The 56,408-nt window shown below is 62.0% G+C and carries 51 protein-coding genes and 1 pseudogene (2 of these 52 only partly in view); 20 read left to right on the top strand and 32 right to left on the bottom strand.

The features are described from left to right. Positions 1–576 carry the 5' portion of a response regulator transcription factor gene (locus AC1ECK_RS06165; RefSeq protein ID WP_480316956.1) on the bottom strand. It extends 420 nt beyond the left edge of the window, so the window shows 576 of its 996 coding nt (coding positions 1–576); the start codon lies at positions 574–576; its stop codon lies beyond the left edge, outside the window. Here AC1ECK_RS06165 and AC1ECK_RS06160 point away from each other — a divergent pair. The 4 genes from AC1ECK_RS06160 (at position 545) to AC1ECK_RS06145 (ending at position 2,759) form a co-directional block, all read left to right on the top strand. Continuing rightward, the gene (locus AC1ECK_RS06160) at positions 545–811 is read left to right on the top strand and encodes a DUF4148 domain-containing protein (protein ID WP_480316954.1); all 267 of its coding nucleotides are present in this window, start codon (positions 545–547) and stop codon (positions 809–811) included. The genes AC1ECK_RS06165 and AC1ECK_RS06160 overlap by 32 nt on opposite strands. Positions 812–930: 119 nt before the next feature. Further along, positions 931–1,290, top strand: coding sequence for a DUF4148 domain-containing protein (locus AC1ECK_RS06155; RefSeq protein WP_480316952.1), 360 nt, complete (start codon positions 931–933; stop codon positions 1,288–1,290). Between the two features lie 297 nt (positions 1,291–1,587). After that, the gene (locus tag AC1ECK_RS06150) at positions 1,588–1,764 is read left to right on the top strand and encodes a hypothetical protein (protein WP_480316950.1); all 177 of its coding nucleotides are present in this window, start codon (positions 1,588–1,590) and stop codon (positions 1,762–1,764) included. 404 nt (positions 1,765–2,168) lie between these two features. Next, positions 2,169–2,759 carry a BPSL1445 family SYLF domain-containing lipoprotein gene (locus tag AC1ECK_RS06145; protein WP_480316948.1) on the top strand — a complete coding sequence of 197 codons (591 nt, stop codon included), beginning with the start codon at positions 2,169–2,171 and terminating at the stop codon, positions 2,757–2,759. Positions 2,760–2,882: 123 nt separating this feature from the next. Here AC1ECK_RS06145 and AC1ECK_RS06140 read toward each other — a convergent pair whose 3' ends face one another. From AC1ECK_RS06140 to ptsP, 4 genes are read right to left on the bottom strand one after another with little or no spacing between them, the layout of a single operon-like run. Continuing rightward, positions 2,883–3,137, bottom strand: a complete 255-nt coding sequence (locus tag AC1ECK_RS06140; RefSeq protein ID WP_480316946.1) for a DNA-binding protein — start codon at positions 3,135–3,137, stop codon at positions 2,883–2,885. 55 nt (positions 3,138–3,192) lie between these two features. Beyond that, entirely contained in the window at positions 3,193–5,019 is a 1,827-nt protein-coding gene (locus AC1ECK_RS06135; protein WP_480316944.1) for a PTS fructose-like transporter subunit IIB, read from the bottom strand. Positions 5,020–5,026: 7 nt separating this feature from the next. Beyond that, complete coding sequence (locus AC1ECK_RS06130; RefSeq protein WP_480316942.1) at positions 5,027–6,094, bottom strand: 1-phosphofructokinase family hexose kinase; 1,068 nt, start codon at positions 6,092–6,094, stop codon at positions 5,027–5,029. Then, complete coding sequence (ptsP, locus tag AC1ECK_RS06125; protein WP_480316940.1) at positions 6,091–8,595, bottom strand: phosphoenolpyruvate--protein phosphotransferase; 2,505 nt, start codon at positions 8,593–8,595, stop codon at positions 6,091–6,093. Before ptsP ends, AC1ECK_RS06130 begins: the two co-directional genes overlap by 4 nt. Positions 8,596–8,819: 224 nt before the next feature. On the opposite strand from ptsP, the gene AC1ECK_RS06120 reads away from it, so the two are divergent. Continuing rightward, the gene (locus AC1ECK_RS06120; protein ID WP_480316938.1) at positions 8,820–9,830 is read left to right on the top strand and encodes a LacI family DNA-binding transcriptional regulator; all 1,011 of its coding nucleotides are present in this window, start codon (positions 8,820–8,822) and stop codon (positions 9,828–9,830) included. A gap of 9 nt (positions 9,831–9,839) precedes the next feature. On the opposite strand, the gene AC1ECK_RS06115 is transcribed toward AC1ECK_RS06120, so the two are convergent. Further along, entirely contained in the window at positions 9,840–10,712 is an 873-nt protein-coding gene (locus AC1ECK_RS06115; RefSeq protein ID WP_480316936.1) for an oxidoreductase, read from the bottom strand. Between the two features lie 628 nt (positions 10,713–11,340). On the opposite strand from AC1ECK_RS06115, the gene AC1ECK_RS06110 reads away from it, so the two are divergent. Then, the gene (locus tag AC1ECK_RS06110) at positions 11,341–12,558 is read left to right on the top strand and encodes an NAD(P)/FAD-dependent oxidoreductase (RefSeq protein WP_480316934.1); all 1,218 of its coding nucleotides are present in this window, start codon (positions 11,341–11,343) and stop codon (positions 12,556–12,558) included. Positions 12,559–12,805: 247 nt separating this feature from the next. On the opposite strand, the gene AC1ECK_RS06105 is transcribed toward AC1ECK_RS06110, so the two are convergent. Beyond that, positions 12,806–13,399, bottom strand: coding sequence for a TetR/AcrR family transcriptional regulator (locus tag AC1ECK_RS06105; RefSeq protein ID WP_480316932.1), 594 nt, complete (start codon positions 13,397–13,399; stop codon positions 12,806–12,808). A gap of 107 nt (positions 13,400–13,506) precedes the next feature. Between AC1ECK_RS06105 and AC1ECK_RS06100 the strand changes: the two genes are divergently transcribed. Together AC1ECK_RS06100 and AC1ECK_RS06095 are read left to right on the top strand one after the other, a co-directional pair. Next, entirely contained in the window at positions 13,507–14,205 is a 699-nt protein-coding gene (locus tag AC1ECK_RS06100) for a glutathione S-transferase (RefSeq protein WP_480316930.1), read from the top strand. 115 nt (positions 14,206–14,320) lie between these two features. Next, positions 14,321–15,784, top strand: a complete 1,464-nt coding sequence (locus AC1ECK_RS06095; RefSeq protein ID WP_480316928.1) for an aldehyde dehydrogenase family protein — start codon at positions 14,321–14,323, stop codon at positions 15,782–15,784. A 150-nt stretch (positions 15,785–15,934) separates the two neighbouring features. Here AC1ECK_RS06095 and AC1ECK_RS06090 read toward each other — a convergent pair whose 3' ends face one another. Both AC1ECK_RS06090 and AC1ECK_RS06085 read right to left on the bottom strand, forming a co-directional pair. Continuing rightward, a complete protein-coding gene (locus tag AC1ECK_RS06090; protein WP_480316926.1) occupies positions 15,935–16,456 on the bottom strand; it encodes a DUF2867 domain-containing protein in 522 nt (173 codons plus the stop codon). A gap of 178 nt (positions 16,457–16,634) precedes the next feature. Further along, positions 16,635–17,330: a TetR/AcrR family transcriptional regulator gene (locus AC1ECK_RS06085; protein ID WP_480316924.1), complete on the bottom strand. Its 696-nt coding sequence runs from the start codon at positions 17,328–17,330 to the stop codon at positions 16,635–16,637. 190 nt (positions 17,331–17,520) lie between these two features. Between AC1ECK_RS06085 and AC1ECK_RS06080 the strand changes: the two genes are divergently transcribed. Then, positions 17,521–18,651, top strand: a complete 1,131-nt coding sequence (locus AC1ECK_RS06080) for an alpha/beta fold hydrolase (RefSeq protein WP_480317343.1) — start codon at positions 17,521–17,523, stop codon at positions 18,649–18,651. Between the two features lie 688 nt (positions 18,652–19,339). On the opposite strand, the gene AC1ECK_RS06075 is transcribed toward AC1ECK_RS06080, so the two are convergent. Then, on the bottom strand, positions 19,340–20,239 hold the full coding sequence (locus AC1ECK_RS06075; RefSeq protein ID WP_480316922.1) for an AraC family transcriptional regulator: 900 nt from the start codon (positions 20,237–20,239) through the stop codon (positions 19,340–19,342). A gap of 173 nt (positions 20,240–20,412) precedes the next feature. Between AC1ECK_RS06075 and AC1ECK_RS06070 the strand changes: the two genes are divergently transcribed. Next, a complete protein-coding gene (locus AC1ECK_RS06070; RefSeq protein ID WP_480316920.1) occupies positions 20,413–21,366 on the top strand; it encodes an aldo/keto reductase in 954 nt (317 codons plus the stop codon). Between the two features lie 265 nt (positions 21,367–21,631). On the opposite strand, the gene AC1ECK_RS06065 is transcribed toward AC1ECK_RS06070, so the two are convergent. Then, positions 21,632–21,814, bottom strand: coding sequence for a hypothetical protein (locus AC1ECK_RS06065; RefSeq protein WP_480316918.1), 183 nt, complete (start codon positions 21,812–21,814; stop codon positions 21,632–21,634). 168 nt (positions 21,815–21,982) lie between these two features. On the opposite strand from AC1ECK_RS06065, the gene AC1ECK_RS06060 reads away from it, so the two are divergent. Both AC1ECK_RS06060 and AC1ECK_RS06055 read left to right on the top strand, forming a co-directional pair. Further along, entirely contained in the window at positions 21,983–22,888 is a 906-nt protein-coding gene (locus AC1ECK_RS06060; protein ID WP_480316916.1) for a CmcJ/NvfI family oxidoreductase, read from the top strand. 13 nt (positions 22,889–22,901) lie between these two features. Continuing rightward, complete coding sequence (locus AC1ECK_RS06055; protein WP_480316914.1) at positions 22,902–23,531, top strand: DsbA family protein; 630 nt, start codon at positions 22,902–22,904, stop codon at positions 23,529–23,531. Positions 23,532–23,549: 18 nt separating this feature from the next. Here AC1ECK_RS06055 and AC1ECK_RS06050 read toward each other — a convergent pair whose 3' ends face one another. Beyond that, positions 23,550–24,461: a LysR substrate-binding domain-containing protein gene (locus AC1ECK_RS06050; RefSeq protein WP_480316912.1), complete on the bottom strand. Its 912-nt coding sequence runs from the start codon at positions 24,459–24,461 to the stop codon at positions 23,550–23,552. 243 nt (positions 24,462–24,704) lie between these two features. Between AC1ECK_RS06050 and AC1ECK_RS06045 the strand changes: the two genes are divergently transcribed. Next, complete coding sequence (locus AC1ECK_RS06045) at positions 24,705–25,073, top strand: GFA family protein (RefSeq protein WP_480316910.1); 369 nt, start codon at positions 24,705–24,707, stop codon at positions 25,071–25,073. Next, positions 25,070–25,708 (top strand): glutathione binding-like protein, encoded by a 639-nt coding sequence (locus tag AC1ECK_RS06040; protein ID WP_480316908.1) that lies wholly within the window; start codon positions 25,070–25,072, stop codon positions 25,706–25,708. Before AC1ECK_RS06045 ends, AC1ECK_RS06040 begins: the two co-directional genes overlap by 4 nt. Here AC1ECK_RS06040 and AC1ECK_RS06035 read toward each other — a convergent pair. From AC1ECK_RS06035 to AC1ECK_RS06020, 4 genes are all read right to left on the bottom strand, one after another. Beyond that, positions 25,705–27,162 (bottom strand): metallophosphoesterase family protein, encoded by a 1,458-nt coding sequence (locus AC1ECK_RS06035; protein ID WP_480316906.1) that lies wholly within the window; start codon positions 27,160–27,162, stop codon positions 25,705–25,707. The two genes, AC1ECK_RS06040 and AC1ECK_RS06035, sit on opposite strands and share 4 nt — an antisense overlap. A 142-nt stretch (positions 27,163–27,304) precedes the next feature. Beyond that, complete coding sequence (locus AC1ECK_RS06030) at positions 27,305–27,562, bottom strand: DUF2866 domain-containing protein (protein ID WP_480316904.1); 258 nt, start codon at positions 27,560–27,562, stop codon at positions 27,305–27,307. A gap of 176 nt (positions 27,563–27,738) precedes the next feature. Beyond that, complete coding sequence (locus AC1ECK_RS06025) at positions 27,739–29,169, bottom strand: cytochrome-c peroxidase (protein ID WP_480316902.1); 1,431 nt, start codon at positions 29,167–29,169, stop codon at positions 27,739–27,741. A gap of 132 nt (positions 29,170–29,301) precedes the next feature. After that, the gene (locus AC1ECK_RS06020; RefSeq protein WP_480316900.1) at positions 29,302–30,969 is read right to left on the bottom strand and encodes a phospholipase C; all 1,668 of its coding nucleotides are present in this window, start codon (positions 30,967–30,969) and stop codon (positions 29,302–29,304) included. A gap of 632 nt (positions 30,970–31,601) precedes the next feature. On the opposite strand from AC1ECK_RS06020, the gene AC1ECK_RS06015 reads away from it, so the two are divergent. The 4 genes and pseudogenes from AC1ECK_RS06015 (at position 31,602) to AC1ECK_RS06000 (ending at position 38,873) form a co-directional block, all read left to right on the top strand. Then, positions 31,602–32,693: a GGDEF domain-containing protein gene (locus tag AC1ECK_RS06015; RefSeq protein WP_480316898.1), complete on the top strand. Its 1,092-nt coding sequence runs from the start codon at positions 31,602–31,604 to the stop codon at positions 32,691–32,693. A 411-nt stretch (positions 32,694–33,104) separates the two neighbouring features. Next, positions 33,105–34,850 carry a methyl-accepting chemotaxis protein gene (locus tag AC1ECK_RS06010; protein WP_480316896.1) on the top strand — a complete coding sequence of 582 codons (1,746 nt, stop codon included), beginning with the start codon at positions 33,105–33,107 and terminating at the stop codon, positions 34,848–34,850. A gap of 318 nt (positions 34,851–35,168) precedes the next feature. Then, a complete protein-coding gene (locus tag AC1ECK_RS06005) occupies positions 35,169–36,962 on the top strand; it encodes a thiamine pyrophosphate-binding protein (RefSeq protein ID WP_480317341.1) in 1,794 nt (597 codons plus the stop codon). Between the two features lie 266 nt (positions 36,963–37,228). Then, a pseudogene (locus tag AC1ECK_RS06000) lies at positions 37,229–38,873 on the top strand (ankyrin repeat domain-containing protein). Here the strand turns inward: AC1ECK_RS06000 and AC1ECK_RS05995 are convergent. The 3 genes from AC1ECK_RS05995 to AC1ECK_RS05985 all read right to left on the bottom strand — a co-directional run bounded on the left by AC1ECK_RS05995 (position 38,870) and on the right by AC1ECK_RS05985 (position 40,879). Next, a complete protein-coding gene (locus AC1ECK_RS05995) occupies positions 38,870–39,187 on the bottom strand; it encodes a hypothetical protein (RefSeq protein WP_480316894.1) in 318 nt (105 codons plus the stop codon). The pseudogene AC1ECK_RS06000 and the gene AC1ECK_RS05995 overlap by 4 nt on opposite strands. Positions 39,188–39,317: 130 nt before the next feature. Continuing rightward, positions 39,318–40,595 (bottom strand): CDF family Co(II)/Ni(II) efflux transporter DmeF, encoded by a 1,278-nt coding sequence (dmeF, locus tag AC1ECK_RS05990; RefSeq protein WP_480316892.1) that lies wholly within the window; start codon positions 40,593–40,595, stop codon positions 39,318–39,320. 8 nt (positions 40,596–40,603) lie between these two features. Then, positions 40,604–40,879, bottom strand: coding sequence for a metal/formaldehyde-sensitive transcriptional repressor (locus AC1ECK_RS05985; RefSeq protein WP_133667831.1), 276 nt, complete (start codon positions 40,877–40,879; stop codon positions 40,604–40,606). Between the two features lie 465 nt (positions 40,880–41,344). Here AC1ECK_RS05985 and AC1ECK_RS05980 point away from each other — a divergent pair, with 465 nt between their 5' ends. After that, a complete protein-coding gene (locus AC1ECK_RS05980) occupies positions 41,345–41,566 on the top strand; it encodes a hypothetical protein (RefSeq protein WP_480316890.1) in 222 nt (73 codons plus the stop codon). Between the two features lie 206 nt (positions 41,567–41,772). On the opposite strand, the gene AC1ECK_RS05975 is transcribed toward AC1ECK_RS05980, so the two are convergent. The 6 genes from AC1ECK_RS05975 to gcvA form a co-directional block, all read right to left on the bottom strand. After that, positions 41,773–42,024, bottom strand: a complete 252-nt coding sequence (locus tag AC1ECK_RS05975) for a DUF1488 family protein (RefSeq protein ID WP_480316888.1) — start codon at positions 42,022–42,024, stop codon at positions 41,773–41,775. A 327-nt stretch (positions 42,025–42,351) separates the two neighbouring features. Then, positions 42,352–43,395: a rod shape-determining protein gene (locus tag AC1ECK_RS05970; RefSeq protein WP_480316885.1), complete on the bottom strand. Its 1,044-nt coding sequence runs from the start codon at positions 43,393–43,395 to the stop codon at positions 42,352–42,354. A gap of 284 nt (positions 43,396–43,679) precedes the next feature. After that, entirely contained in the window at positions 43,680–43,835 is a 156-nt protein-coding gene (locus AC1ECK_RS05965; protein ID WP_480316883.1) for a hypothetical protein, read from the bottom strand. A 414-nt stretch (positions 43,836–44,249) separates the two neighbouring features. After that, positions 44,250–44,543 carry a hypothetical protein gene (locus AC1ECK_RS05960; protein WP_480316881.1) on the bottom strand — a complete coding sequence of 98 codons (294 nt, stop codon included), beginning with the start codon at positions 44,541–44,543 and terminating at the stop codon, positions 44,250–44,252. 125 nt (positions 44,544–44,668) lie between these two features. Then, the gene (locus AC1ECK_RS05955) at positions 44,669–45,862 is read right to left on the bottom strand and encodes a GGDEF domain-containing protein (RefSeq protein ID WP_480316879.1); all 1,194 of its coding nucleotides are present in this window, start codon (positions 45,860–45,862) and stop codon (positions 44,669–44,671) included. A gap of 148 nt (positions 45,863–46,010) precedes the next feature. Next, positions 46,011–46,973: a transcriptional regulator GcvA gene (gcvA, locus tag AC1ECK_RS05950; RefSeq protein WP_480317339.1), complete on the bottom strand. Its 963-nt coding sequence runs from the start codon at positions 46,971–46,973 to the stop codon at positions 46,011–46,013. 149 nt (positions 46,974–47,122) lie between these two features. Between gcvA and AC1ECK_RS05945 the strand changes: the two genes are divergently transcribed. Continuing rightward, on the top strand, positions 47,123–47,899 hold the full coding sequence (locus AC1ECK_RS05945) for a hypothetical protein (RefSeq protein WP_480316877.1): 777 nt from the start codon (positions 47,123–47,125) through the stop codon (positions 47,897–47,899). 35 nt (positions 47,900–47,934) lie between these two features. Here AC1ECK_RS05945 and AC1ECK_RS05940 read toward each other — a convergent pair whose 3' ends face one another. The 7 genes from AC1ECK_RS05940 to AC1ECK_RS05910 form a co-directional block, all read right to left on the bottom strand. After that, positions 47,935–49,701, bottom strand: a complete 1,767-nt coding sequence (locus AC1ECK_RS05940; protein ID WP_480316875.1) for a peptidoglycan D,D-transpeptidase FtsI family protein — start codon at positions 49,699–49,701, stop codon at positions 47,935–47,937. 133 nt (positions 49,702–49,834) lie between these two features. Continuing rightward, complete coding sequence (locus AC1ECK_RS05935; protein WP_480316873.1) at positions 49,835–50,458, bottom strand: trimeric intracellular cation channel family protein; 624 nt, start codon at positions 50,456–50,458, stop codon at positions 49,835–49,837. A gap of 191 nt (positions 50,459–50,649) precedes the next feature. Further along, a complete protein-coding gene (locus AC1ECK_RS05930) occupies positions 50,650–52,191 on the bottom strand; it encodes a methyl-accepting chemotaxis protein (protein ID WP_480316871.1) in 1,542 nt (513 codons plus the stop codon). 702 nt (positions 52,192–52,893) lie between these two features. Continuing rightward, a complete protein-coding gene (locus tag AC1ECK_RS05925) occupies positions 52,894–53,046 on the bottom strand; it encodes a hypothetical protein (protein WP_480316869.1) in 153 nt (50 codons plus the stop codon). Between the two features lie 4 nt (positions 53,047–53,050). Then, positions 53,051–53,773 carry a PIG-L family deacetylase gene (locus AC1ECK_RS05920; protein WP_480316867.1) on the bottom strand — a complete coding sequence of 241 codons (723 nt, stop codon included), beginning with the start codon at positions 53,771–53,773 and terminating at the stop codon, positions 53,051–53,053. A 288-nt stretch (positions 53,774–54,061) separates the two neighbouring features. Next, positions 54,062–54,649 carry a nucleotidyltransferase family protein gene (locus tag AC1ECK_RS05915; RefSeq protein ID WP_480316865.1) on the bottom strand — a complete coding sequence of 196 codons (588 nt, stop codon included), beginning with the start codon at positions 54,647–54,649 and terminating at the stop codon, positions 54,062–54,064. A gap of 260 nt (positions 54,650–54,909) precedes the next feature. Continuing rightward, positions 54,910–56,408, bottom strand: the 3' portion of a protein-coding gene (locus AC1ECK_RS05910; protein ID WP_480316863.1) for a xanthine dehydrogenase family protein molybdopterin-binding subunit. 736 nt of this gene lie beyond the right edge of the window; only the last 1,499 of its 2,235 coding nucleotides appear in the window; the start codon falls outside the window, past its right edge; its stop codon occupies positions 54,910–54,912.

Raw genomic sequence — 56,408 nt, 5'->3', positions numbered from 1 at the left:
GGCGTCGGCGCTTGCACTCATCATCAGCACCGGGATTTCCATGCCGATCCCGCGCAGGGTGGCGACCACCGCCAGGCCGTCCAGATCGGGCAGCCAGCGCTCGAGGACCACGGCGTCGTATTGGTGCGCCATCAAGCGGGTCACACCCGCTCGGCCCGAATCGGTCACCTCGACGCTGAAGCCGCCTTCCGTCAGCGCGCGCACGAAGTGCCTTGCGACCTGTTCGCTGCCCTCGATCGTCAAAACGTTGTGCATTGCCTGCTCGTCTTGAATTGACATACGTGTCTTGCTTCGCTGCGGCCATCCCTTCGCTTGACGCCACGCATCCAACCCGGCTTGTGCGCATGTAAAGATGGCCCTGTTCGAACCAGCTAACACGATGGCAATGCGATTTATTCCCGGAGTCCTTTGGTTTCGCGCCTGAAGGGCACTCCAGGCGCATTGCGGCGCTCCGTTACACGCATTTTTCGCTTTGCCGGGAATAAACCTCGGCCAAGTCGGGTTCTCCATCACGTAGGCCGCCCCAAACTCACTGGAGTTCATCATGAAGAAGATCGCATTTGCCGTGTTGTCCATCGCCGTACTCGCTTCATCGAGCGCTTTCGCCGAAGACAAAACACGGGCTCAGGTATATCAGGAACTGATCGAAGCGCAGCAAAACGGTCTCAACTATGTGACCGACACGTCGTATCCGGACGTCAACCCGATCTTCGCGCAACAGGTGGCGCGTTTGCAGCAACAGGCGCAGGCATCGTCGGCAAACACCGGCAAGATCGCTGGCGTATCTAAATTTAACAGTAGTGCGAATTAGTAAGTGAAGTAGCCTGTATGAACAGCTTTTTGTTTGTAAATTTTTTGGAATACCAGTTGCAGTCGTGATGTTCACCTTGACGAGTACGTCACTCAATCACAATCAGTTAGGAGTTTGAAATGAAAAACTTTGCCAAGATTACCCTGTCGGTTGCCTTCCTTGCTTCGACGAGTGTGTTCTCGAACGCCTTTGCACAGGGTGTGACCCGTGCTGAGGTCTATTCAGACCTCGTTCGGGTCGAGCAGGCCGGCTACAACCCGGCCGCATCGGGCGACGCGACCTATCCCGCCGACGTCCAGGCAGCCGAAGCGAAGATTTCCGCGCAGGACAGCGAGCGCGTAGCGAATAGCGCGGCCGCTGAAGCGACGGGCGTGGGCGCCGGCATGTCGGGTTCCAGCGCTAGTGGCGCCCATGCGCCGCTCAAGGGCGCGGGATGCGTCGGTCCGGTCAGCTTCTGCAATCTGTATTTTGGGAGCTAAGCTGATGGCGGCTGCAGCGAACGGCGCGATCATTGAGTAAGCTATCGCCACGCCGTTCGCTTGCAACCAGCCCGTCGTCACCGCTTGATTGCGGCCCCGTTGCTTTAACTTCGACAGCAGAACGGTTCTTCAACACAACGGATTCAAACGCCTGATGGATGCCACGGACGTCTATCCAGACCTCGGCTCGATTGCGACCGGATTGTCTCGGGTTTGCCGCACTTGCGCGTTTCATCCATTGCGCTTCTTATTTAGATGTGACGCCGGTTTTTTGGCCAACTGCGGAGGCGCTCTTAGATGAAAGCACTGCTCGGATTGCTCGCGGTCTTTGTCGTGGCGCTGCTCGCCGCGGTGTTTGCCGGCCCGTATGGCGAGGGGGTGGTGCGCATGGCCGGTTATGTGGCGACGCTCGCCTTAGGCGGCGTGGTGGCGCTATTGGTGCAAAACCGGAAGAATCGGCGGCCGCGGCGCTAGCGAGACCGCAAATGACGAGCGGCCAGGCGCCGCACGTCATCCGCTTCGCGGTCTTGCTCGGACGTATCCGGGTGCCGGGCCGAGCCGGGCGAATACGCCACGCTGTCATAGCCCACCCCGATGACGATGTCCCGCAAGTCCACAGGTAAGCCGTACCGGGCCGATGTCGTTTTTTCCTCTATTCGTACTTGACGCACGCTTCCCAGCACACCTTCCCCTTCGCCGATCTTCCTGATTTCCGCCTCGCTTTGACCGCCCTGATTGCGTTGCGGCGCCTGCGTGGCAACCTGCGGCGCGACGTGGCCCGCATTTTGCGGCTAGACGTGTAGCCGCGAATGGCGGGCTCATCGTTCTCGACCGAGCGCGGCTCAGCGATCCCATTCACATAAGAGAAGGAGTCAACCATGCGTCGCCGACAATTCATCCTCTCGTCCAGCCTGGCGCTTGCCTCGACAGGCCTCGCTCTCGCTGGCTGTACGACGACTCCGCCGTCATCCGACACCGGATCGTCCGTCGATGCAGGCAAGCGTCAGACCATTAACGCAGGGGTCGACTCGACGCTGTCCCGTCTCTATGACACCGTGCACGGTTCGCGCGAGCTCGTCTCCAAGGCGCAGGGCGTGCTGGTATTCCCTTCGGTTATCGCAGCCGGCTTCTGGGTGGGCGGCCAATATGGCCAAGGCGCGCTGCGCGTGGCGGGACACACCTCCGGTTACTACAGCATTGCAGCGGGATCCTTCGGTCTGCAGATTGGTGCGCAATCCAAGGCGATCGTGATGCTGTTCATGACGCAGGACGCACTCAATAAATTCCGTGAAAGCCAGGGTTGGGCGGCCGGTGCCGATGCGACCGTGGCCGTGCTGAAGGTGGGCGCAAACGGCAATGTCGACACCTCGACCGCGACGAGTCCGGTGCAGGCGTTCGTGCTGACCAACGAAGGTCTGATGGCGGGCGTGTCGCTGGAAGGCTCGAAGATTTCGCGGCTGGTGATCTAAACGGCGCCTTGGGCGGCGCGTCGACGCTAACCGAGGTTCGGCAACCAGGCAGCAAAGAAAGGATCGGCGCGACGCTCAATCTGTGGGTGTCGCGCCGCCTTCGCCTTGTGAGCCGGTCCGTCTCTAAGCGTAAGCCGGATGCCAACCGCCGAGCAAGCGGTCCACCGCTTCCCGTGCGTCACGGATCGCGTCGGCGAAGGCGTCTTCCGCTGCATTGGCGGGGTGCGCGGTTGGCGCTTCGTGCTCGTAACGCGCGGCGTAGCGCTCGCCCAGTTGCCGTGCGAGCGTACGGCGAATCTGCAGGCTGTGAGCATCGTTAGAGACGCCTTCCACCCGGATGCGAAACCCTCTATACGTCTCGCTGTGCTCGTGTGCCATGACAATCCTGTCACTGCGCGTGGTTGAACGCTCGGGTGCCGGAGTCAACTTGGGTTTAGGCTGAAGCCGCAGCGGCGGTTGCGCCGAGCGGGCGCTTCAGCAAGCCGACCGCCACAGCGGTGACGAGCGTGCCGACCGCAATCGCCACCACGTACATGCCCAGATGCGTGACCGCATTCGGAATCGGCAGCACGAAAATGCCACCGTGAGGCACCTTCAGTTCGACGCCTGCAGCCATCGAAATCGCCCCCGTAATCGCGGAGCCCACCACGCATGCTGGAATGATCCGCATCGGGTCGCGCGCTGCAAACGGAATGGCGCCTTCGGTAATGAACGCCATGCCGAGCACCGCTGCCGCATTGCCGGCTTCGCGTTCGTCCAGCACGAAGCGGTTGCGGAAGATCCAGGTGGCCAGCGCGATGCCGAGCGGCGGCGTCATGCCCGCAGCCATCGCGGCGGCCATCGGCGTGTACACCTGGCTTGCGATCAACCCCGTGCTGAACGCGTACGCCGCCTTGTTGACCGGGCCGCCCATGTCGAAGGCCATCATCGCGCCGAGCAGCAGGCCGAGCGTCACGGCGCTGCCGGTCTGCATCGAGCGCAGCCAGTTTTCCAGACCGTGCAGTGCGCTGGCCACCGGCGTGCCGACTACGTAGATCATCAACAGACCGACCACCAGGGTCGACACCAGCGGAATGATCAGGACCGGCTTGAGGCCTTCGAGGTTGCGGTGCAGCTTGAGCTTGCGGCTGATCAGGAGTGCGGTGTAACCGGCAAGGAAGCCGGAGATGATGCCGCCGAGAAAGCCGGCGCCCAGGCTCGCGGCGAGCATGCCGCCCACCATGCCGGGCGTGATGCCGGGCCGGTCGGCGATCGAATACGCGATATACCCCGAGAGCACCGGCACGATCAGTGCAAAGGCGGACTTCGCGCCGATCTGGAACAGCGCCCACGCGAGCGTGTCTTTATGCGCGTCGTCGAAGGCATAGATGCCGCCGAGCGCAAACGAAATGGCGATCAGCAGGCCGCCCGCGACGACGAACGGCAGCATGAACGACACGCCCGTCATCAGATGGCGGTACGGGCCGGACGACTTCGCCGAGCGCTGCTTCTTGGCCGCCGCAACCTGATCGGCCAGCGCCGCGCCTGCCATGCCGGATTGCTGCGATCCGGCCGGCGTGCCGTTGCCGGCGCCGCCTTCGACGACCGCTTCGGCGATGGCCCGTTCGATCAGCGCCGCGCCTTTGCCGATAGCGCCCTTGGTGCCGGTTTCATAGAGACGCTTGCCGCGAAAGCGGCTCTTGTCGACCTGGGTATCGGCGGCGATCACCACGAGATCGGCCGCGGCGATCTGTGCGTCGCTCAAGCGGTTTTGTGCGCCGACCGAGCCTTGGGTTTCCACATGAATCTCATGGCCGAGTGACTTCGCGCCTTGCGCGAGGCCTTCGGCGGCCATGAAGGTGTGCGCGATGCCGGTCGGACACGAGGTGATGGCCACGATCTTCAGCGTACGCGGCGTCGTGTCCGCAAGGGCGGATGCCGCAGCCGACGCCGCTTCCGCCTGCGTGGCCGCGCTGCTTCCTGCCACGCGCGCCAGCACCGCATCGGCTTCGCGGATCGCGTCGTCGAGCGACACGCGATGAATCGTCTTGCCCGCAAACGGCGTTTCGTCGACCTCGGCACCGGCGTCGGCGGCAATCAGCACGCTGTGCGCCGCGGCGATTTGCTCGACGGTGAGCGGATCCTGCACGCCGAGCGCGCTACGCGTTTCGACGGCGAGGGTGGCGCCGCGTTTTTGCGCGGCGCGGCCCAGCGCTTGTGCGGCGACGGCCGGCGTTGCGCTGTGTTGTGGGGACGACACCAGTCCAATCAGCTTGTCCATGACTCTCTCAGGTGGGTACGGCTTGGTGTGGGGTGACGCGCCGCGCATCCGCGGCGACGCTGAAGGTGACCACCTGGACCCGTGCGGCGAGCGCGTCGAGAGTCGGGTGATCCGGCAGATGAGGGCCGACGCGCGCGAGCTTGCCCGCGGCAAAGGCGGTGGCGCGTTGACCGAGTTCCTGCCATGGGCGCGCTTCGACGAGGCTCGCAATCAGTCCGGCTACGAGCGCGTCGCCCGCGCCGACGGTGCTCGCCACCGGCACATGCAGCGGCGCGGCGTGCCAGCCCGCGTATCCGCCCGCGTTGCCGGAAGTGGACGCGGCGTTCAGGGCGTCCGACGCGGGCAATGCGCTTGAGGCGCGCGTGACGCCCAATGCGCCGCGCTCGCCCAGCGACACCACGACGTGCGCAATGCCGCGCTCCACCAGTTCGCAGGCCGCGTGGACCAGCATATCGTCGTCGGCGAAGGTACGGCCAAGTGCCGCTTCCAGTTCGGCCCGGTTCGGTTTGATCAGGTCCGGCAACTCTTCGGCTTCGGCGGCGGCGAGCGCGTCGGCGAGCGGCGCGCCGCTCGTATCGAGCGCAACACTCGCACCGGCCGCATGCAAGGCCCGCGTGACACGACGGTAAAAGGACACCTCGACGCCCGGCGGCAGGCTGCCCGCCAGCACAAACCAGCGGCCCGGCGCGGCTAGCTCGACGATGCGCTGCTGCAGCGCCTCCACATCGGCCGCATTCGGCCGCGAGGTGGCCAGATTGATGTCGGTGGTTTGGTGGCGGGCGGTATCCACCAACTTCACGTTGATGCGCGGACGCCCGGCAATGCGCACGAAGCGGTCCACGATCTTCTTCTCGGCGAACATCGCATCGAATGCAGCGGCATCGTCCGAGCCGAGCAGGCCCGTGGCGATGGTCTCGAAGCCGTAGTCGGCGAGGCAGCCGGCCACGTTGACGCCCTTGCCGCCGGCATTGAATTCGAGCGAGGCGGCGAGGTTCACTTCGCCGAGGGCCAGATTTTCGACGCACACGGTTTGATCGAGCGCCGGATTTGGCGTGACAGTCACAACGGTGTTCATGCGGCGGCCTTGATCTCAGCGTTGTCGAGCGCCCGCACGGCTTCGACGTCTTCGCAATCGAGCGCGCACCGGGCCAGCGCCTGCAAGGCATCGAGGCGCGCGCCGCGCAGCCGCGTCTTCACGGCGGGGATATCGCGCGCGCTCATCGACAGTTCATCGACGCCGAGACCCGCGAGTATCGACGCGCCGAGCGGATCGCCCGCCAGGCCGCCGCACACGCCGACCCACTTGCGATGGCGCCGCGCGCCGTCGACGGTCTGCTTGATCATGCGCAGCACGGCCGGATGCAGGCTCTCGGCCATACGCGCGAGTTCCGGATGCTCGCGGTCCACGGCGAGCACGTATTGCGTCAGGTCGTTGGTGCCGATCGAGAAGAAGTCGACCAGCGCCGCGAAGTGATCCGCGAACGCAGCGGCCGAGGGCGTCTCGACCATGATGCCGAGCGGCACCTTGGGCGCGTCGAGTTCGGCGCGCACGGTTTCCGCGAGAGCGATGGCCTGGCGGGCTTCGTCGAGCGTCGAGACCATCGGGAACATGATCCACAGCGGGCCTTCCTTCGCGGCGCGATACAGGGCGCGCAACTGCGGCACGAACAGGTCGGGGCGGCGCAGGCACAGCCGCACGCCGCGCACGCCGAGAAACGGATTTGATTCGTGCGGCAGGTTCAGATAGGACACCTGCTTGTCGCCGCCAATATCGAGCGTACGAATGATCAATTGACGCCCACCGCTCGCTTCGATCATGCGGCGGTAGGTGTCGTATTGCTCATCCTCGCTCGGCGCGTCGTGGCGTTCGAGGAACAGGAACTCGGTGCGCATCAGGCCGACGCCGTCCGCGCCGTTGGCGATGGCGTCGCGTACCTGCTCCGGACGCGTGATGTTCGCGCCGATCTCGAGCACGTGGCCATCGAGTGTCGCCGCGGGCAGCGCGCGATTGGCCGCGGCGCGCTCGGCCTGCTCGGCAAGTTGCAGTTGCATTTGCCTTGCGCGCTCGCGGTCGTGCGCCGACACGCCGACATACAGGCGCCCCGAGGTGCCGTCGAGCACCGCTTCGCTGCCGTCGGCGATCTGCATCAGCCCCGCGCCGCAGGCGACGGCGGCAGGCACGCCGAGCGTGCGGGCGAGGATCGCGGTATGCGAGGTCGGGCCGCCGGACACCGTGCAAAAGCCCAGCGTCACAGCCGGGTCGAGCATCGCGGTGTCGGACGGCGTGAGGTCTTCGGCAATCAGGATGGCGGGCGCGTCGAGGCGCGTTTCTGCGGCGACGTTTTCGCCGAGATGTTTCAGCACGCGCCGCGCGACGTCGCGCAGGTCGGTGGCGCGCGAAGCGAGCAGCGGATCGGGCAAGGCGGCGAGGCGTGCAGCCTGTTGCTCGGCCGCCTGATGCCACGACCAGGCCACGCCGTGGCCGTCGAGCAGCAGGCGTGCGGCGTGGCCCAGCAATGCGGAATCGTTCAGCAGTTCACGATGCGCGGCGAAGATCTCGCCCTCTGCGGCGCCTAGGTGCGCCGAGGTTTCACGGGTGAGCGTTTCGAGTTCGCTCGCGGTGTTGCGCAGCGCCTCGTCGAGTCGATGGGTGGCCTCGACGGTATCGCCGGGCTGGTCCCGAATCTCCAGTTGCGTGGCCCGCAGCACGCGCACCCGGCCAAGCGAGAAACCCGGCCCCGCGCTGACGCCTTCGAACACGTCGGCCGGATCCTTCGGTGTCCACAGCACCGGCTGTGCCTTCTGACGGCGGGCGCGGGCCGCCGCGGCGCGCTCGTGCTCCTCGGCCGAGAGCGCCTCGATGGTCCGCTTCAGGGCCGCGAGCGCATCGCTCGCGTCGACGCCCTGGGCGGACAGCACGAGCCGCGCATTCGCGGTCGCGCCGAGCTGCAGCAGGCTGACGAGGTTCTTCGGATCGGCGGCGATCTCGCCGTTGCGCACCCGCAAGGCAGCCTGATAGCGCTTCGAGGTGGCCACCCAGGCGCTCGCGGGCCGGGCATGCAATCCGTGCGGGTAGTCGAGCACCAGCTCGACGCGCTGTTCGAAGTCGGCCGGCGTGGTGTTGATTACGCTAACGCGCGGCTCGGCCGAGCCATTCAATGCGTTGACCAGAATTTGCGGCTCGCGTGCTTCGACCAGCAAGCGCAGTTGCTGCGGATCGCCGATCAGACGCGTCAGACGCTGCAGCAGCGCGATGTGCTCGTCGGACTGCGCGGCAATCGCGACCACCAGGTTGGCGCGCTCGCCGTCGTGCCATTCGACGCCTTCGGGCAATTGCAGCACCGCCACACCCGTGCGGCGGATCAGGTGACGGTCCTCCTGCATGCCGTGCGGAATCGCGACGCCGTTGCCGAGATAGGTGTTCGAGACTTTCTCGCGGCCGTGCAGGCTCTCGAGATAGCCGGGCTCGATAAAACCCGCAGCGGCCAGCAACTCGCCGGCCTGGACGATCGCGTCGTGTTTCGAGCTGGCGCGGGCGTTGAGTCGGACCAACTCTGCGGTAAGCAGCGACGGCATTGCGTCTCCTGGATCGAATCGTTAAAGTGATCGTATTGGAATCGATACCACATTGAGAGTCAAGCTTTGGCCGTTCTGGAGAAATTCGCTGAGAACGGCACAAAGCCAGGTAGAATGGTCCGGGAAGGCCGCGCCTCAAGTGTTCGGCGTCGGATGGCCACAGCTCAGGCAAAAGCGGAATCCAGGGAAAATACCGATCGGTTTAAGGAATCGATACCACTTTCATGAATCTACGAATCAAGGATGTTGCCCAGGCGGCAGGGGTGTCGGTCACCACGGTCTCGCGCGTGCTGTCGAATAACGGCCCGGTGCGCGATACGGTCCGCCAGCGCGTACTGGGCGCCATCGAGCAGTTGGGCTACCGGCCCAACGCGGCCGCACGCCGGCTGCGTTCGGGAGACACCGCGACCATCGGCCTGATCGTCTCGGACGTGCGCAACCCCTTCTTTACCGAGGTCAGCCGCGCGGTGGAAGACGCCGCGTATCAGCAAGGCTTGCGCGTGATCCTCTGCAACACCGACGAGAACCCCGAGAAAGAAGCCATGTATCTGCGGCTGATGGAGGAGGAGCGCGTGACCGGTGTGATCTATTCGCCCACGCACGATGCGGCGCAGCGTTTCAAGGCTCAGGCCTACGACTTTCCGGTGGTGATGATCGACCGTGCCGCGCCGGCAGGCAGCGCGGATGCGGTGGTGCTCGACAATCGCGATGCCTCGGCGCGGCTGGTCGAGCATCTGGTCGAGCGCGGCTACCGGCGCATTGCCGGCCTGTTCGGCAATGCCAGTACCACCGGGCGCGAGCGCCATGAAGGCTTTATGGATGCGCTGCGCCGGCATGATCTGCCGGCGCAGGCCGAGTTTGTCGAGCCGAACCCGGAAAGCGCGCTGGTGCATGTCGGCGCTTGGCTCGCAGGCGAGCCCGCCGCGCGGCCCGATGCGATCGTGGCGAGCAACGGCTTGCTGCTGCTCGGCGCCTATCGGGCCATGCGGGTGCGCAGCACCACGCCTTTGGCTGAAGTCGCGCTGGCCGGCTTCGACAACGATGCGTGGACCGAACTCGTGTCGCCGGGCGTCACGGTGATTGCACAGCCCGTCTATGAGATCGGCAAGAACGCGATGCAGTTGCTGACGCAACGACTGGCCGATCCGTCCATGTCGACGCGCACGCTCGTCTTACCGGGCGAACTGGTGATACGCGGCTCGACTGAGCGGCGGGCGGTGCCGGCGGGCGGGTAGCTCGCCGGATCACAGGGGCACGGTTGTGCCCTTCGTGCCTTCCGGGAAGTCCGCTCCTAACGTGGTGGCCTCCCACGTGTCGAAGTCCTTGCGCAACAAGTCGAGCTTCTTGTGCGCCAGTTCGAGCGCGGTTTTGCCGAGTAGCAGACGCAGCGGCGGCGTGTCGGAGAGCGCGGCGTCGATGATGGCCTGCGCGGCGCGCACCGGATCGCCGGCCTGGTTGCCGCTGCGCGCGGCAGTCTGCTTGCGGCGCTCGCCCGCGGTGGCTGCATAGTCCTCGATCTGCGTCGCCGATTGTTTGATAGACGACCCCGCCCAGTTGGTGCGGAACGGGCCGGGCTCGACGATCAGCACGTCGATGCCGAGCGGCTTGACCTCCGTCGCCAGCGATTCGGAAATGCCTTCCACCGCGTATTTGGTGCCGTGGTAATAGCCGGTCGCCGCAAAGCTGGTGAGGCCGCCAATCGACGATACGTTGACAATCAGCCCGCTGCGCTGCTTGCGCATGATGGGCAGCACTGCCTTGGCCATGTCGACGAGGCCGAACACATTGGCCTCGAACATCTCGCGCACGGCCTCGTCTTCGCCTTCCTCGATGGCGGCCAGGTAGCCGTAGCCGGCATTATTGACGAGTACGTCGATGCGGCCGAAGTGCTCCTGAGCCTGCGCTACGGCTGCCTCGACCTGCGCGTGCTTCGTGACGTCGAGCGGCAACACGAGCGCCCGCCCGGCGTGACCTTCGGCGAGGTCCACCACCTTCGACGGGTCGCGCGCGGTGACTACCGCACGCCAGCCGCGTTCCAGCACCAGTTTCGCCAGTTCGCGGCCGAAGCCTGTGGAACAGCCGGTGATCAGCCAAACGGGGTTGTCTCGATTCATCATTTGGGAAACTCCTGTTCGTTTTGCAACGGTAAGGGGAGTCGATGCGCCGGGCAACGCTGCGCGTTGCGGTGGGCGCACGGGTGACGGTTGCTAATAGCACGCCTGGCCGGTCTGGTTCATCTTCGCCGCATGCTGCGGGAGGCCGGACGTTGCCTGATTCCGCAGGGCGCGTCGAGTGGCTGCAAGCGCGAGAAGGGGGCGTGCGCGGCTCGAGAGTTATCTGAACGGCAAGTTAGCTAGTTGATTGTCGCTGATCTGGTGATTTCGTGTGAGGACGGTGCCATGCGGCGGGGATTGCGGTGCGGGGGAGGGCGCGCTAGCGCGGCTAGCCTGCCATGACGAACGCAGCTAGATGCTGCGCGGGAGGAACAAGTGAGTGTCTGGTTCGCGCCCTGCTACAAAAGAGATAGCCCGGTGGCTGACCACAAATCAATGCTTGCAGAAATAGACCGGTTTGAGAAAAGACATCAGCATGATCGGGATATCGCATTCGACCAGATGTATGGGCACGAGTTTTCTCCCGTGCCGTGGGGCTCGCGGCCGCTTTCTTCTTTGTTCCGAGGTATACCATGGGTCAAGCGCCCTTCGCCTGACGGCTCGAGCGGCGTGATAGACAGGAGAAGCAGCGATGGTCGAATTCGCAGATGTGATCGTCATTGGCTCTGGCGGGCTTGGCGCGGCGACAGCCTACTATCTGACAAAGCGGGGCACCCACCGGGTCGCGCTGCTCGAGCGGCTCGAAATCGGCTCACAAACCTCTCCGCGAGCGGCTGGCATGGTCAGTTGCATGCGCAAGAGTGACTTGATGGTCGACCTGATCAAGCTGGCGGCTGCCAAGATCAGGCAATTTTCTGCGGACACCGGTCAGCCTCTGGATTGGGTGCAGTCGGGCAGCCTCAAGGTCGCGCGGCGACCGGTCGACGCCGAGGTCATTCAGGAAGACATCCTGCGTGGCCGGCGCCACGGCCTGGACGTGGAGGAACTCTCCCTCGACGCGGCACACCGGCTCAACCCGTTTCTTCAAACGACGGGGGTCGTTGCGGTAATGCGCGTCGGCGACGACATGTATTTCAATCCCGCCCAACTGGCCGTCGGCTTCGCTCGTGCTGCGCAAGCAAACGGTGCAGTGTTACTGCCGAACACTGCGGTTACGCGCATCCTGATTTCGGACGGCGAGGTGAGCGGGGTCGACACCACATGCGGTCGCATACGGGCTCCTATCGTCGTCGACGCAGCCGGCGCCTGGACGCGACAAATCGCTGAAGCCAGCGGAATTCGAGTACCTCTTGTTACGACAGCGCAGCAATTGTTCGTTACCGAGCCAGTGTCTGATGCCCGAGCCGAATTGCCGATGATCCGAATTATGGATGCCGCGGTGTATATGAGACCTTGCGACGGCGGATTTCTCTGGGGAGTCTACGAGGAAAATCCGAGATTCTTCGACATGAGTGGCTTCGACGCCAACTTTGACATCAAGGATCTGTCGCTCGATGCCAAGGTTCTCTGGCACTACGCTCGGGATGTAGAAGCCCAGCTTCCGGTCCTTCTGAAGGCCGGGGTCCGCGAGCACCGTGGTGGGCTGCCAACGATGACGGCCGATGGCCAGCACATCGTCGGACCCGCGCCCGCAATTCGCGGGTTTTACTTCGCGAGCGGTTGCAATGTCGCGGGACTCTCCATTGCGCCGGCACTGGGGGAAGCGCTTGCCGCGTGGATCGTCGACGGTGCACCCCCTATTGATCTGGGGCCTCTTTCGATAGGCAGATTTGGAAGCGGCCCGTGGCCCGACGACGAGTTGATAAGGCAGGCTGCGTGGCAGTACCGTCATTTCTACGGTGCGAGATGACTTAAACATCGACGTATTCCAGCCAACCAGAAGGATATACGGCACTCCAGCTCATCAGTGGGAATATGATTCACGCCGATAACCGGGAAGGCGCGCAGGCGCTCCTGCAACTTTGGAAGCGGTTCATCTGTTCACCGTCACCACCCCTTGTTCAACCAATGGAAGCAGTTCGCGAATCTTCACGCAAGAGCCGCCCGGCTGCAGCAACAATGCGGAGTGAGGGTGTATCACGCAATTCACAAGCGTGCTAGGCAGGAAGTAGACCGGCAGCACGATAGCCGTCGATCAATGTGTCGTAGATGGAGACGTCCGAACGGCTCCTCGCAATGAGCTGTGCGCCAGCTACGGCGGCGAAGATAGCGCGAGCCCGTTGATCACTTCGTTTTGAATCAACAACCTTCGCCGCTGAGAGAGCGTTGCTCAGCCAGGCAATCTGCACCTCAGCAAAGGTTCGGACTTCTTTCATCACTTCATCAGGAAGGTCATCGCTTTCGGCAGCCATGAAGCTGCACAGGCAGATGCGATTTGCGTTTTCCAGCGCCTTGCGAAAGGTTTCGGGATAGCGGTGCAGGCAGTGCAACGGGTCCGAGGATTCTGCCTGCAGGGCTTCAAGAACCGCTGCCGAGTCCTCCCAATAGCGTCGTGCCACCGCTGCACCGAGGTCAGCCTTGTTCGTGAAGTGGTGATAGATGCTGGCGGGTCTGATACCAACGTCTTCCGCGAGATCCCGAAAATTCAGCCCACTGTAGCCGTGGGCCTGAGCAATCTTCGTGGCCGCCGCAAGGATCCGCTCCCTGGAGCTTGTGTTCGATTCGTTCCTCACTTGTAAGATTCTCCGCATCGACTATTCAGTGTTGACAGCCCGGATTGTAGCGCATATTGTAAACCTAACGAACGTTAGCTAGATAGAGTGCGTTCGTCACAACCCAATTGCAGAAGGAAAGCCAAATGAGTGCTATTGCAACGAGCATCGATGACAATCGGTTGTCGACGACGACGATTTATGACTTCCCGCAAGGGCCGTATCCGACGCGTGTTCGCATTGCGTTGGCGGAAAAGAACCTGGAATCGCGAGTGCAGTTCGTGACGGTCGATCTGTACGCGGGCGAGCACAAAAAGCCCGAGTTCATTGCGAGCAAGAACTACTCGGGAACGCTGCCGGTGCTTGAACTCGATGACGGAACCTGCATTGCCGAGTGCACGGCCATCACGGAGTACCTTGACGGACTTGATGGGACGCCGACCCTGACCGGTAGGGCGCCGCTCGAAAAAGGCTTGATCCACATGATGAGCAAGCGTGCCGAACTGGAACTGCTCGACGCAATAAGCGTGTATTTCCATCACGGGACGCCTGGGCTGGGGCCGCAGGTCGAGCTGTACCAGAACCCCGAATGGGGATTCAGGCAGCGCGACAAGGCCCTGCGCGGGATGCATTACTTCGATACTGTTCTCCGAAACCAGCCGTACGTTGCGGGCAACGAATTTTCGATGGCCGACATCACCGTAATCGGTGGCCTGGTCTTCGCTTCTATCGTCAAGCTAGAAGTACCAGCTGAGTGCACCGCGCTGCTGGCGTGGTACGGAAGAATGCAGGAGCGGCCCAGCGTAAGCGCCCAGCCGGCGTTTTCCGTAGTAGCGGCTGAATGAAAAAATTTCATCTTTCTAAATCTAAGCACTCCTACCAAGCGCCGAAGATTCCGCTTATCCGTTGCGGGCATTCGCGCCAGCGGCATCTCAGCGTCCATACATCGGAGAACAATTCATGTCTGCACTACCTCAAGCAGCTCAGTCCGTTGACATTTTCCACGGCCCGTATTACCTCAGCATCGCTGGTAATCTTGTGCAGTCGCAAGAAAACTTTGACGTAATTAACCCGGCTACTGGTGAAGCATTCGCCGTGGCTCCAGCAGCCTCAGCGGAGCAGCTTGAAGAAGCCGTCACAGCGGCCAGGCATGCGTTCAAAGCCTGGTCAGCGCTTGGCTACGACGGGCGCCAGAAATACCTCGACGCCTACGCCGATGCACTCGAAGTACATCGGGATGAACTGTCACGCCTGCTGACCCTTGAACAGGGGAAGCCGCTGAAGACCATGGCGGAGCCGGAGGTCGATCAGTCCATCGCGTGGATTCGTCAGATTGCCGCCCGTCGAATACCGATCGAGGTCGTCGAGGAGACCGAAGAACACATTGTCGAGCTGCACCATACGCCGCTCGGTGTGATCGGTGCCATCACACCGTGGAATTTCCCGGTGCTGCTTGCACTTTGGAAGGTGGCGCCTGCGCTGATTACTGGCAACACCATGGTGATCAAGCCTTCGCCCTTTACTCCGTTATCCGCACTGCGCTTTGGACAGATTGCGCAATCCGTCCTGCCGCCAGGCGTGCTGTCGGTTGTTTCGGGTGGCAATGAACTTGGCCCGCTGCTGACAAATCATCCCGACATCGCCAAGATCAGTTTCACAGGTTCTACAGAGACGGGAAAGCACGTGTTGCGCGCTGCTGCTGGGACCGTGAAGCGCGTCACGCTCGAGTTGGGCGGTAACGACGCGGCGATTGTGCTCCCCGACGCGGACTACAAATCGATCATCCCCCAACTGTTTTGGGGGGCTATCGGAAACTCAGGCCAGTGGTGTGTCGGCATCAAGCGTCTCTACGTTCATCGATCATTCCATCCCGACTTCGTAAAGACGTTCGTTGACTATGCCCGCCAACAAAAGCTTGGCAACGGGCTCGATCCTGAGGTTACGATCGGACCAGTGCAGAACAGGATGCAGTACGAGAAGGTGAAAGATTTTCTCGAGGACATCAAGGCTAACGGCCAGAAGGTTGTTCTTGGTGGGAACGTCAACGAAAGCCGCCCCGGCTACTTTATTCCAGTTACGGTTGTCGACAACCCACCGGAGAACGCGAAAATCGTACAGGAGGAGCAGTTCGGCCCCATAGTACCCATCATCGCCTACGACGATGTCGACGATGTAATCGATCGCGCCAATAACAGCCCGTTTGGCCTCGGCGGCTCGGTCTGGGGCCGCGATACCCAGGCCGCAGTTGCAGTAGCGAACCGTCTGGAAACGGGAATGGTCTGGGTGAACGAGATCCATACCCAGGGCGTCGACATTCCGTTCGGCGGGCACAAGCAATCGGGCCTCGGTACGGAACATGGTGCTGAAGGTCGTCAACTCTTTACCAACCCGAAGACGGTGTTGATAAGGAAAACCATCAGGTAGCCATGAGTGTCTGCTAATGAAGGGGCGAGCGCGTGACTGATCAGGTGGAAATGGATAGCTACGCCTGGTCCTGGCCGTTCTCAGGAACCCGCGACTTCGAGCGTCTGGCCATCTATGGCCCGCTGGAAGGAGCGTTGATCGGAATCGCTGCTACCGGCCGGGCCATCCGAGCTTCTGTGCCCGGTCGAGCGAGGCTCGCACGACGAGGCGATGGAAAGGAGCGATAAGGCCAAGATAGGCCCGACCCAGCAGACGATTGTAGAAGACAAGCGTAGTGACTATCAGTCGCTGGGGCCGGTCCTCAGATGCAGGCTGCACGAGGACCGACACGCGGAAATCAAGATGTGTGTCGTCCTCGCCCAGAATGATCTCGTCTTCATGCCGTTCGAAAACGCGGAAAATACTTAGCCGGTCGCCCTTCGCGACTTTCAGATTGACCGCTCTTTTAAGGCCGAATGGCCATACGGCAATGTCGCGAACTCCCAGCAGCATCGCGATCCACCGGGGTTGCCCTGCAAAGATGTATCGAGCGAGAGACTCTGCGTCGTTGGAGGCAGTCGCTGGCAGGTCCACCGCGAACGCGTCGATAAAATCAGCCTTGAGGTACGACCGGCTCAGCCGTGAGTTCGCCGGCAGGCCGACCTCTTCGGCGTTTTTCAAGTTAGCCTGCATGCCCATTCTCCATGCGTTCAAGTTGCCCGGCTGCCTCAGCGTGACCCAAGCGAACGCAGTCGAGAGCATTAGCGTGACATCTTCCTGCTTAAGCCGAAGCCAAACTGATTGTGGCGGGCCCGCAATAGACGATGCTAAGACACTCATCCGGCGGTTGGGCGTCTGCGAAAGGAAATTCTTAAAGGCCGACGCTCTTCACAGGATGATCGGTGCCAATTTCATCCGACCGTGAACATCGGACCGGATCGCCCTCGGGGGCAGCGCACCTTTGGACACTAACATCTTCCAGTGCGTTGAACACAGCCGGCGTGCGTTCCAGGCGGGCGATCGTTCGGGCGCCTTCGAGGGCGGCGACCAACGCAGCTGCGGTAGAGGAGGCGCGCGCGGGAGTGAAACCGCACCCCCTGAAATGCTTCGCAACAATCTCGGTCGAATCAGCAAATCCGCGTGCTACCCGCTTGGTCAGCTCAGCGTCGAGCGCAGGCAGTTCATTCGCCAGATTTTGCATCAGACATCCATATTGGAAATCAGAGGCAACCATTTCGGCCGCGAATGTGCCGAAAATCTGTTGAACAAAACTCAGAGCGTCGCCCTCTGTATTGGCCGAGATATTCTGCAATACAGCAATTCTGCTCGCAACGTAATGATCGATTGCTTCTTCTGCTAGCTGAGTCTTTCCGCGTGGAAAGTGAAAATAAAACGATCCTTTAGGCGCGCCGCTTTCTTCAAGGATCTGGGTCAATCCAGTCGCAGTGTAGCCTTGGATGCGAAATAGTCGTTCGGCCGTAGCAATCGCGCGACCGCGGGCGTCAGTCTTTCGTGTCATGGCGAGAACGTACCACGTTTCGCTTGACGTTACTATGGCGATCACCATATATTGGACTCTAGCGATGTCCCTCTCCCAAAATAAGCCATCGGCGTCCCGACGAGCCGTCTTGGCGATGGGCGCGGCCAGTCTGTTTGCGGCTTTATTTCGACCGGTCCGTGCAAACCCCACAGGAGGAACTGATTTGGCCACATCAACATATGCCGAAGGAACGCTTCCCAAGGGGGTCCGCTCGCGCATGGTCCATGGGGTCAACGGCCTCGATGTTCATATTCTCGAAGCCGGTTACGAGAGCCCCGGTCGGCCGCTCGCGCTGCTTCTGCACGGTTTTCCGGATTTGGCTTACGGCTGGCGACACCTCATCCCAATCCTAGCTGACGCCGGCTACCATGTTGTGGCACCCGACCAGCGGGGTTTTGGCCGCACCATCGGTTGGGTGAACGACTATGACGCCCAGCTAGCGCCCTTCAGTCTCTTGAATATGACGCGCGACGCCCTCGGATTGGTTTTGGCGTTGGGGTATCGGCGTACGGCAATGCTTGTCGGGCACGACCTCGGCTCGCCCGTGGCGGCCTATTGTGCGCTGGCCCGACCTGACGTCTTTCCCTCGGTAGTGCTGATGAGCGCACCGTTCCCCGGTCCGCCGACGCTTCCCTTCAACATCGCGGAAAGCGAGGTATCGGCGGTTCAACCGAACACTGGCAACCAAAAGTTAGCGGCCGCGCTGGCGGCGCTCGACCCGCCGAGAGAGCATTACCAGCAATACCTGAGTACACGGGAGGCGAACCACGACATGTGGCACCCCCCTCAAGGCTTACACGCGTTTCTTCGTGCATTTTTTTACGTCAAGAGCGCCGACTGGCCGGGAAACAGGCCGCATCCGTTGAAGGCGCTAACCGCCGCAGAATTTGCACAGATGCCCACCTATTACGTCATGAATCTCGGCAAGACGATGCCCGAGACCGTCGCTCCATTCCAACCGTCCCCCACCGAGGTCCAGGCCTGCAAATGGCTCACCGAGCCGGAACTTGGGGTGTACACGCGGGAGTATGGCCGCACGGGGTTTCAAGGCGCTCTGCAGGCTTATCGCGTCTTTTCCGATCCTGACCTGAATGCTGAGTTGCGCCTGTTTTCGGGCAAGACGATCGATGTCCCGTCGCTTTTCATTGGCGGGAAGAGCGATTGGGGCACTTATTCGGCGCCGGGCGCGCTCGATCTCATGAGGACGAAGGCGGCGACGAGAATGGGGGGCATCGAGCTGATCGACGGCGCCGGTCACTGGATCCAACAGGAGCAGCCGGTTCGGCTCAGCGAACTCCTGCTTGCCTTCATCAAGGAAGTGGGCGGGCCGGATCACATCAGCGGTTAGGATGGGGAATGGCTATCGTTGCTCCTGGAAATATCGCCCGGCTTCCCGAGCACCGTCCCATCAGGTCCGTCACGTTTCAGTGAAGCGCTTTGGGTTGGCTGGTCCAGGTCTGGCATGAGCTTCCAGCTCCGCTGCCCTCGATCGGGGAGTGATACACGCTCCCCGATGTTAAACGACGCCTCGGGGCTAGACGCACTTAGCGAACGAAAGACGTTCTACACCGGACACCTCCGTCCGTGACTTCGACGTTCAGACGGCGGTACCATTCATCAAGCCGCCATTGCCTGGACGAGCCGCGCGCACCTTCATCGGGCTGCTTACAGGGCGGCTTACATATCAGAGTCGGCAGCCGGTATTTTTCTTTTGCCGCTATGTCGAGCCATTCCTTTTCGCGTCATAAGAGGCTGATTTTTTCGAGCCAGAGTCCAGAGGTCGGCATTTGCTGGTGGCCAGCCGGGCGATTACCCTGATGTCGCCGGGCTGACGCTGGCAATGGTGACCGGTGTGCCGCTGGGCAGCTTGATCGGCAACGATCTGGTTTGCTCCCGCCGTTCTTCGCCATTGCACTACTGTCTGCTTTGGCGTGGCTGGCGACTGCGTCGTGGGTGCCGACTTTGCCTACGCCTGTGGCGGGACGTGCGAGGGCATGTCTTTAAAGCATTGACGTGCGTAAATCGGAAACAAGAACTCAAGTGACCACTGCTAAACCCGGCGAAGCGCGCAGGCGTGCTATGTCACGAGCCGGCGGTTCTCCAAAGTGGCGTCGATATTCGCGCGTGAATTGCGAGGGGCTTTCGTAGCCCACGCAGAAGGCTGCAGTCCTGGCGTCGATGTCCTGCACCAGCATCAAGCTGCGGGCCTCCTGGAGCCTGAGTTGCTTCTGGAATTGCAGCGGCGTCATCGCCGTCACACGGCGAAAACGTTCGTGCAGGCTCGAAGGACTCATTCCAACTTCCGCAGCAAGCCTCTCGATGCTGAATCTTTCCCGGAAGTTCTGCGCGATCCAGGCGATGGCGCGGCCGACGTGAGCCACCCGACCCTGGCTGGAGGTGATGTGGCGCATCCTGGCACCATCGGGGCCGGCGAGCAGGCGATAGAGAATTTCCTGCTCGGCAAGCGGCCCGAGCACAGGCACCGCTGCTGGTTCGTCGAGCAGGCGCAGCAGGTGCAGCGCCGCGTCGAGCAGACTGTTGCCGGCGGGGGAAACCGTCTTGCCTATCGACAGAGAGGGCGCTTCCGGCGGCGACGGCACACGCGACGTCAACTGCCCCAGCATGACGGGATCGAAATCGAGGTACAGGCAGAGATAGGGCTTGTCAGGCGTCGCCTCCATCACCTGGCCCGTCGCCGGCAGGTCGTGCGTGACGATCCCATAGCGGCCCGGTGCATATCTGAACACCCGGTCGCCCAGCGTGACCTCCTTTTGTCCCTGCACGACGAGGCATAGTTGCGGCCGGTAAACATTCGGCATTGGCATCGTCACCGTGGAGGATCGCACAAGCGTCACACGTTCGATGGGAGTGGCGTGGAATCCATCCTTCGAGGTATGCCGGGCAATCACGGCCGCGATTTCGGTCAGTTTTTCCATGAATTGGACCATCGCACGGGGCGCGGGAGGGTGGCAATGCGAACCCGCAGATTCTGGAGGATTGGGCAGTAATCTTGGTGAATCGGGCTAACGGCCCAGCCTCGCCGCACATCACAATGTCTGCAGCGCCCAGGTCACAGCAAACCTGGCCGCGGAACAAGTATGGAGCGAACATGACAATCGATAAACTTAAGATTCCCACGGTCGCACTAGGCACCTGGGCGTGGGGCGACAGCGGCAAGACTGGCGACGGCTACTTCGGTAGCCGGCTGACTCAGGCGGGTTTGGAAGAAGTCGCAGACAAGGCGCATACGGCGGGCTTCACTCTGTGGGATACCGCGATGGTCTACGGTATGGGGCGTTCAGAGACCGTACTCGGGGAGGTGCTGAAACGCTACACTCGCAATGACTATCAGCTCTCCACGAAATTCACTCCACAGGCTGCGGCAACCAGCGACGATCCGGTAGCGGACATGCTGGAACAAAGTCTAACCCGCCTCGGTACTGACTACATTGATCTCTACTGGATTCACAATCCCGCCGATGTAGCGCGGTGGACTCCCCAACTGATCCCGTTGCTCGAAAATGGGAAGGTCAAACATGTCGGTGTTTCGAATCACAATCTGAGCGAAATCAAACTCGCCGACCAGATCTTAGGCGGTGCCGGGTTCCGGGTCGAAGCGATCCAGAACCACTATAGCCTCCTCTACCGCAGTTCCGAAGATACTGGCATCCTGGACTACTGCCGCAGCCAAGGCATCCCATTCTTCGCCTATATGGTGCTTGAACAGGGCGCCCTGAGTGGAAAGTACAGTCTGGAGAACCCGCTGCCGGAAGGCAGCAACCGGGCGGAAATTTACAATAGCATGCTGCCTCAACTGAAGGCGCTGACGGACAAGCTCACCTCGATCGGCCAGAGACAGGGTGCAGCAGCGCCCGATGTCGCGACAGCTTGGGCCATCGCCAAGGGCGCGACGCCGATCATTGGCGTCACCAAGTCCAACTACATTGATGGTCTGGTCCGAGCCACCAGCATGATGCTTTCCAGCGACGACATTGCAGAGCTGGAAACTCTCGCTGACGCCGCTAATGTAAACACTCGCGGCTGGTGGGAACAAGAGATGTAAGTCGACAGCTTCTACGCCTTGGGTCACCGATCCAAACAAATACGGTGGGCGATCATTTCGTTCTGTAGGAGTGGTCGCCTGTGACCGAGCGGGTTCTGATGGCAACTGCGACCGTTCAGGAACACAACTGGCGGCGCTCGCCCGCCCCGAAATCCTGGCAATGCTGAGCGTCACTGCGCCTGGTCACTCAAAACATCCAGTCCGGACGCCTGGCGCACGTAAAAATCCGTTCCTTGAATATCCCCTGACCAGGCAGGAGAAGCCATTAGCACAGCGCCAGCATGATCGTGGAAGACACGACGATGATGAGGAGGCCGGCTGCGGCCAGGAGGTCATATGGGTAGGCCATGATGGTATCCATACACGGATTGGACTGGTGAGCTAAATCATAGGCCGAACTAAACGGGATGTCTGTCAATAATTGCAAATTCGAGGCGTTGTGTGGCATTCGTGGATACCTGAAATTTCGCCTTCACATTCCATAAACTCATGTGAATCGCACCGAAATGTCGTTTGAGACATTCCTGCGGTTTCGCTTCAATGAATAGACGAGCAGTTCGACAAGCGCAGCGGCCGCGCTTGCGCCGACGCGAACTGCCCTCTATCTGGAGCGTCCATGCATACCTTCGCCGAATCGCCTTCCCACCCGCAGCGCGTCGCCAATGAATCATCCAGCCCAACCAGCCCTGACGACCCTCCCGCAGTCCTCGCAAGCCTGAGCTACCTGGCCCCCACTCACAAGCGACCGGTCAGCTACGCCTACGACCCGCCGCCGGGCGTCCCACGCGAAAACTGCGCCTACGACTCGCACGACATGCCGATTACCGACGCACGCGGTTTGCCGGAAGGCACTTCGATCGACCGTGAAGGCTTCGAACTCCGAGACGCGCCGAGCGCCGTCAAGGACTTCTTCGACGCCGAGGCGGTGCGCGCGGTCTACTATCACGAAGCGGCCGAACTCGCGCTGGCCGTGACCGGCGCCCAGCAGGCCTACGTATTCGACCATTTGGTGCGGCGGCGTGAACCGCAAGGCGCGGCGTTGACGTTCGGGCGCCGCGGCGAGGACGGCGTCGCGGCTGCCAACGGGCGCATCCATAACGACTACACGGAGGCCTCCGGGCGCAGCCGCCTGGGCCGCGTCCTGACCGACACGGTGTTGGCCGCGAAGGTGCGGCGCTACAGTATCGTCAACGTATGGCGTTCGATCAACGGACCGGTGCTGGACACGCCGCTTGCCGTCTGCGACGCACGCAGCGTGCTGGCAGCCGATCTGGTGAGCAGCGACGTGCTCTATCCGCGCCGCACCGGCGAAATCTACGTGGCCCACCATTCTGCGCTGCACCGCTGGGCATATTTCTCCGCGATGGACCGGCACGAGGCGCTGGTGTTCAAACAATACGACGCGCAGATCAGCGGCGTGGCGCGCTTCACGCTGCATGCGGCCTTCGATCATCCGCAGCGGCCCGCGGATGCGCCGCGCCGCGAGAGTATCGAATTGCGCTGTCTGGTCGTCTATGAGTGAAGGAGCCCGCCCAATGACAACACCTGTGCCTGTCCGAACCCCACGGACCGTGGATTTCTGGTTCGACTTCGGCAGTAACTACAGTTACCTGAGCGTGATGCGTATCGAGGCGCAAGCGGCCGTGCACCAGGTACGGGTTTGCTGGCGGCCGTTCCTGCTCGGTGCGGTGTTTCAGGCACTGGGCTACGAAACGTCGCCGTTCGTGCTGCAGAAAGAGAAGGGCGAGTATGTCTGGAAGGACATGGAGCGGCAGTGCAGAAAATATGCGCTGCCGTGGCGCAAGCCGACGGCCTTTCCAAGGCGCGCCCTGCTGCCCTTGCGGGTGGCTCTGCTGGGAGCCGAAGAACCCTGGATCGGCGCGTTCTGCCGCGCGGTGATGCTGCTGAACTTTTCGCAGGACGGCGAGATCGACTCGTTCGAGGCGATGAGCCAGGTGCTGATGCAGCTCGGGTTGCCCGCGCAACAGATCATTTCGGACGCGCTAAGCGATGACAACAAGCTGGAGCTACGCCGGCAGACCGAACAGGCGCGAGCGCAGGGTATCTTCGGCGCACCGACGTTCCTGGTTGGCGCGGAGATGTTCTGGGGCAACGACCGGCTGGACGACGCGCTGGCGTTTGCCGCAAGCGAGGCGGCGGGTTAAACGTCGACTAAGCGCCGATTAAGCGCCGCCCGCCTGCGCCTCGGCTTCGATCCATGCCGCGACCTGATGCACCTCGTCGCGCGCATGGTCGTCCGCATGAATCAGCCAGTACGCATAGGCTGTATCGCCCGATTGCAGCGCGGGCGCAAGCTGGATCAACTGCTGGGTCTCGAGCAGCGGCTGAATCAGTTCGAGCCGCCCGAGCGCAATGCCGTGGCCTGCGAGCGCTGCCTGGATCACCTGGTCGTACTGGTTGAAATGCAGGACGCCTTGCGGTTTCGCCTGCTGCAGTCCGTGCGCGGCCAGCCAGTCGCGCCACTGCAGCCACTGATGGCGAGCGTCGTCGAACTCCAGCAAAGCATGCTCCGCGATTGCACGTTCGGAGCGTAATGCCGTGATGCCCAGCGACGGATGCGCCACCGGCGCGATCGATTCGCCGAACAGCCGGATTGCCCCAGCGGGCGCAAGCGACGCCGCGGTGTAGCGAATCGCCAGATCGATGCCGTCGCGACGCAGGTCGACGAGACCGTTGTTGGCGCTGACCCGCACATCCACCCCGGGATGACGCTGCTGCAAACGGCTGAGCCGCGGCAGCAGCCACAGTCCGGTAAAGCCGATGCTGGCGCTCAAGGTGACCGGGCGCGGCACGCCGGCCGCGCTGATCTCGCCGAGCACATCCTGCATCTGTTGGACCACGCCATCCGCGCTGCGAAAGAGCCGCTCGCCTTCGGCGGTGAAGGTGATGGCGCGATGGCCGCGTACCAGCAGCGTGACGCCGAGCTGTTCTTCGAGCGCATGGATTTGCCGGCTGACCGCCGATTGGGTGACGCACAGATCCTGCGCGGCAAGCGTAATGCTCATGCGCCGCCCGACCGCGACAAAGCCACGAATCAGGTCCAGCGAGGGAAGGCGGACGAGTGGAATTGACATTCCTGAGGCGCATGTGAAGCACGAAGTGGACTAATTGGAGCATAGGCGCCGGCGCGGCGCAACGGGACCGGCGCATCGATTGGCGGAACCGGATCGGCGATCTTGTACAGCGACATGGCGCGAAGACATGAAGGCGGCGCGATCCGCTTCCCTACTGACAACACGCTGGCAGGAGCCCCTGCCTAGAATGGGCCTCAACATCAGGTAGAAGCTTTTCCCATCAGCGGTTGCGGAGATTGGGCCATGAAGAAGACTTACCACGGCAGTTGCCATTGCGGCAAAGTACGATTCGAGGCGGAGGTCGACCTGAACACCGGCCGTCGCCGCTGTCATTGCTGGATCTGCGCCAGGCAGCGCGTCTCGGAGACGCTCGTCAAACCGGAGGATTTTCGCTTGCTGGCCGGCGCATCGGAGCTTGGCGATTATCAGTTCGGCACGGGCGGCGGACACCATCTGTTCTGCCGGACCTGCGGGGCCGCCACCTTTGCGCGTGGCGTCGTGGATGCGACGGGCGTGGAATATGTGTCGATTGCCGCCGCCTGCCTCGACAACGCCAATCCTGCGTTGATGCCGCGGCTTGTCGTGAGCGCGCCGCTGGAGGCCGCGCGATGATGACGCTCTACTTCGCCCCGCTGGCGTGTTCGCTTGGCACCCGGATTGCCTTGTACGAGGCCGGCGCGCATGTCGAGTACGTGCAGGTCGACACCCGGTTGAAGCAGTTGCGCGACGGCTCCGATTTTTATCCGATTAGCCCGCTTGGGCAGGTGCCGGTATTGCGCACGGAAGAGGGCTGGCTGCTGAGCGAGAACACGGCGATTCTGCCCTACGTGGCCGACCGGTTTCCCGCTGCGCAGCTAGCGCCGCCCGCCGGCACCTTGCAGCGCGCCAGATTGCAGCAGTGGCTGGGCTTTATCGGCACGGAGCTGCATAAGGCGGTGTTCATTCCGCTGCTCGATCGTCACGCACCGGAGGAGGTCAAGCGTTATGCACGCGACAAGGCCGCGTTGCGCTTCGGCATACTACAGAAGCACTTCGCCGCGAGCGACTATTTGCTCGATCGTTTCAGCGTAGCGGATGCCTATCTGGCCGCCGTGCTCAACTGGGCGTCCTTTACCGGGGTGGATCTGGCGGAATGGCCGGCTGTTGCCGCTTACTACAAGCGGCTGCTGCAACGTGCGAGCGTTGCCGAGGCACTGGCGGAGGAACTGGCGATCTACCGGGACGAAGTTGCACAGCGAGCGCGCTAGGCCTTCTGCTTCTTCATCATCGCCCTGAGCTCCGCCGCAGCCTTGGGCCGTCCGAGGTCCGTCGCGCTGAAGTGGCCGATCATGCGGCTGTGCAGATCGATCGTCACATAGTCGTTCGGTGCTTTGGCATTCACGCCGTCGCTCGCGGAGTGATACTCGATGCGCAACTGCGCTTCGCTCACGATGATGCGCAGGTAGCCGAAATTGACGTCGTCGTAGTTTTCCAGCACGACCTCGTCGGTGCTTTTGCCGGCCTTCTGTATGACCTGCGGTACGCGCAGCGCGGGTTCCCCGTGTTTGGCGAGTTTCGCCAGACCGTGGCCGCCGTTACCGCAGACCACATACGGAATCTGGGTGCTGTCGGCGCTACGGGTGCGGGTGAAGCGCTGATAGTTATGCGCGTGCCCGGACAGGAACGCATGCGGCCAGACGCCGGTCTTTTCGCAGATGCTGTCGATCTGCGCAAGCAGCTCGACGCTCCAGCCGTGCCGGGACACGGTGTACGGCGGGTGATGGTCGGCGATCAGCAGCGCACCCTGATAATTTTCTGTCTTGACGCGCTTTAGCGCCGCCTCGAGGAAAGCGAGCTGGGATTCGCCGATGTGCTGACTATCGGCGATGACCCCGGGGTCTTCGAGCGTATTGCTGTAGAGCACCAGCACACGGACAAACGGCGCTTCGAAGGTGAAGAACACGCCGGGCTGAATCTGTGCGGTGCGCGAGAGGCCGCCGGCATCGGGCGTGACCACAAAGCCTTCGGCGCAAAAGTTACGCAGATAGGCCGCGAGGCTCGTTGCATGGGCTTCGGGCGAGACCATGCCGTCGTGATTTCCCGCGCACGCGAGAATCGGCGCCGGGTAGTCGCGGTAGGGCTCGTAGAACTGATCGTAGTAGTACTTGCCTTCGCCGAAGTCGTAGACCACGTCGCCCAGCATCAGCATGAACTGGGGCACTTCCTTGGCGTCCGCTTCGACAAAGTCCGCTGTCATCTTGTCGGCCACCTCGTTTTGCGTAGCCGGTCCTTTGGTGTTGCCGCAATCGCCGGTTGAGTGAAACACCATCTGGCCGCGCTTCTCGATCTGCCTGATGGCTCCCTTGTTGCCGCCCAGCACGTCGGTGAGCGTGAGCTGGGGCTCCGTGCCGCCGCGCGGGGGCGGAAACGGCAACGGAAACAGCTTGTGCTCCGCGTTGAGTTTGTCGATTTCCTTGTAGACGTCGCTGTCGGACGGGTGACGAACGCGAAAGACGGTCGGATCGGCAGTGGGCTCGGGTTGCGAGAAGACGGGCTGCTGGAGGACGCGGGGCGCAGGTGCCGGGGGCGTGGCCGGCGCAGTGGCCAGCGCATTGGCTAGGTTATCGGCGGAACCGGGATTCGGCGCAGGACTGGCTGATGTGGTGGAGGATTTGCGGCGGGACTTGCTTGCGGTCGGTTTCGATTTTGCCTTGTCAGCCACGCGAGCGCTCCTGGGATGGGATGAATGGCAGATCAGATATGCGCGACCATCTCCGGCGAAACGTCGAGCGCAGCTCAAATCCCTTTCGTCAGTATATGAAACACCCTCAATATTGCAGAAGCGCGACGCAGCGACGATTGCGCTAACTCTCGCCGTGCTGGCAGAAGCGACGCCCCGGAACATGCGAGACGACTGCCTGAGCGATTTCGAGCGGCGTGCTTTCGGCGGGTACGACGCGGCGGCATGAATCGGGCGTGTGCTTCATCGTCCATTCGACCAGCCGGTATGAGCGTCCCCAAGGATGCTGCAGCGGGTCCGAGACCGTGCAGGATTGAATCTGGCGCACCCAGTCGTGGTCGGGCATGGCCCGCAGATATTCGAATACCGTGTCTTCAACCATGGTGTGGTTCCCTCGCAGGAATGCGCGGCATCGTGCGATGCGCCGGCGGCAACCCTCAGGTAAAAAAACGCCGCCGATACTCTGGCGGCTCAACAGGGGATGTTGAGCGTCATGGTTGCAGGGAAGAATTAAGCCAGACTTAAAACCACGCCGGAAAGGCGTGGTCCGTACAGAACTTAACGATTGACGTCGTAGCCGTCGTTAAGCGTTTGCAGAAACGCGATGATGTCGCGCATTTCCTGCTCGGTCATGGCCGGCTTGTCGCCGAACTTGCGATCGAACGGAGCGTCGGTAAAGTCGACGTTGGCCCGATATTGCGGCGGAATGTCGTTGAAAATCTGGATATTGCCGTCGGGGCCGCGCGGATAGATCTTCGCCGGGTCGGTGTTGCGCACGTTATAGAACGTCATGACCTGATCGAGCGTGTGATACACGCCGTTGTGGAAGAACACCTGGCGGGTGGCCGAGTTGCGCAGCGTCGGCGTGAGGAACATGCTGCAATATTGCTTCTGATCGGTCAGATCCGTGCGGAAGGGCCCGCAAATGCCGATGTCGAAGAAATGCGGATACTTGTTCTGCTGCAGAGCCGGGTTACGCGGTACCGCCAGCGCTTCGTACTGGAAGTCCGTGAAGAGCGGCGCATAACCGTCGCGGCTCGGCTTCGACAAGTGACAGCCGGCGCAATTGGCCTTATCCGGATCGTTGAACAGGCGCAGGCCGTGCAGCTCGGTCTGCGTGAGGCGTGCCTTGCCTTCCAGCCAGTAGTCGTACTTACTGGTGTACGGATGGAACGAATTGTCTTCGAACTGGTAGCGGCCGATCGCGAACATCGCTTCCGCAACCGCGAGGCGCGAGTCCTTGAAGATGTTCGGGCCGAACAACTGGGTGAAGGCGTCGCGGTACGGCGCCTTTTGAAGTTTTTGCGCCACTTCCTCGATGCTCGTGTTGGCCATTTCGACGGGGTTCATCATCGGGCCCGACGCCTGTTGCTGCAGCGTGTCGGCGCGTCCGTCCCAGAACAGGCCGCCTTGCGGCACCATTTGCGGTGCGGCGGGCGCGGCGCCTGCGGTCTTTTGCGCTTTCTGCACGCCGGCGTTTTGCGTGGCAAGCTGCGCGACGCTGACCGGGTCGTCGCTTTCCCCGCTGTCGGGGCCGATGCTGAAGTTCGGCTGACGGTTGAGGTACATCAGCGAGGGCGGCGGGCGATAGCCCTGCAGCGTCAGATTCGGTCCGCCCAATTGTGCGGAGAGATTGTTGGGCGGTCCGTACGCATGGTCGGGGCTATGGCACGAGGCGCATGACTGGCGCCCGGACGCGGACAGCGCGGGATCGAAAAAAAGCTGCTTGCCAAGCAGCGCCACCGCGCTGAGCGGCGCCGCAGGCGAGCGCTGCAGGACGATCGGATGCGGATTTGCACCGCTCAGGTTCTCGACGATCTCACCCACCGCGTCGGGGGTCTTCTCGGGAAAAGCGAAGGCGAAGGCGCTAAAGCCGATCGCCGCAACAACGATGCCAATCAGTCCCCACACGAGCAGGCGGGCGCCGCGACGGGCGGGTTTTTCGCTAAGGGAAGGGGTCTTCAGAGGCGAGGTGGAAAGCTCGGTCATATTTCGATTCAATACGCTGAGTCGACCAAAAAACGAAAACCGTGTTGCCGCCCGCAAGAGCCGCAACACGGCACCACAACCAACCGCTCCGGGCCGAAAAACTCGCCGGGAGCGGGACCTGCCTAGTCCGCTTTAAAGAGCCGGCGGAGTCGCAACCGCGGTGCCCAGACTCTCATCCAGGTACAGCGTCGGGTTATTGCCGCTGCCGCTGAAGTTGAACATGTTCATGATGCTGCCCGTGGTCGAGTCGAACGAACCGCCGCCCAGACGCGTGCCGCCGAGCCAGTTGTCTTCGATGAAGCGAACCACCGAAGTCTGGTCAACCAGCGTGTGATCGACGTAATTGACCTTGGCCCACGGCGAAATCACCACCATCGGAATGCGCGTGCCCGGACCGCAACGGCCGTTGACCGCTGCGCCGCTCACACCGGCCGGCGCCGTGCCCGTACCGCAGACGCCGGAGCCGTTCAACTGGTCAGCCTGGCTGTCGAACGATGCGTGCGTCGGCGTCGTATAGGCATGGTCGTACCAGCCGTCCGAATCGTCGTACGTCACGATCACGGCGGTGCTCGACCAGTCCTTCTGCTGCTGCAGGAAGTTGACGACCTTCGTCACGAACGCCTGCTCGTCGAGCGGGTCCGAATAACCCGCGTGACCGTCTTGCGCTGCCGGTGCCTTCAGGAAGCTCACCGACGGGTAGTTGCCGGCCTGGACTGCGGCGAAGAAATCGTCCGTGTCGTACTGGTGGTTAGCCGGTTCTGCCGTCTTGCCGTCCGTTTCCACGCTCGAGCCGATCGCTGCGGTCGAGCTCGGACGCGTGTGGTTCGGGTTGGCCGTCGATGTGTAGTACTGGAACCAGTTGTGGTGCGGAACGTAGTCAGCCGTGGCTGCGCCAACTGCCGTGGCAATCGTGCTGCGCTTGCAGCCGGTGGTGCCGTTCGAGTTGGTTTCGGTCAGGTTGAAGCCGCCCATGAAGCCGCCCCACGTGATGTTTTGCGCGTTCAGCAGGTCGCCGATGTTCTTGCTCGTCAGCATGCCCGTGTCGGTCGTGCTCGAGCACAGGTCGTTGGCCGGATCCACGTCGCCGATCAGCGTCAGGCCGCCTTGACCGTCGTTGATGTAGTACGACGAAGCTGCCAGCGTCGACGGCTTCTTGGTGGTCTTGACGATCTGGAAGCCGTTGGTTTCGCCCGACACGACGTCCAATGCGCCCGGCGTCGAAGGACCGTAGTCCGTCGTGTAGGCGTTGTCGCTCATCGCGAAGTTCTGTGCGTAGTTCCACAGAGCCGTCACGGTGTTGCCGTCGAAGTAGCCCATCACCTGGCCGGTCGTGCCGAATGCGCCGGCGCCGCCGCTCGTGCCGTTACCCGTGTACTTTGGGAACAGGTCGGCGAGGCCGTTGTCGTAGGCCTGCTGCTCGGCCGTGTACGCGTGGTTCTGGTCGGCCGTTGCCGCTTGCGTACGGTCGAGACGGAACGGGTTAGCTGCGCCCGTGCCGTTCGCCGTGTTCGTGAAGTTCGGGTTTGCGGTCAGCAGCGTGCCCGTGAGACCGTTGACCGTCGGTGTGCCCGAGGCTGCCTTGAAGGCCGGTTCGCCACTCGGGTTGGTTGCGTTCGGGTAGGTGCCGAAGTAATGGTCGAACGAGATGTTTTCACCGTAGATCACGACCAGGTGCTTGATCGGGGTAGCGGTTGCCAGCGCGTCCTGAGACGTAGTCGAAACTTTGTTGCCTCCGCCGCAGGCAAACAAAGCGAGCGCCAATCCGGCGCTGGATACTGCAATCAAGGCTCGACGCAACATTTAACGTAACTCCCAAAGATGGTGGTTTTTCGTTGTTCGGGTCTTTGGCACCGGCTTTGCGTCAAGCGCGGATGTGGCCACGCGCACACTGCGCGAAAGGGGTGCAGACCTTTAGGGGACGTGGTGTGAAGCGTCCGAATTGAACCATTTGGGTATGAATGTATGGAGACGCTCAGCTTTCGTTTGCATTATTTGAGAAAATAGAACTGAAAGAAGGCGGCTGAAGCCTGCTGCTGACGGCTGTTGGCGGTTTATGCCTGTTGCATTGCATCAAACGGATTGGTATTCGCCAATCGCTCTGACTGTCTGCACAACAAAAGACCGACGTGCTTTTTGGGTGTCGCACGCGATTGCGGGCCCATGTTCAAGTCAATTTGATTTCACAACGATGCGAATTGATTGAAATGATTTCTCTTGAGGTCCTGTTAATGGCACTGTGCTTTGCCAAAACGGAATAGTTTTAAAGCGGCTTTAAATGACCTCCTGAAAACGCCGGAGCGGGCCTTTTCGCCGGCGGCCGGCAAGGCACGCACCAGCACGGCGCAACCCTCAAGACCGCGTAAAAATCGCCGTTATTAAAGCGGTTGGGACTGCCGATCCCGCCTCGCCCTCAGGGCTGTCTCCTTGCTAACGTGACCAATCTCGCTCAAACGCCACTTTCCGACCGCCTGCGCGCGCTTGTCGACACCGTGCAGCACAACGAGCGCACGCTGCGTCGCTTCCAGGATGTGGAGTTGCGCCTGATCGGTGCCCAGGATTTCGCTTCTTTTCTCGATACGCTGTTTAGCCGCCTGCCACAGGAGTTCGCTCTGGCAAGCGTGAGCGTGTGGCTCGACGACCGCACGCCGATACTGCGTGATCTGCTCGAGCCGGACGTGCTGCGCTCGCTCGACCTGCACAACCTGGGAACCGGCCGCGAAGGCGGCCTGGCTGCCTCGCGGCTATGTCCGGCGGGTCGGCCCTGGCTTGGTCGGGTGAGTGAGATGGATGAGGTGTCGCGCCTGACGTTCTTCGGCGAGCGCGCGGCGGCCAGCGCGATTGTGTTGCCGCTGGCGGCGGGTGGCAAGGTATCCGGTTATCTGTGTCTTGGCAGCCAGGACCCGGCGCGCTTCGGCGAGGGGATGGCGACCGATATTCTCGAACGCTTCGCCAGTATCGTGACGGCGAGCCTCGACAACGTCGCGCACCGCGAGCGGCTCAAGCAGCTTGGCATGACCGATTCGCTGACCGGTCTCGCCAATCGCCGCTATTTCGACGAGCGGCTGCGCGAGGAAATCCAGCGCGCGGCGCGTTACTCGCTGCCGGTGGCGTGCCTGTTTATCGACGTCGATAGTTTCAAGCGCATCAACGACACCTATGGTCATGTGACCGGCGACCGCGCGCTCGCGGCGGTCGCCGCGTGCGTGCGGCAGCAGGTGCGGCTCGGCGATACGCTCGCGCGTTATGGCGGCGAAGAGTTCGCGGCGCTGCTGCAGGGCGACCGCTCCGATGCGCTGATTGCCGCGGAGCGTGTGCGCCATGCGGTCGAACAGCTCAATCTGCAGGATGACAGCGGCGAGCGGATTGCGTTGACGGTTTCGATTGGCGTGGCGGCCCGCACGATCGTGGGCGGTGGGCTCGACGCGGCGGAACTGGGGCAGTCGCTGATAGAAGCAGCGGATCGCGCCATGTATCTGGCGAAAAATAACGGACGCAACCGGGTGGAAATGCTGGGCGATACGTGACGAGATCGCGCAAATCGTAGGCAATTCGTAATAGTGGCGCCATCCGAATCTCCTTAGGGCGGGAGCTTGCCGATCCCGACACCCATCTGGCGGCCAATCTGCTCGTACAACGTGCATCTGCGCCCCTTTATGGGGCGCTTAGTCTTTTTTCCTTACAAATAAATAAAACGAAAGGAAAAGGTTAAAAGAAATCTGCGTCGCAGGCGCTCTTTGGTATGAAGAAAGCGTTCGTGTTGCCGTAAACCCTATTCATGAGGCATCTGTTGCATCTCCGGACGGCCCGGTGAGGATGCGCGGCTAGAACGCCCAGCGCAGAGTGAAGGCGACTGTCATGGCCGACTATCCGGCGACGCGTGAGCGTTGTTGGATCTATTTCTATGTTCCGTTTTTTTCAGGTCGACGAAGCTAGCCATGAATCTCGGCAATATGAAACTCGGCGCCAAACTGATCAGCGCCTTTATCCTGGTCTCGGCCATCTGTGCCATCGTCAGCGTGATCGGTGTCCGCAATATGGCGGAAATCAGCGCAAACGCAGACATGACCTATCGACAGGATCTCGTTGGGCTGAACCTGATCCAGCAGGCGAACGCCGACGTACTGAGGGCCGGCACCTATCTGCGCAACGCCATTCTGGCGTCCACTGCCGAGCAGCGGACCGGCTCGCTGGACCAGGCTGAAAAAGCCCTGGCTTCGGCGCGCGAGCACCTCAATCAGGCTGAGCCCCTCGTCTACACCGAGAAAGGGAAGGCTACTTTTGCCGATCTCGATCAGAGCTGGCACGACTTCACTCAGGCCTTCGATGAAATGAAAGGCAGGATTAGCGCCGCCGGGCTACAGGATAAAGACAGCCTGACTGCTTATCTGTTGGGCGAATACCACCAGAAGGGTTTCAAGACCCTGGTGCTGATGGGCACGCTGGTTGATGTGAAACAGGGCGATGCACAAAAGACGGCCGGAGCTAACGACAAGGTCTATAACGACGGCCGCAACCTGATGCTGGTTCTAGTGGTCTTGTCGGTGTTGATCGGTGTGGGAATCGGCATCTGGATGGCGCGCAGTCTGACACGCCAGTTGGGGAGCGAGCCGGCGACAGCCGCCGACCTGGCCAAAAGCGTGGCAGCGGGCGATCTCAGCATCGACATCGAGCTCCGGCCCGGCGACACCAACAGTCTCATGGCATCGCTGAAGGCGATGCGCGATGCCCTGTTGCGGGTCGTGGCGGAAGTCCGCGAGAACGCCGAAGGCGTGGCGACTGCGAGTGGGCAGATCGCGCAAGGGAATCTGGACCTCTCGAGCCGTACGGAAGAGCAGGCAGCTTCGCTTCAGCAAACCGCTTCCAGCATAGAAGAGCTGACCGCCGCGGTTCGTCACAACACCGACAACGCGAAGCAGGCGGCAACGCTCGCCGGTACGGCCTCCGGTATCGCGCAGCAAGGCGGCGAGGTCGTCGGGCAGGTGGTGGAGACGATGCGCGAGATCTCCGCAAGTTCGACCAAGATGTCCGAGATCATCACGGTGATCGAGGGCATTGCCTTCCAGACCAACATCCTTGCGCTCAACGCCGCAGTCGAGGCGGCGCGCGCCGGCGAACAGGGGCGGGGTTTTGCTGTCGTGGCCGGTGAAGTCCGCGCGCTCGCGCAGCGCAGTGCCAGCGCCGCCAAGGAAATCAAGGATTTGATCGCCGACTCGGTCGGCCGGGTGGAGGCGGGCTCGACGCTCGTCGAGCGCGCGGGCGGCACGATCAATGAGATCGTCGCCTCGGTGAAGCGTGTCACCGACATCGTGGGCGAAATCTCGTCGGCGTCGCAAGAACAGAGCACCGGCATCGAGCAGGTCAATCAGGCGGTCAACCAGATGGACCAGGTCACCCAGCAGAATGCCGCGCTGGTGGAAGAAGCGTCGGCCGCGGCCCAGTCGATGGCGCAGCAGGCCCAGGGCCTGCGTGCAGCGGTCGCCTTCTTCAAGGTCGACGACAGGCGAGTCCTTGCGTCACGAGTGGACACCCCCCGGAAGGAACCGCGTCGGGCGACGCCGAGAATTCAGGCGTCTTCTGCCGTGGCGTTGAAAAAGCCCACGGCGACACCGGTCCTGACAGGGGGCGGGAGTACCGCGGTCGCAACCAGCGCCGGTGAGAATCCCGACTGGCAGACATTCTGAACGGGTCCGGGGATTCAAGCTCAACGGAGACACTGTTGTCGAACGGAGCAAGGTTCGCGATTCACGCGTGCCGCATGACCGATCACACCTCGCAGCGCTAGCCTCAGCCATTGGGGCCGCGCATGCGAGCGACGCTGTAGCCGAGGAAGAGTACTCACGGATGGAGACACGAGCCCGCTTCGGGCGGGCTCGATGCAGCAGCACGAGACGCGACTGCCGTCCACATGCAGCGCGTTCAAGGCCGTCTCGCTGTCTCCACATGCCGGTTGTCGCCGGCTGCGTCACGTTGCTCTTTCGCGAGCCATACGCGACGACCGGATGAGGGGCAGTGAGATCCGATTAACGGTTTCTGCTCGGATCGCACTCAAAAACATGGAATCACACGCTCCCTCGAATGTATCTAAAACGGTCGTGAAGTCGTTGCAAGTCGCGAAAATCGACCACGTCTTCCTGGTCCCGGGGAAGATGATCTACCCGCTGCTGGACGCAATCGACAAGTCGTCGATACGCGGAATCGTCTGTGTTCATGAGACCAGCAGTGCTTTCATGGCTGACGGTTATGCGCGGGCCAGCCGGAAATTTGGCGTATGCGTGGGGATTTCCGGACCCGGCACCATGAATTTCGTGCCCGGTATGGCGGCCGCACACGCAGACCGGATTCCCGTGCTCTATATTGCCGGAGGGGTTTCGTCGCGCGCGGAGGGCAAAGGCGCGTTCCAGGATGCGACGCTGAGCGGCATTTTCGAAAGCGGCGTGGTCAGAAGCCTGGTGGAAAATGTCGTCGAGCTAAAGAACAAGGACAATCTTCAAGCCGAAATGCGTCGTGCGACAGACGGGCTGAACTGGATGCGCCGGGCACAGTCATTCATCAGTATTCCTGTTGATGTGCAACGGCAGGAGGTTTCGAACGGTCAGGACGTGTCACGGAAACCGTACGACCATGACGAGTTCAATGCATGCGAGGTTCCAGCGGACCGTGCGGCGCTGGATGCCTTGTGCAACCAGTATCTGCTTAAATCGAAGCGGGTCGCTTTCCTGATCGGCAGTCGCGGCAATGACGCGGAAACCGCCAAGATTCTGCTCGAGGTAGCCGAAAAATTTTGCATTCCTGTTGCGACCACATTATCCGGAAAGGGCGCGTTTCCTGAGGATCATGCCCTTTCGCTCGGCGTGTATGGATTCTCGGGCCACTCGCGGGCTGTTCGCGTGATCAACTCGGATGAACTCGACGCCCTCGTCGTGTTCGGCAGCGACTTGAATCAGCGCGACAGCATGAACTGGACTGAGAAGCTCGCTGCCCAGAAGGAGTTGATCCTCTTCGACGACAGCTTCGACGCACCCGCGATGGGGCATGTGGCGCGCCGCAGAATCTTCTCCGGGATCGGCGCCGCCTTCCGTCTGCTGTCCCAGATGGACACGGAACGGAGCGCCGACTTTCGCACGGTGCTGGCAAAAAGAAAGGCATGGGTCGCCGAGGTCAACCAGACCCCGCTGTACGACTACCAGTTCGAGGACAGCGGTGCTCGGGATTCAGGCGATGATCTCTCGCTTTATCCGGGAGACGTCATCAAGCGCTTGTGCCAACTCCTGCCGAAGGACACCAACGTTGTCGTGGATTCCGGTGCTCACCGGATATTCATGGCCCATTACTGGCTTTCGTCGGGCATCGGCAACTATTTTTCATCCAGCTCTCTTGCGCCGATGGGTTGGGCCGTCGCCGCCGGGATCGGTGTCAAGCTTGCTGCGCCGGAGCGCCCGTGCGTCGTGGTGACGGGAGACGGATGCATGCTGATGCACGGAATGGAGATCCAGACCGCAGCCCGATACGGGGTGAAGATAATCTACGTCGTGCTGAACAATGCCGCGCACGGCGCCGTCCATATCGATGCGATCAAAAACGGTTCCATTCCGGAACAGTTCAGTAAGCTCCCGAGTCATGACTGGAGAGCTTTTGCCGCTTCGCTCGGTGTCGCGGCGCGCCTGGTCGAGCACCTCGATGATCTGGAGGATGCGCTGAGCGAGGCGTCGCGATTTGACGGTCCATTCCTGATCGAAGTGTTGACTGGCGTCTTTCCGGCACCGAACCGGTACTACGCCGAAAGCGCGGCTTGACCGTGAAAATGTGCGCGCGGTTCTGCTGCGATAGGGCGGACGGGCCGCCGCCCACGCAGCAGAACGGCAACGCCAGGCCGGCATCCGTCGCCAGCCTGGGTTGACGGAGTCGCGCGCCGTCGCATAGCATCCGGATTAGCGGTGCAGGCCGCTTCCGGGTCCGCGGAAAGGGTTGAACCCACCTGTAGCATGGCGTCAGGTATCTCACCATCCTTTGTGCTGGCGGTATTGCGGACCTTCGGCCCCCATACGCACGAGGATCTGCAATGAACAAGCTGCCTCCCAAGGCCAATCTCGACCATTTGAAGAAGCAGGCGAAGGAGTTGTTGCGTCTCTACCGCAACGGCAACGCCACAGCAATCGCGCGCTTCGTCCAACATCTTCCCGCCGCCGCGCACCGTACCGATAGTGAAGTGATCGCGCTTCAGCTTCGCCTGCACGATGCGCAGTCTTGCATCGCGCGCGAGTATGGCTTTCCTTCCTGGGTGGATCTGAACCGCTATGTCGAAGCGAGCGCGTTCGCGCATCACGATCAGGCGACGCTGATACGCCGCTGGCTTGTCCTCGCCTATGGCGGCGACGTCACCGGCACCTACGACGCGCCACGGCCGCGCGTCGCAGTTCAACTGCTGGAGGAACATCCCGGCCTTCTCGCAAACGACGCTTACGTCGCCTGTGCAGCGGGGCATCTCGAAGTGGTGTCCCGGACCATCACGGCCGATCCGAATTGGCTCAACCGCGCGGGGGGAGCGCTGAACCTCCCGCCGCTTGTCGCGGTGACACACTCGCGGCTGGGACAACTGCCCGAGTTCATTGCACGGCTACGCGAGTGCGCGCTGCATTTTCTTCAGGCCGGCGCCGATCCCAACCAGCGTATTGGCAACCGGTTTCCGCCGGCCTCGCTGGCAGCCCCCGACGAAACGGGGCCACTGTCCGCCCTTTATGGCGCGGCTGGAGTGGTCCGCGATCCGGCGCTCACGGAGATGCTCCTGAAGGCCGGCGCCGACCCGAATGACGGTGAATCGCTTTATCACTCGCTGGAAAATCCGGGCTGCACGCGCCTGCTGCTCCAGCACGGCGCCCGTGTTGCCGGCACGAATGCGTTACGGCGAGCGCTTGACATGCCGGACCCGGCCGCGCTCGAACTGCTGCTGGCGCATGGCGGCGACGCTAACGAACCGGCCGGAGAAGGACCCCACGAAAGCCTGGGGGGCTCCGCTGCTGCGTGCGATCGCTGTGCGCAGATCGCCTCGCCATATTGCCTTGCTGCTTGCGGCCGGCGCCGATCCCATGGCGAGCACGCCTGCCGGCACCAGTGCTTGTCGGTTGGCGATGCAGGTCGGTTTACCGGAGGTCGTGGAGCTCTTGCGCGCTTACGGGGCGCAGGAGAATCCAAGCGCGGAAGATGACTTCGTGGCGGCCTGTGCCCGCGCTGATTCGAGCGAGGCCCGTCGCATTCAGGCACGGCACCCGGAACTGCCGGGTTCGTTGCCGGAGGAGCGGCTTAGGCTGCTGCCCGATACCGCAGCATGGAGATCCAGCGCTGCGGTCGAGGTCATGGTCGAACTCGGCTGGCCTATCGCTGCGCGTGGCGGCGACTGGGATGCGAGCGCGCTAAACCACGCTGTGTTGCGTGGCGACGCGAAGCTGACGGCTCTTCTGCTTTCTCATGGCGCTAGCTGGCGTGAGACGCAGGGCTACGGAGACGATGTGCTTGGCACGCTGTCATGGGCCTCTGTCAACGAGCCAACAGGGTCTGAGAACCCAGACTGGATAGGTTGTGCCCGCGCGCTGATGGCCCACGGACTTCCCAAGGTGGAGCGGGACCCATCGAACCCGGAACGGGTGCTCATCGAAGGTCGGCCCAAACGGTTTTCCGAGGGCGTGACGGAGGTTTTGCTGGGAGACTAGCGATAGTTCACAAGATCGATGATGTCATTGAGAAACCACGGCAGAATCAATTGCGTATCGGGATAGCTGACGCCGACGCTGAGCCTCGGCGGCCTGGACGTGGCGTCAGCGGACGTCATACTGCCGCTAGTGTGCGCAGTGTAGGTATCCGTGGCGGCCGGACCTGGCCGGGGGACCTGATTGTTCGCAGGCGACCATGTCGAGGCGCAGCCGGAGATGAGCACGACGAGCGCCGCTGCGAAGCAAAACGGCTTCATGATGATGAACTCCAGCAATGTTGCTTTGACATTATGGCCGATCACAAATTCGTCCACGGTACGTAGCTGGGCTCCGCCGACGCGGGAGCCTCAGGTCGCCCCGTGGCCACCGCTCGAACCAGTCCGCCATTGAAGTATAGCGATGGTTCCGGCGGCGGCATGGGTCGACAAATGTCAGCCAAATGGGTCACGCCATCAGGTTGGCAGGCTGGACCTCGACCGTCACGTGCGACAGTCCCTTGAAGCGCTGGAGCACAGCATGATAGAACCGCGAATCCCGCTGTGACTCGCTGGTTGCGACAGATACGACCGCGCTCATGTGACCAGGACCCACCCGCCATACATGCAGGTCGACCACACGGTCGCCGCGATCCTCAATAGCATGACGGACGTTCTCCGCCATGCGCCGGTCCGGATTCATGTCGAGCAGGATTGCACCGGTGTCGCGCATCAACCCGTACGACCAGTTTGCAATCACCAGCGCGCCAACGATGCCTGCGAGCGGATCCATCCACAGCCAACCGAACGTGCGCGCAAGTACGAGGCCGATGATTGCCAGCACGGAGACCGCCGCGTCAGCCATGACGTGGATGTAGGCCGAGCGGATATTGTGATCCTGGGTTGCTGCATCATGAGCGTCATGGCCGTGCTCGTGCTCTTCGAATTCGATCTCGTGTTCGCTGTCCGGCATCCGCACGATGGCCTTGAATGTATGCGGCTCAGGAATATCTGCCTTCGATTCCAGATAGCCGCCACGGTCCGCAAAAGCAAATACCTGTTGCGTCCCATCCGGCCGCACGGTTGTGACGGACACTGCCGACGCGTCGAGTCGCGAGTTCGCCGTCGCCGGCGTGATCCGGAAAACGGGCGGCACACCATCCTCGAAGACGGAGACGGCAAACACGCCGGACGGAGCGAAAATCTTCTGCACTTCGTCTTCGTGAGCGTGCTCGTCGCTACCATGACCGTGCCCGTGGCTATGACCATGGCTGTGTCCGTGATGGTCGCCACTGAGCAGCCAAACGCTTGCCAGGTTGACCAGCAGGCCGACCACCGCGATGGGAATGGCTTCGCCGAAGTGAATCGGCACCGGCGACAGAAAACGCGACACCGCTTCGTAGCCGATCAGGATGGCAATCATCGCAAGCACGATGGCGCTCGTGAATCCCGCGAGGTCGCCAAGCTTGCCCGTGCCGAACACGAAGCGGGAATCGGCAGCGTGTTTGCGCGCGTAGGTGTACGCGAGGGCCGCGATCAGCATGGCGCCGGCATGCGTCGACATATGCAGACCGTCGGCAACAAGCGCCAGTGACCCGAACATGCTGCCGCCGACGATTTCAGCCAGCATCATCGCGCTGCAGAGCGCAATGACCGCCCATGTCCTGCGCTCGTTCTGTTCATGGGCCGCGCCCAGAAAGATATGGTCGTGTCCTGCGCCGAATGCGGCGTTTTTGAAATCACTCATGTTTTGCTCTACTTGAAATAGCTGTGAACGACCTCAATGAGCTGGTCGGTTGCGCTGCCGGCAGGCTCTTCGTGGGTTTCGGCATCGACGAGATGCGTGCGGATATGGTCTTCGAGCACGACCGCCAGCAGGCCATTCATCGCACCGCGACAACTGGTTATCTGCTGCAGCACGTCGATGCAGCCCTGCTCTTCCTCGAGCGCCCGCTCGATGGCTTCCACCTGCCCCTTGATGCGGCGCACGCGGTTGAGCAGCTTTTGTTTCTCGCGAATGGTGTGGCTCATTGATGACCTCCGATATACCGGAGGGGAGTATATGTCAGATAGGGTAGGGGGGTATACGAATTTTTCGTAAACGAAAGGTAATTGAAGGGGTGTGGTTGCTCGTGCCGCGTGGGTGTCCGTCTGCCGGGGCGCTCTCATTGATTCGCTAAGCAGCGAGTGCACGTTAATGCACCGCGCGGTTCTGAATGCGCCTGGCTTTTGCTCAAATGCAACGCTGAGGGGACCCTATGGATTTAGCGGTCACGGACAGATTCTTGGATTGCTGGATGCGAAAAATGTGCTGCATCCGTTCACCAACCCATCGACCCTTGATGACGTCGCCCTCGTGACGTTCGACGGCGCGGGCCATTTTGCGTGGACCGACTTCGGGATGATCAATGGGCTACCGAAAGGAGGGCAGACTGCATTCAATCCGAACCAGACCGGTACCTTACCTACACGGTGAACGCCGATTTCCCCGGCACCATGCAAATCGTCTATACCACCGGCCCGGTGCCGGCCGGTGTCGAGACCGATCTGGAAATAGTCGTCTCTGACGACGGGACGCTCATCAAATCCGTTGTCTCCAGGGCGGTTGTCCCGTCAGCCGCGCCGACCCCCGACGGCACGGCATGTCCACCGGATTGCGAGCAAGGTGTGCAAGAAAGCTTTGAGGGGAAAAAGGTCTTGATATACGGCTTGCGTTAGTCGCGTCTTAGGGAGCACGCCTGCTCGCTATGGTGGTTTCTTGAGACGTTGATCCAACCAGGCAACATCCAGCGCATCGATCTCGGGGTTCCGGAGACGGGACAAAGGCCCAACCGCGGAATCAGACACCTGTTTCGCCGATTGCACTAGCCCCGATCGCGAGAATTTGCCGCCTATATCGTGCCAGTTCTATAGATATGCACCACTCAGGAAATCTTATACCGGTTCTGAGGACCGTCGACATACTGCTTCCTGGCGATTTCGAGGAGTTTTTCACGAAACTGGTCGAAGGCGTCGAGGATCGACCGCTCGTCGGAGCCAGCGTCAGGTTGCAGATTTCTTAGCATCGCGTCGTCAACCTGGAAGGTGATTTCGCGCGAATTGTCGTATCCCCAGAAACATACGCAATGTCTCGCGGCATCGTAGCTACGACTGGGATTGGGGAATTGAAGCGCCACGGTTACCCTTTCACGCGTGCAACCGAGTAACGCCACTTGCTGGCATTCGAATCGATTAAGGCAAAACTCACGCGTCTCTGTTCTGCGCGCAAAGCGTCCGCCGTTTCGAGGATAAGCGCGTGCGTCCTGCGCTCGACGGCATACGCACTCGAGCCACCTGTGATGGTCGAAGCTGGTTTGGTCTGTACTGACATGATAGGTCCCGGAACACCTGGTCGCGAGGCGCGACCAGCCTTTATGCCACTGTATACCCTTCGTGCGGTGCTAGTATCTTTTGTTGATTGCATGGTCGCTGAAGACCGTCGCTTCGCAACCGCGGCGCCATCGTCAATCGTAGGAGAAGAAACGGTCGAATTTGTCCATCTGTTCGAGGGCCATGCCCGAGCCGCGCACGACGCAGGTCAGCGGGGCATCGGCAATGAACACGGGGAGACCGGTTTCTTCGGCGAGCAGACGATCCAGGTCGCGCAACAGCGCACCGCCGCCGGCGAGCATGATGCCTCGTTCGGCGATATCGGCGCCGAGTTCCGGCGGTGTCTGTTCGAGGGCGATCTTGACCGCCGATACGATCTGGTTCAGCGGGTCGGTGAGCGCTTCGAGGATCTCGTTGCTGGAGACTGTGAAGCTGCGCGGTATGCCTTCCGACATGTTGCGGCCCTTCACTTCCATTTCCTTGACTTCCGAGCCCGGGAACGCGGAGCCGATTTCCTTCTTGATCGCTTCAGCGGTTTGTTCACCGATCAGCATGCCGTAGTTGCGGCGGATGTAGTTGACGATCGCCTCGTCGAACTTGTCGCCGCCGACGCGCACCGAACCTTTGTACACAATGCCGCCGAGCGAGATTACGCCGACTTCGGTCGTGCCGCCGCCGATATCGACAACCATCGATCCGGTCGCCTCGGATACGGGCAAGCCGGCGCCGGTTGCGGCGGCCATGGGCTCTTCGATCAGGTAGACCTGCGACGCGCCCGCGCTGTGCGCAGCCTCTTTGATTGCTCGTCGTTCGACCTGGGTTGACCCGCACGGCACGCAGATAATGATGCGCGGAGACGGCGCAAACATCCGGGGCGCATGCACCATCCGTATAAACTGCTTGATCATCTGCTCGGTGATATTGAAGTCGGCGATCACGCCGTCCTTCATCGGGCGGATCGCCTCGATGTTGCCCGGCACCTTGCCAAGCATCTGCTTGGCATCCTTGCCGACCGCCAGAATGGTTTTTTTGCCATTCGGGCCGCCTTCCTGGCGTATCGACACGACCGAAGGTTCGTCGAGGACAATACCCTTGCCGCGCATGTAGATCAGTGTGTTTGAGGTGCCGAGATCAATCGCCAGATCGTTGGAGAGGTACTTGCTCAGAAAACCGAACATTCAAAACCCTGTCTCGCAAGACGCGAGACGGTTGGTCCACCACTTGCGACCATGATACGGTCGGGAGAGGACAGCATAACAGTTTCGGAAGCCCGGGGAAGCCCCGTAGCATGTATCGCTATCTCGCCGCCAGCTTGTTCCTGCGCCTTCTGTTTTTGTTTGTGTCGCACTGCCACGGCTTCATCGTGCGACCTACCTGCGTAGCTCAGCGTTATTTTATAGACTCCTCAAGAAAAACAGCCTTTGCAACGTGGCAATCTGCCCAGCGCGTGTCATTTAAGGGGCTACGACCAGAATTGCTTGCGTAGCCTGTCCAATACGTGGTGTTCATCGAGCCAATGAATCTCCTGCTTGCGCTGGAGGCTGTGCCTATAGCGCTGCAGCGACGCACCAAACATCAGCGTCATTCCAATCAGGATGCCCCACATTGCATATGTCATATCAGCCTTTCCAATCTGTTCTCCCTTTACATCGGGCGACAGACTGCGAGATAGAGAAAGAGCACTCGCGCGCCCCAGCGCTTCCAAAAATCACGTTGGGTCACTCAGTGCTTATGGCGCAGCCAGTCGCGAACCGGATGCGTGTCTAGCCAACGGGTAACCGGCTCGTCCTTGTGTTCTCGCCTGTACCGTGCCGCTGCGAATATCGCGACGCATAGCAGTACTACGACTCCGACTACAAAACTGATCATTGACTGGCTCATGGCAACCTCCTTTGAGATCAGAACCATGTTTATATTTTAGGTAACCAGAGAAATAGCAGCGGACATTCTCATTCGCCGAGCCTTGTTTCGCACGCTCCTTTTGCCGCAGTTGGGTGCCGTTGTCCAGAAGCGACACATCGCAAGTTCGGATTTAAGTTGTAACGCCCGTCGCGACGCGACGGGGGGCGTGTGCCTGCGAGAACCGGCGAGGAAGCTGGAGACCAAGGATTACATCGATGGCGGCCCGGCCGCCGATCTCCGCGACGAGATAGGCCCAACGACGCGAAAACGGACCGCCCCGAATCCTGATGCGCTTGCCGAGCGCTGCCACGCCGGGAAGCTTGACGGGTCCTTCGATACGAAACCAGACGTCGAACATGTCCTTCGATGTGGACAGCAAATCAATGAGAATTTCGAATCCGCGATACTCGACTGTTCGTTGCATGAGGACCTCCAGCTCTCGCACCGTCGCAAGACGGGTAGATCAATGGTCGACCAGCTTTTCCTCGACCGTTGCGTTCAAACGCCCGAGAATGGACTTAGACGGATCTCTGCACTGCGTCTGATCGCTTACGAAACCGAAACCCGTTCAACACCATCTTGCGACGGCAGGCCACCTGCGCTGCTCGTCGCCTGGTGAACGCACACCCTGTTGCGTCCCGCTCGCTTTGCCTCGTACAGCGCAGTGTCCGCTCTCGTACTCAGTTGGTCCAGCGTTTCACCTGATCGCCAGGCGGCCAGGCCGCCGCTGATGCTGTACGTGCACGGCCCTGCAGCCGTTGTCACGGGCTGTGCAATGACTGCGGTACGCAGCCGCTCCGCGAGGCGCTGCGCGTCGTCCAGCTCTGTCGCCGGCAGTAGCACGGCAAATTCCTCACCGCCCATGCGCCCGAGCACGTCGCTACGCCTCAGTTGCATTTGAGTCACGCGGACAAATTCGCGCAGCACGGCGTCGCCGCCGGCATGACCGAGGGTATCGTTGATGGATTTGAAATGGTCGAGGTCGACGATCAGGAGCGAGGCGGGCAAACCTTGCCTGCCCGCTTCGGCCAGCAGTGTGCGTGCGACGGCTTCAAAGCCCTTGCGCGAGAGCGCCCCGGTGAGGAAGTCCCGATTCGCTGCCTCGCGCGCATCAGCGAGAAGTACGTCGTGCACCATCATCATTGCGGACATCGATAGCGTCGGCATAATTGCCGCTCCCGCGACCAGCAATAGTACGCTGCCTGTGGAGGCGAACATCAGCGGGCTCGACACACCGTCCAACCTCATGAAATAGAGTCCTCTTGCGGCCTGGCATAGGGCAAAGAGGAATGCCATCACAGCAGTTACCCAATAGGGATAGGCGGGCCGCCCGCGTGGCCGGTGCCGGATAACCAGAAGCGCCACTGCCAGGCAAACCGCAGTCGTGAACAGCGTTGTGACGAGTACCCGATTGGGAATGCTGTCGACAGCGTAACGCCAGTAGGCAAGCGCGATTCCAAGCGGCAGAAGTGAGGCGATCAGTACAGGCCAGTGGGCGCGGCGCCCCAAAAAACGGGCGCAGCCGGCGTAGTACGTGACGGCTGACAATGCCATCAACAGGTTCGCGGCGATGACGGAGAGCGCATCTGGAATCCTGCCGCGCATCAGGATAAGCGGTAATGCGATGACCATGCCGAGATTGGCGGCAAACCATTCGAGGACGCCGGGTATCCCCGACCGAACCAGGGAACCGAGCAGCACCAGCAATACCATGCTCAGGAGTGCGGACGTGGCGATAGCCACTGCGGGATCTAGCATACGAGTGAGACCTGCCCGGAAGAATTCGAGAGGCTGGAGTCGCGTCCAACGGTTGTAGTGAACCCTGCGCCCGCTGTTGCCGCACGGTGTATCTGAAAGGTCACCGGCCCTCTCCTGTCCGCGAGGCACATCGTCAACTTTGACCTGGATCGACAGCGAAAGCCACGTCCCGCGAAGCGCTTGCAGACGAACCCGTATGCGCGAGAAACAGCCGGATTTCGTCAGCGAGCCAATCGCGCAAGGCGCACACCTTGGGGTCGTCGCGGCTGCCAATGCGATAGACGAGGTCATGGCCGCGCTCGGCCTTGAGGCAGAACTGCGGGAAGGGGGCAATCAGACGTCCGGCGGCAATGTCGTCCGCCACGATCACGCTACGCCCCAGCGCTACGCCTTCGCCACGAATCGCTGCTTCGATAGCGAGGCTGCCATGACTGTATGCCGGCCCGCGGCCGCTGCGATTGCTGTCTACTCCCGCCAGCGCAAACCATTGCTCCCAGTTGGCCAGCATGCGGTCCTCATGCAGCAAGGTACATCCCGCCAGACTTGCCACGGAAGACAGTCCGCCCATCTTCGTTCGATAGGCAGGACTGCAAACCGGAGTCACCGTCTCTTCGAGAATCCGCTCGGCGAGCACACGTGGATAGCGGCCACTCCCGTAGCGTATGGCCACGTCCACCTCTGCGTCGTTCAGATCGACATGCGTGTCGGTCACGTCAAGGTGAACGTCGAGTTCCGGGTGAAGGGCCTTCAGCCGATGCAGCCGTGGCGCGAGCCACTTGTTCGCAAACGAAACGCTGGCGTTGATCTTCAGGCGCGCCACATTGTCGTGGGCACGAAGGCGTTCGGATTCCTTCGTCAGTTCTCCCAGCACGCGGGTAACGGCCAGTAGAAATTCGGCGCCGGCTTCGGTCAGCACGATCCGCCGGGTCAGGCGCTGGAACAGCGCGACGCCAAGATGGTTTTCGAGCGTCTTGATGTGCCGGCTCACTGCGCCATGGGTGACGTGTAGCTCCTGCGCCGCCAGCGTCATGCTCAACAGCCGCCCGGTTGCTTCGAAGGCGCGCAGCGTTTGCAAAGGGGGAAGCCGGTCGAACACAGTAGAGATATGCGTGAGTTGCACTCACGCATTATATGACGACAAATGGTTTGTCAGCCAAGGTAGCTGCCCTCAGTATCTGCAGGCAGCCGCGCGGGGCATCCCGCTCGTTCTTCTAAATTGGCATTCTCAGTGTTGCTTCGTTAATCATGGATCTTCTGGTTTTTAAACTCGTCGTTACGCCGCTGTTGCTGTTGGCTGCAAGTCTGGCCGTTCGTCGCTGGGGCGAAGCGATCGGCGGGTTTCTGGTGGGGCTGCCGCTCACCTCGGGGCCGATCTCGGTGTTTCTGACCCTGGAGCATGGACCTGCCTTTGCAGCGCAGGCTACGGCGGGGTCGCTTGTCGCGACGGCTGCGCAAGCGGCATTTTGTTTTGTCTATTGCCGACTGGCGCCCTTGGGGTGGCTCACGGCCCTGGCGGGCGCCTGCGCGACGTTTTCCATCGTAGCCGGTCTTCTGCAATGGAGCGCGCTCCCGGAAACCAGCCTGTTTCTGATCGCTATTCTGGCCGTCGTGCTCGCGCTCAACTTCATCCCGATCAACGCAGTCAGAGCCGGCAGGCTCGATTCGCCATGGTGGGATTTGCCCTTGCGTATGGTGCTGATCGCCGGCCTCGTGGTCAGTGTGACGCTGATCGCGCCTTACGTCGGGCCTAAAACGAGCGGCGTGCTCGCGTCGTTCCCGTTCATGGTGATCATTCTTGCGATTTTCGCTCACCGCATGATCGGCCCTGCAGCCGCGCAGCAATTGATGCGCGGCTTGGTGGCGGGACTGGTGGGTTTTGCCGCGTTTTTCTATGTGTTAAGCCTGACGTTGACGCGGCTGAACCTGCTTGCCGCTTACGGTAGCGCGATTCTCTGCACGCTCGCGATACAAGCGGTCTCCTTGTACCGGATGCGCCTCCCGGTCACCCTGCCGGCGGAGTAAGCTCAAGGCGAGGGGCGCGCCCGCGAAACCTCGCCTCACGCGTCCGGCGGCACCCCCAGCAATTGCAGCGAGCCGCCCGTCACCGCGCTGAATACCGGGCCGGCGACGGTACCGCCGTAGAATGCCCGCCCAGCCGGGTCGTCGATCATCACGGCGACGATCAGGCGCGGGTCGCTCATCGGCGCCATGCCGACGAACAGCGCGCGGTAGCGGTTCTTCGCATACGAGGCGCCGATCTGTTTGCGCGCCGTCCCGGTCTTGCCGCCCACCCGGTAACCTGCCACCGTGGCTGCCCGTCCAGTGCCGCCCGATCCGGTCGCCATTTCGAGCATCTCGCGGATAGCGCGCGCGGTGGCCGGCGTCGTCACCGCGTGTTCAGCACCGGCCGCAAGTGGGCCGCTGCCGTCGTCGACTTCACCGGCTTCCCCACCCATCTCGCGATCGAGCGGGTCTGCCAGCAGCAAACGCGCCGGATGCAGCGTGCCGTCGCCGGCATAGGCGGTGTACACCTGCGCGAGCTGCAGCAGCGAAGTCGATAAGCCGTAGCCGTAAGCCATCGTCGCCTGCTCGATGGGACGCCAGCGCTTGAATGGCCGTACCTTGCCCGCGGCAGCGCCGGGGAAAGTCAACTCGGGCCGGCGCCCCAATCCGTATTCCTGGTACTTGTTCCAGATCGTCTCGGCGGGCAGGTTGAGCGAGAGCTTGGCCAGCGCGATGTTGCTCGACTTCTGCACCGCTTCCGCGACGGTCATCACGCCATGATTCGAGGTGTCGTGAATCACCGCCGGTCCAATCCTGTACCAGCCGGGCGAGGTATCGATCAGGCTTTGCGGCCGGACCTTGCCGCTGTCTATCGACAACGCCACCACCACTGGCTTGATGGTCGACCCAGGCTCGAACGTATCGACTACCGCGCGATTGCGCAGTTGCTTGCCGCTCAGCCGGGTACGGTCGTTCGGGTCGAAGCTCGGGTAGTTCGCCAGCGCGAGAATCTCGCCGTTGCGCGCGTCCAGCACCACCACGCTGCCGGCCTCCGCGCTGTGCTTCGCAATCGCCGTCTTCAGTTGCGCGTAGGCCAGTTGCTGGATGCGCCGGTCGATGGTGAGGCGGATCGTCGCGCCGTTATGCGCCGGCACGAGCGGACGCGTGTCCGACACCGCCCGGCCGAGCCGGTCGCGGATCACCTCGCGCTGGCCGGCCTCGCCGTTCAACTGCTGGTTGGCGGCGAGCTCGACGCCTTCCTGGCCTTGATCCTCGATATCCGTGAAGCCGACCACGTGCGCGGCCGATTCGCCTTCCGGATAGAAGCGCTTCGAATCGGCGACCTGGGTGATGCCGGCGAGCCCCAGTTTGTCGATCTGGCTCGCCGTGTCCGCGTCCACCTGGCGTTTGAGCAGCACGAACGCCTTGTCGCCGGCCAGACGCCGGCGCAATTCCGCGAGCGGCACGTCGAGCAGAGTGGCGAGCGGCGCGACACTCAGTTCGTCGAGCAGCTTTGGCGTGGCCCAGATCTCATAGGTCGCGAGGCTGACCGCCAGCATCGAACCGTTGCGGTCGACGATCCGGCCGCGCGTCGCGTCGAGTTCGATGGTGTGCTGATAGCGCTTCTGTCCCTGACCGACATAGAACGCCTGATTGACTACCTGGATCCAGAAGGCACGCGCGGCCAGCGACCCGAAGGCCGCGAACATCAGCAGGATGACGAATTTTGAGCGCCACATCGGCAGACGCGATGCGAGCACAGGGTTTTTGGCGACCGGCGCGTACGGGTCGTGCGGCTGCGATTTTTTCTTCTGGATCATGAATACGGATACGGGCAGTGGACGCGACCGGCGGTGGCCTGCGGTGACCGGCCGTGAGTCGAGGCCGGGCATTCGATCGACGCTGCTCGAGCGTGCTCCCTGGATGGCGGCGCACGCGCTAGCGTGAGCCGGGTTAGTGTGCGCCGCCCGTATCGGCGGCGGTGAAGACCTTGAGCTGCCAGCGAAAGCGCACGGCCAGCATGCGGACGGTGAAGCCGCCAACCAGAACCACCACCGAGGCCGGCCCCTGCGCGACGCCGAGGGACTGCAGGCTCAGATACAGCGCAGCGGCCCCTAACGCGATGCTCGCGTAGAGATCCTGGCGCAGCACCAGAGGCATCTCGTTGCACAGCAGATCGCGCAACATGCCGCCGCACACACCGGTGATCGCGCCCGCCAGCGCGACGATCAAGGGGCTCACTTCGAGCGTGGCTGCAATATCGCAGCCGATGATGGTGAACGCGATCAGGCCGATCGCGTCGACGCTCACGAACAGTCCTTGCAGGTTGCGCAGCCACTTCGCACCGGCGGCTGCAGCCGCTGCAGCCGTGATTGTAATGAGAACGTAATCTGGATGCGAGATCCACGCAAGCGGATAGTGGCCGAGCAGGACATCGCGCACCGTGCCGCCGCCCAGCGCGGTGACGGTACCGACGAGGCACAGGCCGAAGCGGTCCATGCCGCGACGCATGCCCATCAGCGCGCCGGACATGGCTTCGGCGACGATGGCGAGCAGATAGAGGGAGTGGAGCAGCATGGCGAAAACCTTTGTCGTCGCGCCGGCCGCCTCGGCTCTTCGTTAGAACCGGCGGCTGGCGCGTGAAAAGGGGCCATTATGCGAAGCGCGGATGCCGAATGAAAATTCGTTAAGGAGAATTCGGGGATGCCAAATTCTGCTTAGGGTGCTTGCCGGTGCGAGCGTTGTGCGTGTGTCTGCGACACGCCCGTTCAGGCCGGCAGCGCGAAACTGGAGATCGCCTCGCGCAGCACCCCGACCTGATCCTTCAGCGAATGCGCGGCGGCGGCAGCCTGTTCGACGAGCGCTGCATTCTGTTGCGTCACCTGATCCATCTCGCCGACGGCGCGATTGACCTGTTCGATGCCCGCGCTCTGTTCGCGCGAGGCGTGGCTGATTTCCTCGAGAATCTCGTTCACGCGACGTACCGACTGGACGATCTCGCCCATCGTCGAACCGGCGTTGGAGACCAGCGACGCACCGGCTTCGACGGTATGCGTCGAGGTTTCGATAAGCGCCTTGATTTCCTTGGCGGCGGTGGCCGACCGTTGCGCGAGGCTGCGCACTTCCGCGGCGACGACGGCGAAGCCGCGGCCCTGTTCCCCGGCGCGGGCGGCTTCGACGGCCGCATTGAGCGCGAGGATGTTGGTCTGGAAGGCGATGCCGTCGATCACGCCGATGATGTCGCCGATCTGCCGCGAGCTATGGGTGATCTCGCCCATGGTGCGCACCACGTCGTCGACCACGCGGCTGCCGCGCGTGGCGACATCCGCGGCCTGGCCGGCGAGTTGCGCTGCCTGGTTGGCGCTCTCGGCGTTCTGTTTCACGTTGACGGTCATCTGATCCATGCTCGACGCGGTCTGCACGAGGGCAGAGGCCTGTTGTTCGGTGCGTTGCGAGAGATCGGTGTTGCCGGCCGCGATTTCGGTGGCGCCGATGTTGATGTTCTCGGTCCCGGTGCGCACGCGGGACACGGTTTCCACGAGGGCGGACTGCATCGTGTGCAGGGCATGCAGCAGGCTGCCGGTATCGTGATGCCGGAGCGGGACGCCGACGGCGAGATTGCCGGTGGCCATGCGTTGCGCAGCGACGACGGCAACTTCGAGGTCGCCGCCGAGGGTACGGCGCACGCTGCGCAGCACGAGCATCATGACGATGCTGGCGACGCCGCCGAGCACGACAGTGATGCCGAGCCAGACCAGCAGGTTGGCGTAGAAGGCTTGCTGGACGTCGTCCATGTACATGCCGCTCGTGACGTTCCAGTCCCACGGGGCGAAGCGCAGCGCGTAGGTCGTTTTCGCGACCGGCTGATCGTGGCCGGGTTTAGGCCACAGGTAGCTGTAGAAGCCGCCGCCGGCCTGGTTGCCGGCCTTGACGAGATCGACGAACAGATGATTGCCGGCGGGGTCCGTGAACCCGGACATGTCCTTGCCGTCGAGTTCGGGCTTGATGGGGTGCATCAGCATGATGGACTGCGAATTGCTCACCGAGACGTAGCCATCTGTGCCGTAGCGGACGGAGGAGAGCGCTGCAAGGGCCTGTTTCTGGGCGTCGGGTTCGGTGAGGGTGTGTTGCTGGAACAGCGTGTAGTAGTGATTGACGATACTGACGGATTGCTGGACGACGGCGGTGAGCTGATCGCGGCGCTCAGAAATCATGGAAGCGCGGTTTTGCCACGCGCCGAAGCCGCCGATCAGGATCAGGCCGATCCATAACACGACGATCATCGACCCGAGTTTTCTGTTCAAGGTCATGTTCTGCATAACGCGTCTTCCATCAGTGGGGTGGTCGGTCAAGGTTTCGGGTTTGTCGCCCCTGCTGCGGGCTACAGACTTTGCCTATGCTGTTTAACGGCTTTGGTTGGTTTGAGGTGTAGTAGGGGGGAACCCTGAGTTTTTGCTTTTTCTTTTGTCTGATTAATGGTGGTTTTGTTTTTCATCGGACGTTTGCGCGTTCAGACTTCTCCGCATTGTTTTGCGTATTGCGGCACGGTGGCTTCTGAATTGATGCGAGTATGGAAGCGTTTGGGCCGGCGAAGCTGTTGCTCAAGAAAGGCTGATTGTCTTCTGAAAGACCTGGCTGCTCCGCACACAGTCAGTGTTAATAGGAAGATAAGGAAATGGAAATATGCTGGGCAATAATAAAATCAATATGAAGCCGTAAATCGGTCATAGGCGATTAATCAAAATAATTTAGAGCGAACAACGACATGACTTGTCAACGTTCCGCGCATCAGCGTCGAGGGTCCGAAATTGACTCCACGCATATTGCAAAGGGCCTGCACTCTCGACATTACCGCCGGCACGGTGTCATTAATTTTGACAAATCTGCCAACGACGAACAGCTTCTTTGAGATGCTGTCATGCGACAGCGTCAAAAAAATTATCCGGGCGCCGTACCAGCGAGCGATCGAATGACACCTATTTCGAAAAGCCACAGACCCATAGCGCCACGCTTCACACCGGGTCTTTGTCCGGCGGTCCCTCGGGCCGTTGCGGCTCGTCGTTGTGATGACCCGGCGAGGGCGGCACGAACGGTTCGCCCTCCGGATCGCGTGTCGGGTCCGCAAGCGGGTCGGGAATCGGAGTGGTATGTATGCGGCAAATCATGACGTCACCTCGCGGGAGGGGAACGGCGCCCCGGCACGCGGGACACGCTCAACTGCCAGTAGTGTTCGGCGCGAAACACATCCTCGTAGCCATGCGGCCCGAACGCGCGTAGCTGGCTCTCATAAGCATAGACCGCCTCGCGCTTCAGGAACGCCTGACGTTCGGCGTCGATCTTGTGATCGACCGACGGGTGCGCCGGCGTCGCCAGAATGCCGCGTTGCGCCAGATCCGCGAGACGCGCCTCGACCACGCCCGGCCAGCGGCGGTGGATCGCATCCTCGTAGGCAAACCACGTCAGATGCAACAGCCGCGGCAGGATTTCGCAGCAGGCGTCGTACACCAGCGTGTGATCGGCGTGGTGCAGGCCGAGCGGCATGACCAGCGTATTCGCGGTCGAGCGGTAGATGGTTTCTTCGAGCGCGGCCGCCAGCTTGCCGATCGACGGCGAGTCGAGATACTGGCTAGCGCGAAACGGCATCCTGACCGGCACGGCGTCGAGCAACTCGAGCGCACGGTTGTCTTCCAGCGTGCGCGCATTTACCGATTCATGCGCGCTCGTGAAACCGGCCTTGCGATCCCATTCGGTTTGCATATCCGGCTCGGGCGCCGCCGCGAAGACGGTGCAGACGACGGCGTCGGGATGGGTGGCGAGCAACGCGCCGCAACTGAATACGGCGTCGTCGAAATGGGGCGAGACAACAAAGAGGCGCGGACTGGTTTCGCTCATGGGAATCGCTATCGGTTTTCGCAGGCGCGGGAAGCCGCATTCGGCATGCTGACGAGAATGCGTCACCTCAGCTTAGTCGGTATTGGCGCAGCTTGCGCAGGACCTCTATGTCTCCGCAATGCCTGTGCCCGCTCGGCGGCTTCCTGTAAGCGCTCGCCGTCGCCGGTGCACGCTTTAGCGCTTACTCGGATCCGATGCAAGGCGGTCGCTCCGAGTTAGTGCTTACTCTGCTCCCATGCAACATAGCCGCGCCGCGGTTCACCTCAAGCGGGGATGGACCCTCCGCGCTCACACGCCGCGTAAGTCTTCCGGAGTGTCCACGTCGCGCAGAATGCCCGGATCGTCGAGATCGAGCCGCGTGACCCGATGCGTGGCGAGCAAGGCTCGCGCGCCGGTGTCGCCGTCGAGCTCCCGCAAGGCGTCGAGGTGTTCGGGGCCGAAGCCGACCGGGTGCCCGCGTTGATCCTGATAGAACGGCACGACGATCGATGCGCCGCCGTCGAGCGTACGCGCCACGGCTTCCACGGTGGAGACGGCGATCCGTGGCATATCGGCGAGCGCGACGATCCAGCCTTCCGAGTCGGCGCTTGCGTCGATGCCGGCGGCAAGGCTCGCGCCCATGCCGCGTTCGGCGTCGCTGGAGAACACCACGTCGCAGCCGGCTTCGTTGAGCACGTGCGCCAGCGCCTCCGAGCCGGGCCGCACCACGGCCAGCACGTGGCTCACCACGAGCAGCAGGCGATGCGCCGCCTCCTGGGCGACAATGCCGCCGTCCGGCATGCGGGCGAGCAGTTTGTTGTGCAGACCGGCCGGATCGAAGCGCGACCCGTAGCCAGCAGCAAGCAGGACGCCGGTGGCGAGGGAGGCATAGGCCATGGGCGGCACCTGAAGAGGGGATGAGGCGATTGTGCGGCGCAACCGGCGAGCAGGCAAGCGCCAATGTGCCCGGCACCGGTTTGCTTTGCCGACGCGGACGCGCCAGTACGAATGTGCCGGCACGAATGCGCCATACCGTCGCGCAGACGTGCAATCTTCGTCGTCCCTCGGTCTGGCTTATCGCAGAGGGCATGACCGGGCCACACCTGACCGGACCAGGCGTGCCCAAGTCAAACGTGCCCCGGTCGTACCTGCCCCAGTCAAACCTGCGTCGCCGTCATCACCTTATCGAGCGTGATCGGCAAATCGCGCACCCGCACGCCGGTGGCGTGATACACCGCATTCGCCAGCGCGGCCACCACGCCGGTCAGGCCGATCTCGCCGATTCCCCTGACGCCCAGCGAATTGATATGAGGATCCGGTTCATCGATGAACGTGACATCCAGCGAGCCGATATCCGCATTCACCGGCACGTGATATTCGGCGAGATTCATATTGACGAAGCGGCCATAACGCGCATCGAGCAAGGTGTCTTCTTCGAATGCGGCGCCCACGCCCCACACCATGCCACCCATCATCTGGCTGCGCGCGGTCTTCTGATTGAGCACCCGGCCGACGTCGTACACGCCCACGATCCGCGGCACCCGGATCGTGCCGAGGTCCGCATCCACGTGGACCTCGACGAACACCGCGCCGAACGAATGCAGCGAATATTCGTTGCGCTCCTCGCCAGGCTTCACGCTCACCACGGCCTCAATGGGCTTGCCGCCGGCGCGCGCGAGAATCGCGGCCGCGGGGTCGCGCAATGACGGATTCGAGCGGCTCACCACCCAGCCGTTCTCCGTGCTCACATCGGACAGTGCCATGCCGTGCAGCGGCGACGCGTTGTCGGCCAGCGCGAGCGAGAGCAACTGATTGCGCACCTGCGTGCAGGCGTCGTGCACCGCCGGCGACACGCTCGCGGCCGACTGCGAGCCGCCCGAGCCGGGCGCTTGAGGCAGGCTCGAATCGCCCAGCGCGAAGTGGATTTTTTCGGGCGGAAAGCCGAGCGCATCGGCGCACACCTGGGTCATCACGGTATAGGTGCCGGTGCCGAGATCCTGCGTACCCGAGGCGACCATCGCGGTCCCGTCGGGCAGGATGCGTGCAATCGCCGCGGCCGGGCTGCGGTTGGCGGGATACGTGGCGCTCGCCATCCCGAGGCCAATCAGCGTGTGGCCGGAGCGCATCGAGCGCGGTAGCGGCGTGCGCCGCGACCAGCCGATTTTCTGCGCGCCGATCTCATAGCACTGGCGCAGCGCCTTGCTCGAAAACGGCTTGTTCTCCTGCGGATCGACCTCGGCGTAGTTCTTCAGCCGCAGCGCGACGGGGTCCATCTTGAGCGCCCACGCGAGTTCGTCCATCGCCGATTCGAGTGCGAACGAGCCGGTTGTTTCGCCGGGCGCGCGCATGAACGTGGGGGTACCCAGGTTCAACTGCACGAGACGGTGCGTCGTCACCTGATTCGGCACGGCGTAGAGCATGCGCGTGACCATGCAGCAGGTCTCGGTCCAGTCCTCGAACACCGACGTGTTCGAGATGCTGTCGTGCCGCATCGCGGTGAGGGTGCCGTCGTGCCGCGCGGCGAGCGTGAAATGCTGCTCAGTACGCGGACGAGCGCCTACCGAACCGAACATCTGCGGGCGCGTGAGCGCGAGGCGAACCGGGCGTCCAGTCTGCTGCGCGGCCATCGCGCAGAGCACCACGTGCGACCAGGACG

The organism is Paraburkholderia sp. SSBN10T (genome assembly GCF_056619545.1).
This window is presented reverse-complemented; position numbering and strand designations above follow the sequence as displayed.

Excerpts from the sequence above, each read along its gene's own strand:
- AC1ECK_RS06090 (WP_480316926.1), bottom strand. The coding sequence starts at position 16,456 with ATGCAGGCTAACTTGAAAAACGCCGAAGAGGTCGGCCTGCCGGCGAAC.
- AC1ECK_RS06060 (WP_480316916.1), top strand. The coding sequence starts at position 21,983 with ATGCATACCTTCGCCGAATCGCCTTCCCACCCGCAGCGCGTCGCCAAT.
- AC1ECK_RS06095 (WP_480316928.1), top strand. The coding sequence starts at position 14,321 with ATGTCTGCACTACCTCAAGCAGCTCAGTCCGTTGACATTTTCCACGGC.
- AC1ECK_RS06030 (WP_480316904.1), bottom strand. The coding sequence starts at position 27,562 with ATGGTTGAAGACACGGTATTCGAATATCTGCGGGCCATGCCCGACCAC.
- AC1ECK_RS05920 (WP_480316867.1), bottom strand. The coding sequence starts at position 53,773 with ATGAGCGAAACCAGTCCGCGCCTCTTTGTTGTCTCGCCCCATTTCGAC.
- AC1ECK_RS05935 (WP_480316873.1), bottom strand. The coding sequence starts at position 50,458 with ATGCTGCTCCACTCCCTCTATCTGCTCGCCATCGTCGCCGAAGCCATG.
- AC1ECK_RS06160 (WP_480316954.1), top strand. The coding sequence starts at position 545 with ATGAAGAAGATCGCATTTGCCGTGTTGTCCATCGCCGTACTCGCTTCA.
- AC1ECK_RS06065 (WP_480316918.1), bottom strand. The coding sequence starts at position 21,814 with ATGCCACACAACGCCTCGAATTTGCAATTATTGACAGACATCCCGTTT.
- AC1ECK_RS06120 (WP_480316938.1), top strand. The coding sequence starts at position 8,820 with ATGAATCTACGAATCAAGGATGTTGCCCAGGCGGCAGGGGTGTCGGTC.
- AC1ECK_RS06145 (WP_480316948.1), top strand. The coding sequence starts at position 2,169 with ATGCGTCGCCGACAATTCATCCTCTCGTCCAGCCTGGCGCTTGCCTCG.
- AC1ECK_RS06155 (WP_480316952.1), top strand. The coding sequence starts at position 931 with ATGAAAAACTTTGCCAAGATTACCCTGTCGGTTGCCTTCCTTGCTTCG.
- AC1ECK_RS05965 (WP_480316883.1), bottom strand. The coding sequence starts at position 43,835 with ATGACATATGCAATGTGGGGCATCCTGATTGGAATGACGCTGATGTTT.
- AC1ECK_RS06005 (WP_480317341.1), top strand. The coding sequence starts at position 35,169 with ATGAGGGGCAGTGAGATCCGATTAACGGTTTCTGCTCGGATCGCACTC.
- AC1ECK_RS06130 (WP_480316942.1), bottom strand. The coding sequence starts at position 6,094 with ATGAACACCGTTGTGACTGTCACGCCAAATCCGGCGCTCGATCAAACC.
- dmeF (WP_480316892.1), bottom strand. The coding sequence starts at position 40,595 with ATGAGTGATTTCAAAAACGCCGCATTCGGCGCAGGACACGACCATATC.
- AC1ECK_RS06080 (WP_480317343.1), top strand. The coding sequence starts at position 17,521 with ATGGTCCATGGGGTCAACGGCCTCGATGTTCATATTCTCGAAGCCGGT.
- AC1ECK_RS06100 (WP_480316930.1), top strand. The coding sequence starts at position 13,507 with ATGAGTGCTATTGCAACGAGCATCGATGACAATCGGTTGTCGACGACG.
- AC1ECK_RS05915 (WP_480316865.1), bottom strand. The coding sequence starts at position 54,649 with ATGGCCTATGCCTCCCTCGCCACCGGCGTCCTGCTTGCTGCTGGCTAC.
- AC1ECK_RS06020 (WP_480316900.1), bottom strand. The coding sequence starts at position 30,969 with ATGTTGCGTCGAGCCTTGATTGCAGTATCCAGCGCCGGATTGGCGCTC.
- AC1ECK_RS05960 (WP_480316881.1), bottom strand. The coding sequence starts at position 44,543 with ATGCAACGAACAGTCGAGTATCGCGGATTCGAAATTCTCATTGATTTG.
- AC1ECK_RS06025 (WP_480316902.1), bottom strand. The coding sequence starts at position 29,169 with ATGACCGAGCTTTCCACCTCGCCTCTGAAGACCCCTTCCCTTAGCGAA.
- AC1ECK_RS05980 (WP_480316890.1), top strand. The coding sequence starts at position 41,345 with ATGCAAATCGTCTATACCACCGGCCCGGTGCCGGCCGGTGTCGAGACC.
- AC1ECK_RS06045 (WP_480316910.1), top strand. The coding sequence starts at position 24,705 with ATGAAGAAGACTTACCACGGCAGTTGCCATTGCGGCAAAGTACGATTC.
- AC1ECK_RS06110 (WP_480316934.1), top strand. The coding sequence starts at position 11,341 with ATGGTCGAATTCGCAGATGTGATCGTCATTGGCTCTGGCGGGCTTGGC.
- AC1ECK_RS06135 (WP_480316944.1), bottom strand. The coding sequence starts at position 5,019 with ATGGACAAGCTGATTGGACTGGTGTCGTCCCCACAACACAGCGCAACG.
- AC1ECK_RS06075 (WP_480316922.1), bottom strand. The coding sequence starts at position 20,239 with ATGGAAAAACTGACCGAAATCGCGGCCGTGATTGCCCGGCATACCTCG.
- AC1ECK_RS05925 (WP_480316869.1), bottom strand. The coding sequence starts at position 53,046 with ATGATTTGCCGCATACATACCACTCCGATTCCCGACCCGCTTGCGGAC.
- AC1ECK_RS06115 (WP_480316936.1), bottom strand. The coding sequence starts at position 10,712 with ATGATGAATCGAGACAACCCCGTTTGGCTGATCACCGGCTGTTCCACA.
- AC1ECK_RS06085 (WP_480316924.1), bottom strand. The coding sequence starts at position 17,330 with ATGGTGATCGCCATAGTAACGTCAAGCGAAACGTGGTACGTTCTCGCC.
- AC1ECK_RS06070 (WP_480316920.1), top strand. The coding sequence starts at position 20,413 with ATGACAATCGATAAACTTAAGATTCCCACGGTCGCACTAGGCACCTGG.
- AC1ECK_RS05940 (WP_480316875.1), bottom strand. The coding sequence starts at position 49,701 with ATGATCCAGAAGAAAAAATCGCAGCCGCACGACCCGTACGCGCCGGTC.
- AC1ECK_RS06055 (WP_480316914.1), top strand. The coding sequence starts at position 22,902 with ATGACAACACCTGTGCCTGTCCGAACCCCACGGACCGTGGATTTCTGG.
- AC1ECK_RS06050 (WP_480316912.1), bottom strand. The coding sequence starts at position 24,461 with ATGTCAATTCCACTCGTCCGCCTTCCCTCGCTGGACCTGATTCGTGGC.
- AC1ECK_RS05945 (WP_480316877.1), top strand. The coding sequence starts at position 47,123 with ATGGATCTTCTGGTTTTTAAACTCGTCGTTACGCCGCTGTTGCTGTTG.
- AC1ECK_RS05970 (WP_480316885.1), bottom strand. The coding sequence starts at position 43,395 with ATGTTCGGTTTTCTGAGCAAGTACCTCTCCAACGATCTGGCGATTGAT.
- AC1ECK_RS06105 (WP_480316932.1), bottom strand. The coding sequence starts at position 13,399 with ATGCGGAGAATCTTACAAGTGAGGAACGAATCGAACACAAGCTCCAGG.
- AC1ECK_RS06150 (WP_480316950.1), top strand. The coding sequence starts at position 1,588 with ATGAAAGCACTGCTCGGATTGCTCGCGGTCTTTGTCGTGGCGCTGCTC.
- AC1ECK_RS05985 (WP_133667831.1), bottom strand. The coding sequence starts at position 40,879 with ATGAGCCACACCATTCGCGAGAAACAAAAGCTGCTCAACCGCGTGCGC.
- AC1ECK_RS06040 (WP_480316908.1), top strand. The coding sequence starts at position 25,070 with ATGATGACGCTCTACTTCGCCCCGCTGGCGTGTTCGCTTGGCACCCGG.
- AC1ECK_RS05930 (WP_480316871.1), bottom strand. The coding sequence starts at position 52,191 with ATGACCTTGAACAGAAAACTCGGGTCGATGATCGTCGTGTTATGGATC.
- AC1ECK_RS06140 (WP_480316946.1), bottom strand. The coding sequence starts at position 3,137 with ATGGCACACGAGCACAGCGAGACGTATAGAGGGTTTCGCATCCGGGTG.
- ptsP (WP_480316940.1), bottom strand. The coding sequence starts at position 8,595 with ATGCCGTCGCTGCTTACCGCAGAGTTGGTCCGACTCAACGCCCGCGCC.
- AC1ECK_RS06010 (WP_480316896.1), top strand. The coding sequence starts at position 33,105 with ATGAATCTCGGCAATATGAAACTCGGCGCCAAACTGATCAGCGCCTTT.